The sequence below is a fragment of the Verrucomicrobiia bacterium genome, from assembly GCA_036268055.1.
Taxonomy (GTDB): domain Bacteria; phylum Verrucomicrobiota; class Verrucomicrobiia; order Limisphaerales; family Pedosphaeraceae; genus DATAUW01.
In genome coordinates this window covers 1-57,671 of sequence record DATAUW010000013.1, presented here as the reverse complement: position 1 = coordinate 57,671, position 57,671 = coordinate 1, and the positions used below count along the sequence as shown (strand labels likewise).

General features: G+C 53.8%; 39 protein-coding genes, 2 tRNA genes and 1 pseudogene. 18 read left to right on the top strand and 24 right to left on the bottom strand.

Translation table 11 applies throughout. From position 1 onward, the window contains the following. Positions 1-299: 299 nt before the first annotated feature. From VH413_07280 to VH413_07245, 8 genes and pseudogenes are all read right to left on the bottom strand, one after another. Positions 300-761 (bottom strand): Minf_1886 family protein, encoded by a 462-nt coding sequence (locus VH413_07280; protein HEX3798487.1) that lies wholly within the window; start codon positions 759-761, stop codon positions 300-302. A gap of 157 nt (positions 762-918) precedes the next feature. After that, positions 919-3,618 carry a leucine--tRNA ligase gene (gene leuS, locus VH413_07275; protein HEX3798486.1) on the bottom strand — a complete coding sequence of 900 codons (2,700 nt, stop codon included), beginning with the start codon at positions 3,616-3,618 and terminating at the stop codon, positions 919-921. Positions 3,619-3,934: 316 nt separating this feature from the next. Then, positions 3,935-4,969, bottom strand: coding sequence for a spermidine/putrescine ABC transporter substrate-binding protein (locus VH413_07270; GenBank protein HEX3798485.1), 1,035 nt, complete (start codon positions 4,967-4,969; stop codon positions 3,935-3,937). Between the two features lie 10 nt (positions 4,970-4,979). After that, positions 4,980-5,771, bottom strand: coding sequence for an ABC transporter permease (locus tag VH413_07265; GenBank protein HEX3798484.1), 792 nt, complete (start codon positions 5,769-5,771; stop codon positions 4,980-4,982). Next, on the bottom strand, positions 5,768-6,691 hold the full coding sequence (locus tag VH413_07260; GenBank protein ID HEX3798483.1) for an ABC transporter permease: 924 nt from the start codon (positions 6,689-6,691) through the stop codon (positions 5,768-5,770). Before VH413_07260 ends, VH413_07265 begins: the two co-directional genes overlap by 4 nt. A gap of 9 nt (positions 6,692-6,700) precedes the next feature. Beyond that, a complete protein-coding gene (locus VH413_07255) occupies positions 6,701-7,840 on the bottom strand; it encodes an ABC transporter ATP-binding protein (GenBank protein ID HEX3798482.1) in 1,140 nt (379 codons plus the stop codon). Between the two features lie 661 nt (positions 7,841-8,501). Next, on the bottom strand, positions 8,502-8,738 hold the full coding sequence (locus VH413_07250) for a hypothetical protein (protein HEX3798481.1): 237 nt from the start codon (positions 8,736-8,738) through the stop codon (positions 8,502-8,504). Next, positions 8,735-9,037: pseudogene (locus VH413_07245) on the bottom strand (PIN domain-containing protein). Before VH413_07245 ends, VH413_07250 begins: the two are co-directional and overlap by 4 nt. A gap of 150 nt (positions 9,038-9,187) precedes the next feature. Here VH413_07245 and VH413_07240 point away from each other — a divergent pair. The 7 genes from VH413_07240 (at position 9,188) to rpe (ending at position 18,271) form a co-directional block, all read left to right on the top strand. Further along, the gene (locus VH413_07240) at positions 9,188-10,672 is read left to right on the top strand and encodes a DUF1800 domain-containing protein (GenBank protein ID HEX3798480.1); all 1,485 of its coding nucleotides are present in this window, start codon (positions 9,188-9,190) and stop codon (positions 10,670-10,672) included. A 16-nt stretch (positions 10,673-10,688) separates the two neighbouring features. Then, on the top strand, positions 10,689-10,907 hold the full coding sequence (locus VH413_07235; protein ID HEX3798479.1) for a hypothetical protein: 219 nt from the start codon (positions 10,689-10,691) through the stop codon (positions 10,905-10,907). Between the two features lie 3 nt (positions 10,908-10,910). Next, entirely contained in the window at positions 10,911-12,254 is a 1,344-nt protein-coding gene (locus VH413_07230) for a DUF1501 domain-containing protein (GenBank protein HEX3798478.1), read from the top strand. 162 nt (positions 12,255-12,416) lie between these two features. Beyond that, the gene (gene tilS, locus VH413_07225) at positions 12,417-13,784 is read left to right on the top strand and encodes a tRNA lysidine(34) synthetase TilS (protein ID HEX3798477.1); all 1,368 of its coding nucleotides are present in this window, start codon (positions 12,417-12,419) and stop codon (positions 13,782-13,784) included. A gap of 54 nt (positions 13,785-13,838) precedes the next feature. Then, a complete protein-coding gene (gene ftsH, locus VH413_07220) occupies positions 13,839-15,845 on the top strand; it encodes an ATP-dependent zinc metalloprotease FtsH (GenBank protein ID HEX3798476.1) in 2,007 nt (668 codons plus the stop codon). Positions 15,846-16,026: 181 nt separating this feature from the next. Next, positions 16,027-17,490 (top strand): choice-of-anchor tandem repeat GloVer-containing protein, encoded by a 1,464-nt coding sequence (locus VH413_07215; GenBank protein HEX3798475.1) that lies wholly within the window; start codon positions 16,027-16,029, stop codon positions 17,488-17,490. A gap of 91 nt (positions 17,491-17,581) precedes the next feature. Beyond that, positions 17,582-18,271 carry a ribulose-phosphate 3-epimerase gene (gene rpe / locus VH413_07210; protein HEX3798474.1) on the top strand — a complete coding sequence of 230 codons (690 nt, stop codon included), beginning with the start codon at positions 17,582-17,584 and terminating at the stop codon, positions 18,269-18,271. A gap of 48 nt (positions 18,272-18,319) precedes the next feature. Here rpe and gcvP read toward each other — a convergent pair whose 3' ends face one another. After that, complete coding sequence (gene gcvP / locus VH413_07205) at positions 18,320-21,232, bottom strand: aminomethyl-transferring glycine dehydrogenase (GenBank protein ID HEX3798473.1); 2,913 nt, start codon at positions 21,230-21,232, stop codon at positions 18,320-18,322. Between the two features lie 376 nt (positions 21,233-21,608). Here gcvP and VH413_07200 point away from each other — a divergent pair, with 376 nt between their 5' ends. Continuing rightward, on the top strand, positions 21,609-23,027 hold the full coding sequence (locus tag VH413_07200) for a class II fumarate hydratase (GenBank protein HEX3798472.1): 1,419 nt from the start codon (positions 21,609-21,611) through the stop codon (positions 23,025-23,027). A 111-nt stretch (positions 23,028-23,138) separates the two neighbouring features. Here VH413_07200 and VH413_07195 read toward each other — a convergent pair whose 3' ends face one another. After that, positions 23,139-23,609, bottom strand: a complete 471-nt coding sequence (locus tag VH413_07195; protein ID HEX3798471.1) for a BON domain-containing protein — start codon at positions 23,607-23,609, stop codon at positions 23,139-23,141. Between the two features lie 169 nt (positions 23,610-23,778). Continuing rightward, the gene (locus VH413_07190; GenBank protein ID HEX3798470.1) at positions 23,779-24,495 is read right to left on the bottom strand and encodes a lipoate--protein ligase family protein; all 717 of its coding nucleotides are present in this window, start codon (positions 24,493-24,495) and stop codon (positions 23,779-23,781) included. Between the two features lie 228 nt (positions 24,496-24,723). Between VH413_07190 and aceE the strand changes: the two genes are divergently transcribed. From aceE to VH413_07160, 6 genes are all read left to right on the top strand, one after another. Next, complete coding sequence (gene aceE, locus VH413_07185) at positions 24,724-27,357, top strand: pyruvate dehydrogenase (acetyl-transferring), homodimeric type (GenBank protein ID HEX3798469.1); 2,634 nt, start codon at positions 24,724-24,726, stop codon at positions 27,355-27,357. A gap of 41 nt (positions 27,358-27,398) precedes the next feature. After that, positions 27,399-28,709, top strand: a complete 1,311-nt coding sequence (locus VH413_07180) for a 2-oxo acid dehydrogenase subunit E2 (GenBank protein ID HEX3798468.1) — start codon at positions 27,399-27,401, stop codon at positions 28,707-28,709. 21 nt (positions 28,710-28,730) lie between these two features. Further along, positions 28,731-30,149: a dihydrolipoyl dehydrogenase gene (gene lpdA, locus VH413_07175; protein ID HEX3798467.1), complete on the top strand. Its 1,419-nt coding sequence runs from the start codon at positions 28,731-28,733 to the stop codon at positions 30,147-30,149. Positions 30,150-30,213: 64 nt separating this feature from the next. Then, positions 30,214-30,290, top strand: a tRNA-Pro gene (locus tag VH413_07170). 109 nt (positions 30,291-30,399) lie between these two features. Beyond that, a complete protein-coding gene (locus VH413_07165; GenBank protein HEX3798466.1) occupies positions 30,400-31,578 on the top strand; it encodes a redoxin domain-containing protein in 1,179 nt (392 codons plus the stop codon). A gap of 142 nt (positions 31,579-31,720) precedes the next feature. Continuing rightward, a complete protein-coding gene (locus VH413_07160) occupies positions 31,721-32,566 on the top strand; it encodes a type II secretion system protein (protein ID HEX3798465.1) in 846 nt (281 codons plus the stop codon). Between the two features lie 26 nt (positions 32,567-32,592). Here the strand turns inward: VH413_07160 and VH413_07155 are convergent, their stop codons facing one another. The 9 genes from VH413_07155 to VH413_07115 form a co-directional block, all read right to left on the bottom strand. Further along, positions 32,593-34,203, bottom strand: a complete 1,611-nt coding sequence (locus VH413_07155) for an ABC-F family ATP-binding cassette domain-containing protein (protein ID HEX3798464.1) — start codon at positions 34,201-34,203, stop codon at positions 32,593-32,595. A 42-nt stretch (positions 34,204-34,245) separates the two neighbouring features. Continuing rightward, positions 34,246-36,393 carry a glucans biosynthesis glucosyltransferase MdoH gene (mdoH, locus tag VH413_07150; GenBank protein ID HEX3798463.1) on the bottom strand — a complete coding sequence of 716 codons (2,148 nt, stop codon included), beginning with the start codon at positions 36,391-36,393 and terminating at the stop codon, positions 34,246-34,248. 29 nt (positions 36,394-36,422) lie between these two features. Next, the gene (locus tag VH413_07145) at positions 36,423-37,016 is read right to left on the bottom strand and encodes a hypothetical protein (GenBank protein HEX3798462.1); all 594 of its coding nucleotides are present in this window, start codon (positions 37,014-37,016) and stop codon (positions 36,423-36,425) included. Further along, on the bottom strand, positions 37,001-38,572 hold the full coding sequence (locus tag VH413_07140) for a glucan biosynthesis protein G (protein ID HEX3798461.1): 1,572 nt from the start codon (positions 38,570-38,572) through the stop codon (positions 37,001-37,003). The genes VH413_07145 and VH413_07140 overlap by 16 nt, the downstream gene beginning before the upstream one ends. Before the next feature lie 287 nt (positions 38,573-38,859). Next, positions 38,860-39,744, bottom strand: a complete 885-nt coding sequence (locus VH413_07135) for a sugar phosphate isomerase/epimerase family protein (protein ID HEX3798460.1) — start codon at positions 39,742-39,744, stop codon at positions 38,860-38,862. Between the two features lie 468 nt (positions 39,745-40,212). Next, complete coding sequence (locus VH413_07130) at positions 40,213-40,899, bottom strand: hypothetical protein (protein HEX3798459.1); 687 nt, start codon at positions 40,897-40,899, stop codon at positions 40,213-40,215. A gap of 480 nt (positions 40,900-41,379) precedes the next feature. Beyond that, positions 41,380-41,454, bottom strand: a tRNA-Thr gene (locus VH413_07125). 288 nt (positions 41,455-41,742) lie between these two features. Further along, the gene (locus tag VH413_07120) at positions 41,743-42,201 is read right to left on the bottom strand and encodes a zinc-ribbon domain containing protein (GenBank protein HEX3798458.1); all 459 of its coding nucleotides are present in this window, start codon (positions 42,199-42,201) and stop codon (positions 41,743-41,745) included. Positions 42,202-42,304: 103 nt separating this feature from the next. Then, the gene (locus VH413_07115) at positions 42,305-42,955 is read right to left on the bottom strand and encodes a hypothetical protein (protein HEX3798457.1); all 651 of its coding nucleotides are present in this window, start codon (positions 42,953-42,955) and stop codon (positions 42,305-42,307) included. A gap of 286 nt (positions 42,956-43,241) precedes the next feature. On the opposite strand from VH413_07115, the gene VH413_07110 reads away from it, so the two are divergent. Further along, entirely contained in the window at positions 43,242-44,534 is a 1,293-nt protein-coding gene (locus VH413_07110; GenBank protein HEX3798456.1) for a hypothetical protein, read from the top strand. Between the two features lie 115 nt (positions 44,535-44,649). Then, positions 44,650-47,244, top strand: coding sequence for an SMP-30/gluconolactonase/LRE family protein (locus VH413_07105; protein ID HEX3798455.1), 2,595 nt, complete (start codon positions 44,650-44,652; stop codon positions 47,242-47,244). 26 nt (positions 47,245-47,270) lie between these two features. Here the strand turns inward: VH413_07105 and VH413_07100 are convergent, their stop codons facing one another. The 4 genes from VH413_07100 to VH413_07085 all read right to left on the bottom strand — a co-directional run bounded on the left by VH413_07100 (position 47,271) and on the right by VH413_07085 (position 52,705). Continuing rightward, the gene (locus VH413_07100) at positions 47,271-48,824 is read right to left on the bottom strand and encodes an alkaline phosphatase family protein (protein HEX3798454.1); all 1,554 of its coding nucleotides are present in this window, start codon (positions 48,822-48,824) and stop codon (positions 47,271-47,273) included. A 69-nt stretch (positions 48,825-48,893) separates the two neighbouring features. Continuing rightward, positions 48,894-50,834, bottom strand: a complete 1,941-nt coding sequence (locus VH413_07095; protein HEX3798453.1) for an ABC-F family ATP-binding cassette domain-containing protein — start codon at positions 50,832-50,834, stop codon at positions 48,894-48,896. Positions 50,835-51,449: 615 nt separating this feature from the next. After that, positions 51,450-51,608 (bottom strand): hypothetical protein, encoded by a 159-nt coding sequence (locus VH413_07090; protein HEX3798452.1) that lies wholly within the window; start codon positions 51,606-51,608, stop codon positions 51,450-51,452. An 824-nt stretch (positions 51,609-52,432) separates the two neighbouring features. Next, a complete protein-coding gene (locus VH413_07085; GenBank protein ID HEX3798451.1) occupies positions 52,433-52,705 on the bottom strand; it encodes a hypothetical protein in 273 nt (90 codons plus the stop codon). Positions 52,706-52,708: 3 nt separating this feature from the next. Here VH413_07085 and VH413_07080 point away from each other — a divergent pair, with 3 nt between their 5' ends. Further along, on the top strand, positions 52,709-55,558 hold the full coding sequence (locus tag VH413_07080; GenBank protein ID HEX3798450.1) for an Ig-like domain-containing protein: 2,850 nt from the start codon (positions 52,709-52,711) through the stop codon (positions 55,556-55,558). A gap of 21 nt (positions 55,559-55,579) precedes the next feature. After that, the coding region (locus VH413_07075; GenBank protein HEX3798449.1) for a SpvB/TcaC N-terminal domain-containing protein at positions 55,580-57,671 on the top strand (2,092 nt) is incomplete at its 3' end.

Sequence of the window (57,671 nt, the reverse complement as noted above, 5' to 3'; positions counted from 1 at the left end):
GCCGATCACAAATGAGCGCGGCTAATCATACGAGCAAATCGGCGTCTAAAGATGAAAATTTACCCGCTCTTATCCGCACTTACGCGAACTTAAGCGGACTTATCCGAACCATCGTCCGCTTCTGAACGGATAACAGGCGGCTAAATCATGGATGGAGCGACATCACCTGCGTCATTTTCACGCATTGCCAGTCCTCCTTCAAAGAACTGCCCGAACCGTATCATAGCCAAATGAGTTTCGCCAGTTCAGACTGCGGCGCTGATGCGCTCTCCTCTAACCACCAAGTCCCGCTGCTCAATTCACCCCTTGCCCACGCCCGATTCCTTCAACGGAACCGCCCCAATCTTGCTCTGTGGCAGAAACGGCTTCCGAAATGCTTCAAAAAAATCATAACCATTCTCAAAATCCGCGCGCGAATCTTTCTCGGTCTTTTTAAGCAGCCGATTTTCCACCATGATAAAAACCATCGCGCCGAAATCCTGGCAATTATGGATGCCCCATTCTTCAAACACCGTCATCGCCATCGGCCCAAACATTTCCAGCGCAAGTTCGCGAATCCCCGACAGTAATTCCTGGCCGCTGACATGTTTTTCCTGTTGCGAGGTGCGTTTGCTCGTGGCTTTTTCGATCTTCTGTTCCTTCTCGAGCATTTTGCGCGTGTGATCGAGGGCATCCCGCAGAAATAAATAGGCGTCCCGGTGATAACGCGAATCCTTCGCGAGGATTTGCTCCAGGACTTCTTCAAATGACGTTGCTTGCATTATTTTATGGTTTCGTAACTGCACTGGCGGCCACCGGCGGATGCGCCGTCCGATAAGCCTTGACCGCCAAACCGGTCACAAACAGGAACACGAAAAGACACAATACTTGCGTTTCCTGTTTGGTCCAATGAATCACAGTTTCACTATAACCGAGCCGTCAAGCCACCGCAATGTTCACTAATCTCTTCGGCACGACGATGATTTTCTTAATGGTCTTTCCGGCGATAAAGGGCTGCACCTTTTCCGTCGCGAGCGCGGCGACCTCGATCTGCGCCTGCGTCGCATCCGCCGCCACGACGATCACATCCCGCAGCTTGCCATTCACTTGCACCGGAATTTCCAGCGTACTCTCGGCGAGCAGCGCCGGGTCGTGTTTCGGCCACGGAATATAAGCCAGCGTGGGCGCGTCCGCCGAGATGCGGGCGAACAATTCCTCCGCGAGATGCGGCGCGAACGGTTGCAACAAAATCAAAAAATCCCGCAACACCGTGCGAGGCTTAACTTCCCACGTCATGGCTTCATTGACGAAAACCATCAAAGCGGAAATCGCGGTGTTGAAACGCATCCCATCGAGATCTTCGGTGACTTTTTTGATGCACGCATGCAAGGCCTTGAGTTGAGCCGGCGTCGCCGCGACGTCTTTGATCGCCGGACCGAGTTTGATCAAGTTGAGCAGTTCGTTGCGCTTGTTCGATTCCGTGGTGGTATCGGCTTGTTCAAACGCCGTCTCGCTTTGCTCATCCACAAACAAACGCCACACACGTCCGAGAAAGCGATACACACCCTCGACGCCTTTGGTGTTCCACGGCTTCACCATCTCCAGCGGCCCGAGAAACATTTCGTAAAGTCGAAACGCATCTGCGCCGTAGTCGTGAAGGATGTCGTCGGGATTGACGACGTTGCCGCGCGACTTCGACATTTTCTGCCCGTCTTCGCCGAGAATAAGCCCCTGATTCACGAGCTTATAAAACGGTTCGGGAGTCGAGACATAACCAAGGTCGAACAAAACCTTATGCCAAAAGCGTGCATATAATAAATGCAACACCGCATGTTCCGTCCCGCCGACGTACAGATCAACGCCCGGCGTTTGCCCGCCAGTCTTCGTCCAGTAATTCTCCGCCTCTTTCCCAACAAACGCATTCGGATTCCGCGCATCCAGGAACCGCAAATAATACCAGCAACTGCCTGCCCATTGCGGCATGGTATTGGTTTCGCGCACCGCGCCATCCGGCAGGTTCACCCAATCTTTAGCGCGCGCGAGCGGTGGTTCGCCCGTCGAAGTCGGTTTGAAATCCGTTAAATCCGGCGGCATTAAGGGCAATGCAGATTCCGGCAACGCCTCATGCTGTCCATTGCGCCACACGATCGGGAACGGCTCGCCCCAATAACGCTGGCGGCTGAAAAGCCAGTCACGCAATTTATAATTAATCGTCTTCTTGCCCACGCCTTTTTCTTCAAGCCATGCCGCAATTATTTTTTTCGCCTCGGGCGTCGGCAAGCCCGTGAGAAATCCCGAATTGACGCTCGTGCCATCGCCGACGAACCCAATGGAGTCTTTGCCTTCCGGCGCGCGAACCACTTCCGTGATGGGCAGCTTGAATTTTTTCGCGAACTCAAGATCGCGTTCATCATGCGCCGGCACCGCCATGATCGCGCCGGTTCCGTAAGTCGCGAGCACATAATCGGCAATCCAAATCGGAATGTTCTCACCGTTGACCGGATTGATCGCATAAGCGCCGGTGAAAACGCCCGTCTTGTCCTTCGCCAATTCCGTGCGTTCCAGATCGCTCTTGCTCGCCGCCAGCTTTTGATATTCCGCAACCGCACTCCGTTGCTCTGGTGTCGTAATTTTCTCCACCAGCTTATGCTCCGGCGAAAGCACCATATAAGTCGCCCCAAACAAAGTATCCGGTCGCGTCGTAAAAACACGAATCTTACACTCCGCGCTTCCCACTCCGCATTCCGCACTAAGAAAATCCACCTCCGCGCCTTCGCTGCGCCCAATCCAATTTCGCTGCATTTCCTTGAGCGAATGACTCCAGTCAATGCCTTCAAGATCATTCAACAGACGCTCGGCATACGCCGTGATGCGTAGCATCCATTGGCGCATCGGCTTGCGGACCACCGGGAAACCGCCGACTTCGCTTTTGCCATCAATGACTTCTTCATTGGCCAAAACCGTGCCAAGTTCCGGACACCAGTTCACCGGCGCTTCGGACACAAACGCGAGACGTTTGCTATCGCGGTACGCGCGTTTTTCTTCTTCGGTCTTCAAAGCCGCAGGGTAGGGGAGTGATTCAATCGGTTCACCCTTGTTGGTCGCTGGATTGAACCAGGAATTATACAGCTTCAGGAAAATCCATTGCGTCCACTTGAAATATTCCGGGTCCGTCGTGTCCACTTCCCTTGTCCAATCGTAACTGAAGCCCAGCGACTTTATCTGGCGTTTGAAATTGGTAACATTCGTCTCCGTCGTCGCCCGCGGATGCTTGCCGGTCTTGATGGCGTATTGTTCCGCCGGCAGACCAAAGGCGTCCCAACCCATCGGATGCAAAACATTGAAACCCGCCGCCCGGCGATAACGCGCCAGAATATCCGTGGCCGTGTAACCCTCGGGATGTCCGACATGCAAACCCGCGCCGCTTGGATACGGAAACATATCCAGCACATAATATTTCGGCGGCAATGCCTCCGCACTCGCGGCTTTGCCACCCAGTCCGTGACGCGCCGCAAAAGGATGCGCGTCCGGCAGCGTTTCGCCCGGATTCCATGCGCGAAAAGCCTGCTGCTCATCCCACTTCGACTGCCATTTCGGCTCGATCAAATCAAACGGATACTGTCTGCGACTTATAGACATAAGCCCGGAATATTGGCGAAATGTCCACAGCAGGGCAATGGCAGAATTTTTACGCAGGCCTCAACACTCCGTATTTGTGAATTAAATCGGTCACGGTAGGGCTGCGCTGCCGTGCAGCCGTCCGCAGTCCCGCAGGGACGAAAGATCTTAACCCAGCAATTTATTGCTGGGTTTACATCCGTCCCCAATCAAGTCCCGCAGGGACGAAAGAATCCCTCAGATGAAACTATCACTCGTCCACTCGAACGTCTTTTTTTATTAACTCCCCAAATAAAATGACGCATGCAAACCTTATAGGTTCGCCTATATCTTTGCGCTATCTCGCCTTTATCTCCGTCCACACTTCATCATAGAGACGCGTCTTGCCGCCGAGGTCTTCGAGAAACTCGAGTTTCGCTTTCGTCTCTGCCGAAGGATAAATAGCGGGATTATTGCGATCCGCCTCGGGAATAAACGGCATCGCCGCGCGATTCGGCGAAGCGAATTGAGTATATCCCGACAACTGCGCCCCGATCTTCGCATCAAGAATGAAATTAATAAATTTCTCCGCCAAATCGCGATGCGGTGCGTGGGCCGGAACCGCAAGATTATCGAGCCAAATCTGGCTGCCTTCGACAGGAATCACATAAGCCGTTTCCTTGTCCTCCGTCATGCCCCGAACGCCTTCGCCACTATAAACAATGGCCGTGCGTGCCGTATGCGCGAGCACCTTATTTTTCGCGCCCACGCTGCCCTCAAAACCGACGCACCGCTTCTTCGCCTCAATGATCAAATCGCGCGCCGCCTTGAGTTGGCCCGGGTCAGTCGAATTAAGACTGTGACCTTGATATTTCAACGCCGCCCCCACGAGATCGCGCACTGAATCAATCAGCACGAAAGAGCCGGCTTGCTGTTTGGCATCAAAAAAAATTCCCCACGTCGCTTTCAACGGCGCCTGCCCGGGTATTTGCCGGGCAAAGATGCCAACCGTTCCCCACTGATACGCGACGCTATATTGATTGCCACGATCATAAGGCGGACTGGCAAATGTCGTATCGAGATTCGTCAGGTTAGGGATGTTCGCGTGACGCAATGGCGCGAGGAGATTCAACTTGATCATAGCCGTCACCATGTGGTCCGGCGGCACAACGACATCGTAGAGCGAGTCGCCGCCGCCCTGCATTTTGGCGAGCATGCTTTCCGCATCCTCATAAAGATCAATGTTCACCTGGCAATCCTGTTCCTTCTCGAATTGCGCGACAATTTTCGGATCAATATATTCGCTCCAGATGAAAAGATTCAGCTTTAGCGAAGCTGCGAAAAGAGGCTGCGCAATCGCCATCAACGCGAATAAAACCAAAAATCGTTTCATGCGTGAAGTATCAGGCTTTTTTCCCGCGTTGCAAGAATGTCACGGTCAAGGTGCCGAGAACCGAAGCGATCACAATCAGCGTGGAAAGCGCATTGATGTCGGGCGTGATGCCGCGCTTCACCGAAGAATAAATCAGAATGGGCAGCGTCGTCGAACCGGGCCCGCTTGTGAAAAAACTAACCACAAAATCATCCAGGCTCAGCGTAAACGCCAGCATCCCCCCCGCAAGAATCCCCGGCAAAATCAACGGCAGCGTGACATGGGTAAAAGTCTGCCATTCATTTGCGCCGAGGTCGCGCGCTGCTTCCTCAAGCGCGACATCCAGTCCAACCAACCGCGCCCGCACAACGATGGCGACAAACGGAATTTGAAACGTCACATGCGCGATAACCATCGTCGCCAATCCCAGTTCAAAAAGGCTGAGCCATTTCCTCAGCAACGAATAAAACAGCAGCAACGCCACCGCCATGACAATGTCCGGTATGAAAATCGGCACATACAAAAACCATTTGAAAAAAGTTTTGCCGGGAAAACGAAAACGGTCGAGGCCATAGCCAAGCATCGTGCCGAGCAGCGTCGCAATCAGAGTGCTGATCACGGCCAGCAGCAGCGTATTTTTCGCGGCGGAAAGCGCGAGCGAATTTTCCCAAAGCGTGCCATACCATTTGGTCGTGAAGCCTGTCCAACCCGAGCCGAACCGCGCCGCATTGAAAGAATAGAGCACGACCACGACCAGCGGAGCATAGAGAAACGCATAGAGCACAACGGCGATAACGCTGAGCGATGTCGAAGCGCGTTTCATAAAATTTGCGGTTCGCCGCGTCCGCTGGATTTGCGCGCGTAAACCCATAATCCAAACAAAACAATCGCCAGCGCGACGAACGCTATCGCCGAGCCGAACGGCCAGTCGCGGCTTTGGCCAAATTGTTGTTCAATCGCATTGCCGAGCATCACCGTTTTTGCGCCACCCAAAAGATCGGGAATGACAAATTGTCCCGTGGCCGGCAGAAAAACGAGAATCATCCCCGCGATCAATCCCGGCATGATTTGTGGCAGGACGGCATGGCGAAAAACCTTTGCGCCGTTCGCGCCAAGGTCCATCGCGGCCTCGGCGAGGTTCCAATCGATTTTTTCCACCGAGGCGTACAGCGGCAAAACCAGAAAGGGCAGGTAATCGCAAATCATTCCGATGGTCACCGCAAACGCACCTGGATAAAGCGCTTCGTCAGCATTGCCCAAACCAATTACATGCAAGGCGCGCGTGAGCCAGCTCTCCGGCGATAAAATAATCTGCCAGGCATAAGTGCGAATAAGCAGGTTCGTCCAAAAAGGAATGACCACCAGCGTCAGCGCAAAATTTTTATAACGGTCCGGCAGCCGCGCGATAAAGAACGCGAGCGGTAATCCCGCGACCACGCACGCCACCGCCGTGCCCGCGCCCAATATAAGACTGCGAAGCAGAATGACCGGATAAAGCGCATCGAACCCAAGCAATCCAAATCCCAAAAGGCGTTTGTAATTATCGAGCGTGACCGGCAGTTGAACTTCGCCGTAATCACCACGGCTGAGAAAACTGATGACTCCCACCGCCGCTAATGGCGCGAGCAAGAAAATAACGAGCCACAAAACCCCCGGCCCGCTGGTGATGGCAGAGCGCAGCCAATGTTCGCCTCGCGAAAAACGGCTCTCCGGCTCGCAACTCGATTTTTCTCTCGCGCTCATATCCGTCAATCAGTCATCGAGCAGCACCATGGATTTCGCGGGCAAATGGACGAGCACCGTTTGGCCGATGGTGAAGCCCGTATTGCCAGCGTGAGAGTTAAGCATGCGCGCGTTTAATTTCTGTTCGCCGAGACTCAGGCAATATTGTGTCTCCGCGCCGCTATAAATAATCTCGCAGACGCCCGCCGGAAAATGATTGCCCGAAGGCACGGTGCTGGTCGGCCACAAACTGATTTTTTCCGGGCGAATGGCCAGCGTGATGGCATCGCCCGCTGAAATTTTTCGCCGTGCCGTGGCAAGGTCGAATCGCAACTCACCGAACGTCGTGGCAATAATGGCCGTCTGCGATTGGATCTGCGCCACCTTGCCCTCGACCAAATTGCACGCGCCGAGAAAATGCGCGACGAACCGGGTGCGCGGTTGCTCATACAATTCTTTGACGGAATCAAGTTGCTCAATTTTCCCCGCGTTCATCACGGCGATGCGATCACTCATGACCAGCGCCTCCTCCTGATCGTGCGTTACAAAAATAAATGTGATGCCGAGGCGGCGTTGAAGCTGCGACAACTCGACTTGAAGTTCCTTGCGCAATTTCAAATCGAGCGCGCCCAGCGGTTCATCGAGCAAAAGAACTTCCGGCTGATTCACCAGCGCGCGGGCGAGGGCGACGCGTTGTTTCTGTCCACCGGAAAGCTGCGCGGGTCGGCGGTCGGCGAACGCGGAGATTTGCGCGAGCGACATCACCTCCGTGACGCGCCGGGTTATCTCGGGCGCGGAAATTTTTTTCATGCGCAAACCGAAAGCAATATTGTCCCGCACATTGAGATGCGGAAACAGCGCGTAAGATTGGAAAACCGTATTGACCGGGCGTTTGTGCGCGGGAATCAGCGCGGCGTCGCGTCCGCCGATTTTCAGCGAGCCTTCATCGGGAGAATCCAATCCGGCGATGAGGCGCAGCAAAGTCGTTTTGCCGCATCCCGACGGCCCCAACAAAGAAAAAAATTCGCCCTTGTGGATGGAAACAGAAACCCTCGCCAGTGCCTCCGTTTCACCAAAACGGCGCACCAACCCTTGGGCTTCAACGGCAAAAACTTCGGAAGTCGCCTCGGCTTCACCCCGGTTTCCCGCGATGGCCGAAGACTCTGTCATTATTCGCACTTTGCAGATGTAACAAACTTGGCCCGAAACACGATAAAAAAATTGTAATCTGTTGCACCGGGGATGCCCTTAATATCGCGCACGGTAGGGCGGAGCTGCCGCTCCGCCGGGGCGTTCACACAGGTCGCCCGGCATGGTAAAATCAATAATCGGAGAGCGGCAATGTCACTGTTAGGCGACAAATTTACCTCGCAAAGGCCGAAAAAAACGTCTTCTCCCCGTATTTGGAACTTGCCAGCCTCCGCAAATTAACGAAAATTAATCACAATCGTAACACTGGAATGAGCCTGACCCACATAAAGCAAATAGTTGGCAACGTACAAGACTCCCTGACGGACAATCCAATGGCCATGTGGGGACTTATTTGTGCTGGAGTATTGGTCATACTCGTTTTCGGTGGTCTCCTGTACAACGCCTATATTGATTGGCGTCACGAACGTCAAAAGGCGCAAGCCGTCGAGCGGCTTCACAAACATCTCCAAAGTCTCCCAGGACAAAAGTCCTGATTTTCAGCCATCAAACGGCCTTTCCCGCATTGGGCTCCGTTTGACAGTCCTTGCTAAAGCCTTGTCGTTACCGGATTTTTTTGCGTTTTCCTTTAATGTTCGCTACCAGTTGCTGAAAAATGGTAACCAAGTATCCAATTACAGTATCAAATCTCATCACCCGCTACCGGGGGAACATTCGGCACCTTGGCCATTGAAGACTCGAATTCTTCGCGGTTACCGCGTTGCGCCCGGCGCTCAAGCTCTCTGAAATCCTCGACAGCACGAGCGAATTCCTCCAGCTTTCGCAACGCGAAGACATTGACGGACTGGTGATCCTGCGACGCTAGATTCTCCAGCTTCTTGTAAACTTCGTCCGGCATGTTCAGTTCGATGGCCTTCATTTGATTTCGCCTATCAGTTTTAGCAGGTCTGAAGGCTTGAGGACTTCGATGCCGAATTCCCGCGCCACCCGCAGGTGCCGTTCGTTGAAGGATACCACATAATCACACCTCCCGGCAATAGCGGCTTCGATTATCGCGTCGTCGCCCGGATCCTGATAAATCATATCCAGAATGTTCGTGATGTCTTGCGGGGATAATCCCGCCGCAACCCCGGGCCGTCTGGCAACGTCTTCGTACTCGTACATCAGCGCGGGCGTGACAACGCCTTGCCATCGTGGATGCCCAATAGTCGCCAGGAGCCGAAAGGACGCGCCAGCCCGCTAGCGCATAGCCGCCAGCACCACATTGGTGTCCACGATGACTCGATAGCGTTTCACGTGCGATGAGCGTAACCGGAACATTCGGACTAGGTGAAACCTTTTTCCAAGGGTTTACGTCTATCCTTTTGTATGTTGAAGGCTTTGCCAGGGAAACAATGGGATTACGAGATGGCGGCGCACCTGCTGAACCGCGCCGGGTTCGGCGGCACACCGGCGGAGATTGAGCGCCTCGCCAAACTTGGCCACGATGGCGCGGTGGCTCATCTCGTGGATTTCGAAAAAGTGCCCGATTACGGAGTTAATCCTGATTGGGCCAAGCCAGACCCGGAGCGTGCCGAACGCCTGCGCAAAGCCCGCGAGGCCGATCCCGAAGTGCGCCGGCAAATGCAGCAGGAAGAGCAGAAGATGGATCGCCAGCGCACGGTGGAGTTGCGTTATTGGTGGCTGGAACGGATGGCTTACGGTTCGCGGCCGTTGCAGGAAAAGATGACCCTTTTCTGGCACGGCCATTTCGCCACGAGCATCGAAAAGGTTCGCGACCCCTATTTGATGTGGCGGCAGAACGATTTATTTCGCCAGCAGGGAACCGGCTATTGGTATGACTTGTTGCTCGCCGTCGCCAAGGACCCCGCGATGCTCGTCTGGCTCGACCAGGCACAAAGCCGCAAGGAACATCCCAACGAAAATTTTGCGCGCGAAGTGATGGAATTGTTCACGCTGGGCGAAGGGCATTATACCGAACACGACGTGACCGAATCGGCGCGCGCCCTGACCGGTTGGACTTACAACCGGCTCGACCAGGAGTTCGACGAACGCCCCCGTCTGCACGATTACGGCACGAAAAGTTTTCTCGGCCAAACGGGAAGTTTCACCGGCGAAGATATTCTGCGCATCATCGTCGAGCAACCGCAGGCGAGCCGGTTCATCACCGCGAAGCTTTGGAACTTTTTTGCCGGCGAACCACCCTCCGAGGAAATCAACGCCTCGCTCGCGGAAATTTTTCGCAACTCGGGAAATCAATTCAAGCCAGTGCTCAAGGCGATGTTTCGTTGCGAAGCCTTCTATTCGCCTTCTGTCGTGCGCAACCAGGTCAAGAGCCCGGTGCAATGGCTCGTCGGCAGTGTGCGCATGCTGGAACGTCCTCTGCCGGGACCATTCATTTGCGCCGGCCTCACGAAAAATCTCGGTCAGGATTTGTTCGCGCCGCCAAATGTCAAAGGCTGGGACGGCGGCCTCAGTTGGATTACGACCAACAATCTGCTGGCACGTTACAACGAAGCGGCAATTCTCGTGCAAGGCGATATGAATATGCTACGCACCACCCTCGCCGGAGTTTTCCCCGGCTCCATCGCCGCATCCAACATGGCGCAAAATCGCCGGCCCAATTTTCGCCTCGAACAAGTGGATGTGGAGCGGATTCTGGCGCCTGAAGAACGCACCGACAAAAGCAAACTGGTGGCCGCATTGGAAAAGCGTTTATTGCAAAGCAAACTCTCAAAAAAACAGGAGGCGACCTTGCGCGATTATTTGGATTCGCAAACCGCCCTCAACGATGAAGCAATCTTAAATGCCGTGCGTCTGATGATGAGCACGCCGGAGTATCAACTGGCGTGACATGGCAAAAACTTTTATGAAAGACACAAGTCTCTTGTCGGAAACAAAGATCATGCAGGCCACGCGCGCCACCAATGCCGCGCTGCGCAAAACGCTTCGCGGCGGCGCCCACGCCATCGTGAAACAATTCAAGCAGCGCCAGCTTCTGCCGGTGGTGGGCATGCCCGAGGGGAAAGATTGGTCGTCGAATGTGCCGCCGGACGGATTGGACCTGGGAAGTTTTTACCGCCTTTAATTTATGAAAACCGATGCCATTTTGCGAACGCGCCGCGATTTTTTGCGCTCCACGATTCTCGGCGGCGCGTTCGCTTACACCGCGCCCGCCTTTCTCGCGAACACTTTTTCCGCGCTCGAAGCCGAGGCCGCGAATTCCGCCACGCAAGCCGTGACCGGGCGCGACGGCACCATTCTGGTCGTGTTGCAAATGGCCGGTGGCAACGATGGCATCAATACAGTTGTGCCGTTCGCCGATGATAATTATCACCGCGCGCGCCCGCACCTTGGGCTCGCCGCGAACGACGTGCTCAAGCTCACGGATTCCGTCGGCTTGCATCCCAGCCTCACGGGCTTCAAGGGACTTTACGACAGCGGCAATCTGGCGGTGATCCAGGGCATTGGTTATCCAAATCCGAACCGTTCGCATTTTCGTTCGACGGAAATTTGGCAGACCGCGAGCGACTCGGCGGAATTTGAGCGTTACGGCTGGTTGGGACGTTACTTCGACAATGCCTGCGCCGGTTGCGATCCAACCGTGGGCATTAATATCGGTCGCCAGATGCCGCAAGCTTTTGCCGCGAAAAATCCGATGGGTGTGAGCCTCGAAAATCCCCAAGGCTATCGCTTCATCAGCAACGAAAAGGGCGCGAGCAATGGCGAACAATCCTATCGCAAATTAAACGAACTCGACGACCCCGCGATGATGGAAAGCAGTTCGGGCGCTGAAAGCAATTCCGGCGATACCATCGGCGCAATCCACGGCCCGACGCCGCATACCGGCTCCGCCTTGGACTTTCTCGAACGCACCGCGATGGACGCGCAACTTAGCTCCGACAAAATCCGCGCGATCAGCGCGAAGATTGATAACAAGGGAAACTATCCGCAATCGCAACTCGCTAATTCGCTGAAGCTCGTTGCGCGATTGATCGGCGGCGGATTGCCCACGCGGGTGTTCTATGTTTCGCAAGGCGGCTACGACACGCACACGAACCAACTCCCCGCGCAACAGCGGTTGTTGAAAGACTTGGGTGACTCCCTCAAGGCTTTTACCGACGACATGAAAGCGCAGGGCAACATGTCGCGCGTGGTGGTTATGACGTTCAGCGAATTTGGGCGTCGCGTGGCCGAAAACGCGAATGGCGGCACCGACCACGGAGCCGCCGCGCCAATGTTCATTGTGGGTGAAAAGGTCAAGGCGGGCTTGCTCGGCAAATACCCGAGTCTCGCGCCAGGTGATCTGTTCGAGGGCGACATTAAATACAACGTGGATTTCCGTTCCGTATATGCCGGGTTGCTGGAAAGCTGGCTGAAGACGCCAAGCGCACCGATTCTAGGACGCCAATTTACGCCGCTGATTTGCACGTAACGAAGTGCGGTTTTCACGCCTACGCTCTCGCGCTTCAAAATCTTTTTCCAATCCGTGTTTTGCCCGTGTTCCATCCGTGGCAAAACCATCAGTATATACTGAGTATATATCTTGATGGTTGCGACTCGCTTCTCCGCGCTTTAGCATCCCTTCGTGGGTAATTTGCTAAAATCAGTCGAACGAGCCATCGCGGCGAAAAAATTATTTGTCCGTGGTGAAGAAATTTTAGTGGCAGTTTCTGGAGGATTGGATTCCATGGTTTTGCTGCATGTCCTGGCGCGCCTTGCGCTTGCGCAAAAATGGAAACTGGCCGTCGCGCATTTCAATCACCAACTCCGTGGTCGCAGCAGTGATGCCGATGAAAAACTGGTCAGGAACACGGCGAAAAAATTAAAGTTCCCCTTTGTCGCCGAGCGCGGCAATGTAAAAAAATGGGCGCGCGAAAAAAAACTTTCGCTGGAAATGGCGGCGCGGGAATTGCGGCACGATTTTCTTGCGCGATCGGCGGCAGATTTAAAGTTTAAAAAAATCGCGCTCGCCCATCACGCGGACGATCAGGTGGAACTTTTCTTCGTGCGGTTGTTGCGCGGCGCGGGCGGCGACGGCATGGCGGGAATGAAATGGCTCTCGCCATCGTCGAAGGACAAAAATATTTTTCTCGCCCGGCCATTGCTGGATTTACCCAAAGCTACGCTTGCAGCTTACGCGAAGGAGCAGCGGATCGCGTTTCGCGAGGACGCGACGAATGCGCAAATCGAAATCCAGCGCAACCACCTCCGCCACGAGTTGTTGCCCTGGCTTGCGAAAGAATTTCAACCCGCCTTGTCACGGGTAATTTTGCGGCAGATGGAAATCGTCGGCGCGGAAGCCGAGTTCGTGACGGACGCGGCGCGCGCCTGGTTAAAAGCCACGCGGCGAAGGGCTTTCTCAAAACTTCCACCCGCTTTGCAGCGGCGAAGCGTCCAACTGCAACTCATTGAATTAGGCCTGACTGCAAATTTCGATTTGATCGAGCAGTTGCGCGAGCGCGCGAACGGGCCCGTGACCATCAGCCCAAAAGTTGCTGTGTCCCGAGAACCTTCCGGCAACATCCAAGTCAAACAGTTTAAACCTCAGACCTTTGTTCACGAGGAAACCAAGGTGCGACTGCGAGGTAAAGCTGGAAAGATTGCCTTCAAAAACATCGTGGTTAATTGGGTTGCAACTCCTTCTCTGTTAGGTCCTTTCCGCCTGCCAAAAAAAGAGGTAAATGCCGAACATTTTGATGCCGATAAAGTAGGGATTGATATTACACTTCGACATTGGCAACCGGGCGACCGTTTTCAGCCGATCGGCATGGCGTCGCCCGTCAAGTTGCAGGATTTATTCATCAATGGAAAGTTCCCTCGTGCGGAGAGACATCGCGTGCTCGTCGGTGTCACCACGGCCGGCGTGTTGTTTTGGGTGGAAGGGCTTCGGCTGGCAGAAGGATTCAAGCTCGACAAAAACACGAGGAACCAGTTGATTTGGCGGTGGAAAAGGTTATGCTAACTGAGGGTCAGCCGGGAATCGGCATAAGAATTTCAAAAAATTTAAATTAATAAAATGTCAGACGATAATAGAAACACGGACGATGATCGCCGGAAAAATGGCGATTTCAAAATGCCCTCGCGTAATTGGATTGTTTGGATCCTGATCCTCTGCTGTGTCCTTTTGGTCGTGCTTCTGCACAATCAATACGATACCCAGGGCGACCTCATTACCCAGGCCAAATTCAACGAACTCAGCACCAACAACCTGATCGCCAATGCAACGATAAAGTTCAACCCGCAATCCATGTTCAAGGACGTGACGGGCAATTATTACAAGGATCCCAAGCACGAGGTCAAAAATCCTTTTCGCGCAAAGATTTACCTGACGGACAAGCAGTTGAGCGCATTGCTCTCGAAGGAAAATTTCGATTCGCAGGAACCGCCGACAATGCTGTTGAATCTGTTGTGGAGCGTCGGACCCCTGATTTTCATCGGTGCCCTAATCTGGTTTTTCTTCATTCGCCAGATCAAGATGGCTGGCAAAGGCGCATTGAGCTTCGGCAAAAGCAAGGCGCGCATGCTGGCCAAGGAAAAGAACAAAACGACTTTCAAGGACGTTGCGGGCGTCGAGGAAGCCAAGGAAGAAGTGTCTGAATTGGTGGAATTTCTCAAAGACCCGAAGAAGTTTCAAAAGCTCGGCGGACGCATCCCCAAAGGCGTGCTGATGGTTGGCGCGCCCGGCACTGGCAAAACCCTTTTGGCGAAAGCCATCGCCGGCGAAGCGGATGCCGCGTTCTTCAGCATCAGCGGTTCGGATTTCGTGGAAATGTTCGTCGGCGTGGGCGCAAGCCGCGTGCGCGATATGTTCGAGCAAGCCCGCAAAAATACGCCCTGCCTGATTTTCATTGATGAAATTGACGCCGTGGGTCGCAGCCGCGGTCATGGCCTTGGCGGCGGCAACGACGAACGCGAACAGACGTTGAACGCGTTGCTCGTCGAGATGGACGGTTTCGATACTCAGGAAGGCATCATCATCATCGCGGCCACGAACCGCCCTGACGTGCTCGACCCAGCGTTGTTGCGCCCCGGACGTTTCGATCGCCAGATCACGGTGAACTTGCCCGACGTGCGCGGTCGTGAAGCCATCCTCAAAGTCCACGCGAAGAATGTGAAGCTCGATCCGACGGCGGACCTGGCCATCATCGCTCGTGGCACACCGGGCTATTCCGGCGCGGAGTTGGCGAACCTTTTGAACGAAGCGGCGTTGCTCGCGGCCCGTACTGGCCGCAAAGCGGTCGGCATGCTTGAACTGGAAGAGGCCCGCGACAAAGTGCGCTGGGGCCGTGAACGCCGCAGCATGGCCATGACCGATGAAGATAAAAAATTCACCGCGTGGCACGAAGCTGGCCACGCCTTGATCAACGTCGTTTTGACCCACACCCATCCGCTGCACAAGGTAACCATCATTCCTCGTGGCCAGGCGCTGGGCTCGACCATGTATTTGCCGAAGGACGATATTTTGAACCGCCGCCGCAAAGAGATGCTCGACATCATCGCCGTGACGATGGCGGGCCGCATCGCCGAAGAAATTGTTTCCGATGATATTTCCTCCGGCGCGATGGGCGACATCCAGCAAGCCACGCAAATGGCGCGCGCGATGGTCACCCAATGGGGCATGAGCGAGAAGCTCGGCATGATCCAATACGGCGACAGCAGCGAATACGTTTTCCTTGGACGCGAAATGTCCCGCAGCAAGGATTACAGCGAACAAACCGCGCAGGAGATTGACACCGAGGTCAAGCGCATCATTGATAACGGTTACAAAGTCGCGACCGACATCATCAATGCGAATCGCGATAAGCTTGAACTGATCGCCAATGCCTTGCTCGAATACGAAACGCTGGAAGGTTCGCAAGTCGAAGAAATCGTGCGCACCGGCAAATTCACGCCGCCGCCGCCCACTCCCAAAGTGGACCCACCCTCCGGCGCGCAAGCTGCGACACCTTTGCCCGAACCGCCGCTCAAGCCCCTTCCGCCGCATTTGCCCGGCTTGGGCACTCCCGCGCCAGCAACGGCATAATCAAAAGGGGAAAATCAAATTGCAACGGCGCTTTATAAGCGCCGTTTTTTGGCTGCACATCGCCGTTCAGCTTAATAAAGCCAAATTGAATTCGGGCATAAACCATGACGAGAATTCTGAACTTTACATCTTCAAGTTAATCAAGTAGCAAAAGTCATTTTCCAGGCCCAAAACATCGTCTATGAAACTCAATACTAAAGGTTCGTTGACGGCGTATTTGTTGATCGTTGGGATTTGCTTGCTATTGGCAGACTGGGTAAGAGCGCAGGTATTTACCACTTTGTATAATTTTCAAGGCGGTACAAATGCTGGACAGCCTTATAGCGGTTTAATTTTTTCAGATAACCGGCTTTACGGAGCGACAACTTTTGGTGGCCTGCAGGAAGCAACTCTTGGGACAATTTTCTCCGTTAATGTGGACGGTTCCGGATTTACGAATATCCATAGTTTTACGCCGTTGGCCTCTGTCGATACCAACGCCCTATTTACAAACAGCGATGGCATCGGTCCGTACGCTGCATTAGTTTTGTCTGGCAAGACTCTTTTTGGTAGTACTATATACGGCGGATCTGGTGACACGGGTGTTCTTTTCAGAGTGAACACTGACGGGTCGGAATTTACGAATCTGCACAATTTTCCATCAATTCCATCTACAGGCTCTTTTAGTTCCAACACGAATACCGACGGAGCCCGGCCGATCGGCGGGTTAACTTTAGTTGGAAACATCCTCTATGGGGTCACGGAAATGGGTGGAGGTTATGGTTATGGCACTGTATTCGCCATTAATACTGACGGGTCGAACTTTACAAACCTATATAATTTCACTGGTTTGACCGATGGCGGCCAGCCTATGAATGGATTAGTTATATCTGGCGTTACGCTTTACGGTACAACATTTACGGGAGGAAACACTCGGAAGGACGGTATCGTATTTGCGATAAATACGGATGGATCTGGGTTCACGAATTTACATAGCTTTGGCAGTACCAGTACGGATGGAATAATTCCTCTAGGGCGGTTAATATCATTAAACAACCGTCTTTATGGAGTTACAAGCTCAGGCGGAAGCGCAAATGATGGAACTATATTCGCGCTTAATATTGACGGATCGGATTACACGAATCTGCACAATTTTGCGGCAACGATGAACGCGACCAATTACGAAGGCGACGGGCCTAAAGGATTGATTCTATCAGGCAATACATTTTATGGCATAGCAGGCGGGGGCGGAAATACCGGAAATGGCACAATTTTCGTGTTCAATCTTGTAGGAGGAGGAATTTCAAATCTGCATAACTTCTCGGCAGTTTTAAATCTTACCAATAGCGGTGGCAGCACGCCACTTGGGGGGCTGACTTTCTCAAACAATATTTTGTACGGGACGGCCCAGCGCGGCGGCACTATCGGACAGGGCACAGTATTCAGCCTTTCATTCGCAACACAACTTAGCATTAGTGCTTCCAGTTCCGAAGCCGTATTGGCTTGGCCCGCCAACATGGCTGGATATACTTTACAATCCTCCACAAATCTCGGAAAAGCGGCAAACTGGATTACGGTATCTCCTGCTCCGGTTCAAAATGAAGGCCGATTTATTGTAACCAATTCTGTTTCCAGTCCAAGAATGTATTACCGTTTAAGCCAATAATTACTGGTGCGCCAGTTTAATAAAATTGAAGTGCTGTCATTTAATCTTGGGAGATTGACTATTAATGGCGCAATCGTCTAGCCTCTGGTCAATGATTATTGCGCCCTCTCTTCTGGCTGCAAATTTTGGCCGTTTCGCGAGTGAAACGGCCCGCATCGAAAAGGCCGGCGCCGACTGGCTGCACCTCGACGTGATGGACGGCCACTTCGTCCCGAACCTTTCCTTCGGCCCGCAAGTCGTCAAAACGATTCGTCCTTTCGCCAAAACTTTTTTTGATGTCCACCTGATGTGCTCCAAGCCGGAAATTTTGCTTGAGCCGTTCCATCAAGCCGGCGCCAATCAGATCAATATCCACGTCGAACTCGGCGAACACCAGGTTACGCCGCTGCTTTGGAAAATCAAATCCCTCGGCATCAAGGTCGGGCTCGCCATCAACCCGCCCACCGCCATCGGAACCGTGCAACCATATCTCGATAAGATAGACGCTTTGCTCATCATGACCGTCAACCCCGGATTCGGCGGCCAGGAATTCATCCACGAAACCTTGCCGAAAATGCAGCAAGCCTACGCGTGGCGCCGTGAAAAAAATCTGAGCTATCGCATCGGCGTGGACGGCGGGATTAATTTCATCACCGCCGCTGAATGTGCCCGTGTCGGCGCGGATACCTTCATCAGCGGAACCGGTGTCTTTGGCCAAAAGAGTCTCAAAGTCGCCATCAACAAAATGCGCAAAATCGCCACGACTTCCGCGCCTGCGGACAGCCCTTGGATTAAACGCTAAAACCCGCGGCCGGCGGTCAGCAAAACCCTCGCCTAAATCAGCGCGACCTCAGACCGCGTAATTTTCCATCCCCTCACACGAACACACCAGATTCCGGTCGCCGTAAACATTATCAATGCGCCCGACTGAAGGCCAAAATTTCTGTTCATGCAGCCACTTCGCGGGATAACCCGCCTGCTCGCGTGAGTAAGGTCGGTTCCATTGGTCGCTCGCGAGCACATCCGCTGTGTGCGGCGCATTCTTGAGCAAATTATTTTTGCTGTCCGCCTTGCCGGATTCGATCGCCACAATCTCCGCGTGGATGCCGATCATCGCCTCGCAAAAACGATCCAGTTCACCCTTCGCTTCGCTCTCCGTCGGCTCGACCATCATCGTGCCCGGCACGGGAAAAGAAATCGTCGGCGCGTGAAAGCCATAATCCATCAGCCGCTTCGCGACATCCTCCACCGTCACACTCTTGAAATGCCGCAAATCCAAAATGCACTCGTGCGCCACCAAACCGCCGTAGCCTTTGTAGAGCACCGGGAAATACGAATCCAATTTCTTCGCGATATAATTCGCATTGAGGATCGCCACCTTCGTCGCCTCGGTCAAACCCGCCGCGCCCATCGCCGCGATATAGACCCATGAAATCGGCAGGATGCTCGCACTGCCCCACGGCGCCGCCGAAATCGCACCGATGGGATTTTCCCCGCCCAGGTTGACCACCGCATGCCCCGGCAAAAACGGCACCAAATGTTCCGCCACACCGATCGGTCCCATGCCCGGGCCGCCGCCGCCGTGCGGAATGCAAAACGTCTTGTGCAAATTCAAATGGCAAACATCTGCGCCAATGTCCGCCGGCCGGCAAAGCCCCACCTGCGCATTCATGTTCGCGCCGTCCATATAAACCTGCCCGCCATGCGCGTGAACGATCTCGCAAATCTCCTTTATCGTTTCCTCAAAGACGCCATGCGTCGAAGGATACGTCACCATCAACGCCGCCAGATTATCCTTATGCGCCTCCGCCTTCGCCTTCAAGTCGGCCACGTTGATATTTCCATACCCGTCACACGCCACCGCCACGACTTCCATGCCCGCCATCACCGCGCTCGCGGGATTGGTTCCGTGCGCCGACTGCGGGATCAGGCAAATGTTTCGATGCGTATCGCCGCGATCCAAATGATATTCGCGAATGACCAGCAGCCCAGCATATTCGCCCTGCGAACCCGCATTCGGTTGCAGCGAAACCCCGGCAAATCCCGTGATCTCCGACAACCAATCTTCAAGCTGTTGAAAAAGCGTTTGATAACCGTGCGTTTGCTTGAGCGGCGCAAATGGATGCAACTGCCCGAACTCCGGCCACGACACGGGAAACATTTCGACGGTTGCATTCAGCTTCATCGTGCAGGAACCTAGCGGAATCATCGAATGCGTCAGCGAAAGGTCGCGCGATTCCAACCGCCGCAAATACCGCAACATCTCCGTCTCGCTGTGATGCCGATTGAACACCGCATTCTTCAAATACTCGCTCGTCCGCGCAAAATCCTCCGGATATTCCGCCGTTACTTGCGAAACTAATTCCGCCGGTGTGAACGCCGCCGCCCGCCCGCCATTAAATACGCTCCACAAATCGGCGATGTCTTTCGCCGTCGTTGTTTCGTCCAGCGAAATACCCACGCTGTTCGCACCGATAACCCGTAAATTAATCTTCTGCGCCTCGGCGAGCTTCACAATTTCACTCGCGGTCTTCTTTCCCAAATCAATGCGGATCGTGTCGAAGCACATCGGCATCGGAATTTCATATCCGAGCTTTGAAAGCCCCTGCGCCAAAACCTCGGTCATCAAATGCACGCGTTGTGCAATCCGCTTGATGCCTTCCGCTCCATGATAAACCGCATAAAGCGACGCCATGTTCGCGAGCAGCGCCTGGGCCGTGCATATATTACTCGTCGCTTTTTCGCGGCGGATATGTTGCTCGCGCGTTTGCAGCGAGAGCCGCAGGGCAGGGCGGCCACGCGAATCTTTCGATACACCCACGATGCGTCCCGGCATCTGCCGTTTATAAGCATCGCGCGTCGCAAAATACGCGGCATGCGGGCCGCCGAAACCCAGCGGCACGCCAAACCGTTGTGCGCTGCCGATGGCGATGTCTGCGCCAAATTCCCCCGGAGGACGCAATATCGCGAGGCTCAACAAATCCGCCGCCACCGCCACCAGCGCCCCTACTGCGTGCGCCTGTTTCACCAATTCCGAATAATCGTAAATATTGCCGTAAGTTGCCGGATACTGTACCAGCACGCCAAAAACTTTATCGGAAAATTGAAACGAGCGGTGATCCCCAACTTGCACTTCGATGCCCAGCGGCTTCGCACGCGTCTTGACTACGTCAATCGTCTGTGGATGGCATTCTTCCGACACGAGAAAAATATTCCGATCCTCGGCGAACGCATGGCAAAGATGCAAGGCCTCCGCCGCCGCCGTCGCTTCGTCGAGCAGCGAAGCATTCGCGATGTCCAGGCCCGTCAGGTCGGCGATCATCGTCTGGAAATTCAGCAGTGCCTCCAAACGCCCTTGTGCAATTTCTGCCTGATAAGGCGTGTATTGCGTGTACCAACCGGGATTCTCCAAAACATTGCGCTGAATCACCGGCGGGGTAATGCAATTATAATATCCCATGCCGATGAACGAACGAAAAACCTGATTCTGGCTCGCGATGGTTTTCAAATCGGCGAGAACCTGCTGCTCACCACGCGCGGCGGGAAGATTAAGCGGATTGGACAAGCGAATCTGCTTCGGCACGACTGCCTCGATAAGTTCATCGAGCTTGCCGAAGCCGAGCGTTTTCAGCATCTGCGCAGTTTCATCCGCGTCCGGGCCGATATGGCGCCGGGCGAAGGTATCAAGCGGCGCAAGCAAATCGGCCGCCGCATTTGTTTTCACATTCGGCTGCGCCGCAACAGATATGTCCGTATCTAACATCCGAAGAAAATACGGTTCAATTCCGCCAAAGCAAGTGAGATTTGATAAACGCTTGGCACAGTTAAAAAATTGCGCACACTCATCCGCTCCAAGCCCCTTTAGCCGATCTTTCCCGTCCGACTCGGCAATTACGCGATACGCATTCGTGCCCCCGTCGCGTGGTAAGGCGGCCCTGCCGCGCCGCCGCAGTCCCGCAGGGACGGCAGATCTTAGCCCAGCAATTTATTGCTGGGTTTGCGTCCATTACAAACCAAGTCCCGCAGGGACGAAAGAATCAATCATCTGAAACCAAATCTCTCGCACTCGCCCCGCACTTTTCATTAACCACCAATTTTTTATTGGGCAAATTTCCGGGAACCGTTACAAATTGCGCACGATGAATCAAAATTTTAGAACGGAAGCGGACTCGATGGGCGAAATGCAGGTTCCTTCCGATGCCTATTACGGCGCCCAAACCGCCCGCGCCGTTGAAAATTTTCCCATCTCCAATCTCCGTTTCTCGCGCCAATTCATCAAGGCGCTCGGCCTCATCAAAAAACACGCCGCCGCCACGAATGCTGGCCTGGGTTATGTTCCCGCTAAAATCGCCGATGCCGTCCAGCGCGCCGCGCAGGAAGTCGTTGAAGGCAAGTGGGACCATCAATTCGTCGTGGACATTTTCCAGACCGGTTCCGGCACCTCGACGAACATGAACACCAACGAGGTCATCGCCAATCGCGCCATTGAAATCCTCGGTGGCAAACGCGGCGATAAATCCGTCCACCCCAACGACCACGTCAACTGCGGCCAATCCAGCAACGACGTCATCCCCACCGCCATACATCTCGCGACCCTCGATGCCATCGTCCACCAACTCATTCCCGCGATGACTGAGTTGCACGCCGCGCTCGACGCCAAGGCGAAATCCTTCGACAACATTTTGAAAATCGGACGCACGCATTTGCAGGACGCCACGCCAATTCGTCTTGGCCAGGAATTCAGCGGTTACGCCAGCCAGGTCGAACACGGCATCGAACGCGTGAAACGGCTCGAGGGAAATCTTGGCGAACTCGCGCTCGGCGGCACCGCCGTCGGCACCGGCATCAACACGCACATAGATTTCTCGCGCAAAACCATCGAGGGCATCTCCCACGAAACCGGCCTGAAACTGCGCGAGGCCAAAAATCATTTTGAAGCGCAAGCATCTCGCGATACCGCCGTCGAAGCCAGCGGCGCGCTCAAGACGGTTGCCGTTGCTTACATCAAAATCGCCAATGACATCCGCTTGCTCGGCTCCGGCCCGCGTTGCGGCATCGGCGAATTAAAACTTCCCGCCACGCAACCGGGCTCCTCCATCATGCCCGGCAAAGTAAATCCTGTGATGTGCGAAATGCTCATTCAGGTCGGCGCGCAAGTCATTGGCAACGACGCCGCTATCGCATTCGGCGGAGCCTTCGGAAATTTTGAGTTGAACGTAATGCTCCCCGTCATTGCGCATAATCTTTTGCAAGCCGTGGAGATTCTAGCCAGCGGCAGCCGCGTTTTCGCGCGCCGCTGCATCACCGGCCTCGAAGCCGACATCGCGAAGTGCGAAGGCAACATCGAAAACAGCCTCGCCATGTGCACCTCACTCGCCCCCGTCATCGGCTACGACAAAGCCGCCAAGATCGCCAAAGTCGCCTACGAATCCGGCAAAACCATCCGCCAAGTCGCATTGGAAATTTCCGGATTGGATAAAGCGAAACTCGATCAACTCCTCGACGCCCGCAGCCAAACCGAGCCCGGCACCGGCGCCGGCGGCAGCGCAGGCGGTTAAATAGAGGAGGGAATTTTATCGGCGCACCAACGGAAAGCATAGAGAATCTGTTTTATAATTCTTTTCGGTTCTCCGCGCCTCCGCGTCTCCGCGGTTAAACATCGGCCTTGCTCAACTCTTAACCTGCAACGTCGAAACCACTTCCTTCACCCCGTCCGTGTTCAACGCCAATTGAATCGCTTTGCGGATATTTTCCACCGAAGAAGCCGTGCCGGACAATTCCACATGCCCATCCGTCGTGTTCACGGAAATGCTGATCGCCGAAAGGTCGGGATCGCGGAGATATTTCGCTTTGATTTCAGTGGTGATTTTCGCATCGGCAGCCGCATCCGCAATCGCCGAGCCCGCTTCGTGCGCCTTGCGGCGGACCACTTTGCCGGTGCGCGACAATTCATCCTTGATATCATCCGGGCTTAAATTAGCGTCGTAAAGCTTGTCCTTTACGAAGTCCTTGGTGTTAGTTGCCGCACTCTTGATTTCCTCTTTGGCGCGTTCCGCATGAGAGTTTTTGTCGCTATAAAACCAAATCACCGCGACCAAAATGACGATCCCCACGAATAATCCGACAATGAAATTTTTCATAAATGGATATTGGTTAGCCCTATAATTTCAGCCTAGCGCAGACCGACCGAATGTCAAACCGGGCAGGGAGACTCTTTTCCTATTGGATCGCGGGTCTGCGACCCGCAGCAACACAAGACAAGATTGCCGCATTCGACTTAACCCAAAATCTGCAAAAAAATTTCCTCCTCTAAAATTTTAAATTCCATTCATCGGTGGCATACTTTTTTGCCAGTTCCGAAACCCCGTTCATCGGCAAAGTATCCAATTTCTCATCCGCACCCCAAACCTCCCGCATCGCCTCTCTCACCGTCTCTGTCCGCAAATTCAAATTCATCAAAAACTCCGAATGCTTCCTCGCCTGCCGATACCCCGGCTCCTTCGACGGCATCTTCAAAAATTTCTCGATCAACGCCAAATCAAAATTCAACAAAAACGTCCCGTGAAAAATCAGGAAGTGCTTCTTCCGCCGTTGCGCGTTCCCGGAAAATTTCAATCCCCCAATCGCCAAATCCGTGTGTCCCTCAATCCGCACCGGTTTGCCAGCCAGCGACTGAATCGCCGCCTGATTTCGTTGCATCACAAAGTTATTAGTCGCGGTGATACCGTGAGTAGGCCCGTCTTCTTTGATTTCCAGAATCAGCGAGTAGTTCAAACACCCCGGCCCTTGCAACACCGTCCCGCCACCCGAGCAGCGGCGCAAAATCGGAACTCCATGCGCGCGGCACACTTCGAGATTCGCCTCGCGGGCCGCATGATTCGCATAGCCAATAACCACAAAGTATTGCGGCGATTCCCAGAAGCGCAGCGTGTCGCCGCCTCTGCCGGTTTCGCACGCCTCCAGCAGCGCTTCGTCCGCGGCGAGATTCTCGGCGGGTGTCGCGAAGCTCAAATCAATATATTTCATTGTTTTAACACGCCGCTAATATATTGTTTCGCGCCGGTGCCGATGAGTATATTATCTAATCTAGCAATATCGCGATGGATTATGTATATTGTGTCCGCGATTCCGCAACGGTGAATCGCGAATTTGAATCCGGCAAAGAAAAAAGTGAATTTGATGAACGAACAGGCGAAAAACTGGCAGGCAGGCGAGCGGCATGAAGACGTGCCGGTCAAAAAAAACGGTTCCGAAATGCAGGAATGGTTTGCCTCGCTCGAGCCCGCTCTGGAATACGTCCTGAAAAATCAGGAGCCGCTAAAGGCCACCCGTTTTCTCGATAAGCTGGTGGGCCGTCTGCGCGAGTCGGGCATCAAAGTGCCGCAAGTCGTCAGCACGCCGTACATCAACACGATCCCGGTCGAGCAGCAAAAACCCTATCCCGGCGATTGGAAGACCGAAGTCAAGATCAAGAGCTTCATCCGTTGGAATGCGATGGCGATGGTCGTCAACGCGAATGCCAAACACGACGGTCTCGGCGGCCACATTTCCACTTTCGCTTCATCGGCCACCTTATACGAGGTCGCATTCAACCATTTTTTCCGTGGACGCCACGGTGATTTCGCCGGAGACATCGTTTATTTCCAGGGCCACGCTTCGCCCGGCGTTTATGCGCGTGCCTTTATGGAAGGCCGTCTCGATGAACGCCACCTGCAAAATTTCCGCCAGGAACTCGCCGAAGGCGGCGGTCTTTCGTCCTACCCGCATCCTTATTTGATGCCGGATTTCTGGCAATTTCCCACCGTCTCAATGGGTCTCGGCCCGATCATGTCCATCTATCAGGCACGCTTTAACCGCTACCTGAAAGCCCGTGGCATCATTAGTGGCGAAGAGCCCAAAGTCTGGTGCTTCATCGGCGATGGCGAAACCGACGAGCCGGAAACCCTCGGTTCGCTCACCCTCGGCGCGCGCGAAAATCTGGACAATCTCGTTTGGGTCATCAACTGCAATCTCCAGCGTCTCGACGGTCCCGTTCGCGGCAACGGCAAAATCATCCAGGAATTGGAATCGCTCTTCCACGGCGCGGGCTGGAACGTCATCAAAGTTATTTGGGGTTCTGACTGGGACGAATTACTCGCCCGCGATACGAGCGGCTTGCTTTTGAAACGAATGGGTGAAGTAGTGGACGGCGATTACCAAAAATATTCCGTCGAACCCGGCAGTTACACCCGCAAACATTTCTTCGGCAAATATCCCGAGTTGCTCGAACTCGTGAATCATTTGAGCGACGAGCAGATTCGCAAACTGCTGCGCGGCGGCCATGACACGCGGAAAGTTTATAACGCCTATCTCGCCGCGATGGAACACAAGGGCGCGCCGACGGTCATCCTCGCGAAAACCATTAAAGGCTACGGCCTCGGCGAAGCCGGCGAGGGCAAGAACATCACGCATCAGCAAAAAAAGCTGAACGAAAAAGAACTGCGCGAGTTCCGCACGCGTTTTGGCATTCCTTTGAACGACGAAGAAGTCGTCGAAACACCTTTCTATCGTCCCGCTCCCGACAGCAAGGAAATCAAATATCTTTTGGAACGCCGCAAAAAACTTGGCGGCTTCCTGCCCTTGCGTTCGGCGACCGCGCCCGCGTTGCAGGTTCCGCGCCTCGAAAGTTTTACTGAATTGACCAAGGGCGGCAGCCCGACCACGACGACCGGCAGTTTCGGCCGCTTGCTCGCGCTGCTCTTGCGCGACAAAAATGTCGGCAAGCAGATTGTCCCGATCATTCCTGACGAGGCGCGCACATTTGGTCTTGATGCCCTGTTCAAAGACATCGGCATCTACGCGCCCAAGGGCCAGCTTTACGAGCCGGTGGACAAGGAATCGTTGCTCTATTACAACGAAACCAAGAACGGCCAGATCCTCGAGGAAGGCATCACCGAGGCGGGTTCGATGTCATCATTCATCGCGGCGGGCACGGCATATTCCACGCACAACGTGAATATGATTCCGTTCTATATTTATTATTCGATGTTCGGCTTTCAACGCATCGGCGATCAGATGTGGCTTGCGGGCGACATCAAGGCCAAAGGCTTTTTGCTCGGCGCAACTTATGGCCGTACGACGCTCAACGGCGAAGGTCTCCAGCATCAGGACGGCCACAGCCTGCTCACCGCCAGCACGATTCCGAGCCTGCTCACGTACGACCCGGCGTTCGGCTTCGAAGTCGCCGCCATCATCGCCGACGGCTTGCATCGCATGTATGAAAAGGGCGAAGACCTTTTCTATTACCTCACGCTTTACAACGAAAAATATGCCATGCCCGCGATGCCCGAAGGCTGCCTCGATGGCATCCTGAAAGGTCTCTACAAATTTAAACCCGGCCCTGAGGGAATGAAGCATCGCGCGCAAATTTTTGGCAGTGGCCCGATCATCAACCAGGCCCTGCGCGCGCAAACCATTCTCGCGGAAAAATACGGTGTGTCCGCCGACGTATGGAGCGCGACCAATTATAAATGGCTTCGCAACGACGCCTTGAAAGCGCGCCGCTGGAACATGCTGCATCCCTGCGAAACGCCGAAAAAATCGTACATCGAAACGCTGCTCGCCAACGAAAAAGGCCCGTTCATCGCTGTCTCTGACAACATGAAAATGGTGCCCGACCAAATCGCGCCGTGGGTTCCGGGCGGTTTGATGACGCTCGGCACAGACGGTTTTGGCCGCAGCGAAACGCGCGCCAACCTGCGCCGCTTCTTTGAAGTGGACGCCGAGTTGACCGTCATCGCCACTCTCTACGCTCTCGCCGAAAAAGGAGCCATCGAAAGAAAGATTGTCGAAACGGCAATCAAAGACTTAAATGTCGCCCCGGAAAAAGTTCACGCGGCGATTCTCTAAATCGTTCCGGGTGTTAGCCGCTGACCGCTATCAGAATCATTATGGACGTAAAATTGCCTAATCTGGGTGAAGGTGCCGACAGTGGCACTGTCGTAAGCCTTTTTGTGAAGGAAGGCGACAGGATCGAGAAGGACCAGCCGTTGATGGAATTGGAAAACGAAAAGGCGGTGGCCACCATTCCTTCCACGGCGTCGGGCGTCGTGGCGAAAATTCACGTCAAGAGCGGCGATAAAATCAGCGTCGGCGCGCGCATCATCACCGTCACCGAAAGCGCTGGCGGTTCAACTTCCGCCGCTGCTCCAGCATCTGCGCCCAGGGAAGAAAAACGCCCCGCCGCCAAGCCTCGCGCCGCCCAACCGGTCATGGAATTGCCGGAAGATGATGAACCTATCGAAGCCGCGCCGGTTGCCGAATCCAACGGCGATGTCGCCGCCTCGCCCTCCATTCGCCGCATGGCTAATGACCTGGGCATTGATCTTACCCGCATTCGCGGCAGCGCGCGCGGTGGCCGCATCGTCCTCGACGACGTCAAGAATTACATCCAGAAATTGACGCGCGCCGCTCAGGCTCCCAAGGCTGCGGTTGGCGCGCCTACGGCGGAAAAACCCGCTCCCGAGAAAATTGATTTTTCGAAGTGGGGCGAGATTTCCAAGAAGCCGATGACCAGCCTGCGCAAGATCATCAGCCGCCGCATGGTGGAAAATTGGAATGCGATTCCGCACGTCACGCAGTTCGATGACGTGGACCTCACTACCATTCTGGAACTGCGCAAAAAATATTTAGCGGATTACGAGAAGCAAGGCGCGCGGCTCACAGTGACTTCGTTCGTGTTGAAGGGCGTTATTGCAGCCTTGAAAAAGCATCCCATTTTCAACGCGAGTATTGATGAAGCGGCTGAAGAAATTGTATTCAAGGAATATTTCCATCTCGGCATCGCTGTGGATACCGAAGCCGGCTTGATCGTTCCCGTCATTCGCGACATTGATAAAAAGAGTCTGCTGCAAATCTCGAAAGACCTCGATGAACTGGCCAAGAAAGCGCGTGATCGCAAAGTTTCGCCCGACGAATTGAAGGGCGGCACGTTCACCATTTCCAATCAGGGCGGTATCGGCGGCGCGCATTTCACGCCCATCGTCAACAAGCCCGAAGTCGCCATTCTCGGCCTTGGCAAAGGCGCGATGAAAGCGGTCGTGCGCAACAAAGCCATCGAGGCGCGCATGATGTTGCCGATCGGTTTGTCCTACGATCATCGCATCATAGATGGCGGCGAGGCGGCGCGCTTCACCGTGGATCTGTTGCAGGCTTTGGAAAACTTCAACGAAGCGGACGTCAAGAACGGTTTGTCAGCGTAAGGGCGCGAGGAAGCACGAAACATGGAACCCATCAAAACTGAAATTGTAGTGGTCGGCGGCGGTCCCGGTGGTTATACGGCGGCGTTTTATGCCGCGGACCTCGGCAAAAAAGTCATTCTCATCGAGCGCGACAAGCGCCTCGGCGGCGTCTGCCTCAACCGCGGCTGCATTCCCTCGAAGGCGCTTCTCAACGCGGCGCACACCATTTCCGCCGCGCGCGAATCCGCCCATCGCGGCATCGTTTTTGAGGCTCCAAAAATTGACACGAACCAACTGCGCGCCTGGAAGGAATCCATCGTCGCGAAACTTTGCGGCGGCATCGGCATGCTCGCGCAAAAACGGAATGTCCACGTCATCCACGGCCGTGCGCATTTTGAAGGTTCCAATTCCCTGCGCGTCGAGACCGAGCAGGGCCAGCAGTTCGTCAATTACGAACATGCCATCATCGCCACCGGTTCCAAGCCGGCCATGCCCAAGGCGTTCGATCTCGGCAACCCGCGCATCATGACTTCCACCGAGGCGCTCGAAACGGAAGACATCCCGGAGAATTTGCTCATCGTCGGGGGCGGTTACATCGGCATGGAATTGGGCACGGTTTACGCCACGCTCGGCAGCAAGGTTGTCATGGTGGAAGCGCTCGATTCCATTTTGCTCGGAGCCGATGCTGACCTCGTCCGTCCGGTGATGGCGTACGCGAAAAAGAATTTCAAGGAAGTGCGCCTCAAGTCGAAGGTTCTCAAGATGTCCACCAGCGGCAAGCAGATCAAGGTGGAATCCGAATTTGAAGGCCAGAAAAAAGAGGAACTTTACGACCGCGTTCTCGTTGCAGTCGGGCGCGTGCCCAATGGCGATAATCTCGGCCTCGAAAGCACGAAGGTTCAAAAGGACGAAAAAGGTTTCATCAAAGTGGATTCCAACCAGCGCACGAGCGACCCGTCCATCTATGCGATTGGCGATATCGCGGGCGGAATTCTGCTCGCACACAAGGCGTTCCGTGAGGGACGCATCGCCGTGGACACCATCATGGGCGAGATCGGCACCGCGGACAAATATGTGATCCCCGCCGTGGTCTTCACCGATCCCGAATTGGCGTGGTGCGGCCTGACCGAAGCCCAGGCAAAGGCCGAAGGCGTTGATATTGAAGTCGCGAAATTTCCGTGGGGCGCATCGGGTCGCGCGTTGACGCTGGATCGTCCGGACGGTCTGACGAAGTTGATCATTTGCGCGAAGACTGAACGCATCCTCGGCGTGGGCATTGTTGGCGTTGGGGCAGGGGAGCTGATCGCGGAAGGCGCGTTGGCGGTCGAAATGGGCGTGACGGCGAAAGACCTCTCTCTGACAGTTCATCCGCACCCGACGCTTTCAGAAACGGTGATGGAAGCCGCTGAAGTTTTCTACGGCCACGCCACTCACACGTTGTCCAAAAAGCGCGCCGAATAGTATTGAATTTGGCATTCGCCATCGTAAGATGATTTTCCGGTCGTTGAAAAACAGCCGGATGGTTCGGGACGTAGCGTAGCTTGGTAGCGCGTCTGAATGGGGTTCAGAAGGTCGTGAGTTCAAATCTCACCGTCCCGACCATTTTCTTCTAAATAACATTTTGTTCCCACGCAATCGCCTCGCCGCTTCCGGCATAAAATCCGCCGTTTCCAGACAATAAAAAGCCACGGACGGCTGTTAAATTTGGCTCATGAAATCATTGGTCAAGTGTCTTAAAACTTCTGATCCTTCAGCATTTGGCCGCCGCCTGCAATTTGCCGCCGTCATCGTTGGAATATTTTTTCTATCCGTTACGTTCTGCGCCGCTGGTCCCATGCTCACGGCGGATGGCTTGACAAAAACCCTCGATATTGGCGCGTCCGCTCCCGATTTTGATTTGCCCGGCGTGGACGGAAAACTTCATTCCCTCAAAGATTATGCCGACGCCAAAATTTTGATGATTGTCTTCACGGCCAATCATTGCAAAACCGCGCAGGCATACGAAGGCCGCATAAAACAGATTGTTAATGATTATGAACACAAAGGCGTCAAGGTAGTAGCCATCGGCGCCAACGATCCGCAAGCTCTCAGCCTCAGCGAAATGGTTTATTCTGATCGCAGTGATTCGTTTGAGGACATGAAAATCCGCGCGCAGGAACGCGACTTCAATTATCCCTATCTCTACGACGGTGACACGCAAACCACCGCGCGGGCATATGGCCCCGTCGCCACGCCGCATGTATTTATTTTTGATAAGGAGCGCAAACTTCGTTACGTCGGGCACGTGGACAATGCTGAAAACATAGACGCCGCCACTCATCAGGACGCGCGCGCCGCCTTAGACGCGTTGCTCGCCGGCAAACCCGTGCCCGTGGAGAAAACCAAAACCTTTGGCTGTTCGATCAAATGGTCGGAGAAGCGGACAGCAGCCGCGCGTGAACTTGCGGAGATGGAAAAAGAGCCGGTTACGTTGCAAATGGCGGATGCCGACGCCATCAAGGCGCTCGTGAAAAACGACAGCGGAAAATTGCGGCTGATCAATGTTTGGGCGACATGGTGCGGGCCATGCCTGCGCGAGCTTCCGGAATTTGTTACCATGAATCGGATGTATCGCAATGGCAGCTTCGAAGTCGTGACCATCAGCGCTGATGATCTCGATAAAAAAGACAAAGTCCTTGCCGACCTTCAGGAAAGAAAAGTCGCGTGCCGCAATTATCTGTTCAGTGGAAAAGACAAGGACGCGCTGGGCGCGGCGATTGATGCCGATTGGCCGGGTGGATTTCCCTACACCATCCTCATCGCACCCGGCGGAAAAATTATCCAGCGCCAAATGGGCGAGATTGATGAAATGAAGCTCAAAAGCGCCATCGCCTACTTCCCCGGCCGATAGAATTCGGCAAGCTTGGCCCAGAGATTGATAATTATTAATTGACGACTCCCGCCGTTCCTGTCATAAAAACAGTCGCTTTGATTCAATAATATTTAATACCCGTTGAGGTAATCTGTACACAACAAATCCCTTATTTATGTTTATGAATCTCGACACACCCGCCGCAAAACCTCTGCGCGAACTTTCCGTGACCGGCCGTTCAAAAATTAATTCGACCAGCAGCCGTGTTCTTAGGGCGGGCGGTTTCACCCTCATTGAACTGCTCGTCGTCATCGCGATCATAGCCATTTTGGCAGGATTGCTTTTGCCCGCACTGGCGACGGCCAAGGAAAAATCCAAGCGCACAAAGTGTGTCAGCAATCTCCGCCAAATCGGGCTCGCGCTGCAAATGTACGCCGACGACAACCATGATTTTCTGCCCGAAAAAACCGCCACCGACCCAGGCCCAGGGTCGGCAATGTGGGACCTCACTCAAAACATGGCGGATTCCCAGACCAAATCAGGTTCTAGCCGTGAAATAGATTATTGCCCCGGAGGATTTACCACCGTTCAGGACAATGATTTTTGGTGGAATTATTCGAGCGGCTGCCGCGTGACCAGTTATCAATGGCTGCTGAGCCGGGACGGCACACAAACCTACAGCACGAGCATCGTCACGCCACCCACGGGTTTGGGCGGTCTTGCGCCGAAAGGTTACATCGTCAAAATGGGCACGGTTTTTAATTCCTTCTATAGTTCGGGAACCACGGAATTGGTCACCGACGTGGTGATCTCGCAAGGTTCGGGAGTTCCCACCGATAAGTTCACCGGCGTCGTCACCGTCAATCCGACGGAATTGCCGAAGGGATATAATAGCAGTCACATGGGCACGTCCGGACGCCCGATCGGAGGAAATATTCTTTTCATGGACCAGCACGTGACATGGCGGCAATTCGCCGACATGAAAGCCTGGGGCTCGTGGTCCACTAGCCGCTGGAATTGGTTTTAATCAACGCCGCTTTTGCAAGCGGCTCATCAACTCGAGGTCAACGCGGCGCGCGCATCATCCGCCGCGCCGATCTTATCGAGAAAATAATCGTAATTTCCCGGATACGATTTTATCTGGCCGGCGTTCACATGAAGAACCTTCGTCGCCAAATGGCGGATGAAATGGACGTCATGTGAAATGAAAACCAGCGAGCCTTCATAACGCTCCAGTGCCAGCGTCAGCGATTCGACAGTCGTGATGTCCAGATGCGTCGTTGGTTCGTCCATGAGCAGCAGGTTCGGCGGATCCACCAGGAATTTCACCAGATTCAGCCGGCTCTTTTCGCCGCCGCTCAACACGCCCGTGAGTTTGTAAATTTCTTCCTTGCGAAACATGAACGAGCCCAGCACCGCGCGCGCTTCGTCTTCACGCATGGCGGGCGCGACGCCCAAGACTTCATCGAGCACCGTCTTATTGGCATCGAGCGTATCGGCGCGATGCTGACTGAAATAACCGAGCTTCGTATTGAGTCCCAGCTTGCGCTCGCCTTTTTGAATCGGCACCGTGCCGGCAAGAATTTTCAGCAAAGTGGATTTGCCCGCGCCGTTCGGTCCGACGAGCACCGTGCGCTCGCCACGCTCAATGATCAAATCCAGCCCCTGATAAACCTTGTGATCGCCATAAGCCATGTGAACGCCTTCCAGCGTGATCGCGCGTTGACCGCCGCGAGTAGGCGCGGGAATCTGAAAGCGAAACGGCTTGCGAGGCGGTGTCGGTTTCTCGAGTTGTTCCATGCGCTCGATCTGTTTTAACTTGCTCATGGCCTGCGCCGCCTTGGAAGGGATCGCGCGAAAACGATCGGCGAATTCCTGAAGTGCCTGAATTTCTTTTTGCTGATTTTTGAAAGCGGCAACGCGATTCTCGTAATTGGCTTCGCGTTGTTGCAGGAACTCCGAATAATTTCCCGTGTACGCGACGAGTTTTTTGTCCGCGATTTCGTAAACCTGCGTCACGATTTCATCCATGAATTGCCGGTCGTGAGAAATCATCAGCACTGCGCCGGAATATTTTTTTAAATAATCCTGCAACCACAGCAACGCCAGCAAATCCAAATGATTCGTCGGTTCGTCCAGCAGCAACAGGTCGGGCTCCATCACCAGCAGACGCGCCAGATGCGCGCGCATCACCCAGCCCCCGCTCATGTCCGATGCCCGGCGATTGAAATCTGTTTCGCGATAGCCTAGACCCGACAACATTTTCTTCGCCTTCGCCTCGACTTGCGGATCGTTCAAGGCGTCGTGTTTCGCATGGGCTTCGAGATAGGCGGGACTCGAAACATCGCCCGCGGCTTCCAATTCGCGGAGTTGCTTTTCGAGCTTCGGCAACTCGCCGACTTTGCCCGTCGCCACTTCCATCACGGTTTCGTCGCCGACCGCTTCACCTTCCTGCGGCAGATAACCAACCATCGTCCACTCGTCGCGTTGAATCGTTCCCTCCTCCGGCTCGGCCCGTTTTAGGATCAACGAAAACAGCGTGGACTTGCCGGCACCGTTGGGACCAACAAGTGCGACGCGGTCGCCATAATTTACCTGCATCGCCGCGTGCTCGAACAGCACCCGGGCACTCACCGAAGTTTTTAAATCACGAATTGTAAGCATGAACAGTGATCAGTATTGCAAAAGCGGGCGGGAGCGCAAACTTCATCGCGCATATTGGCGGATGGCGGAAAGCCACCACGGCGCGAGCGTTTCACCCGCGCGCAGCCAAACCTGGCGGTGCATCCACGAAACCGTATCGGCATCCGATAATAGTAATGCCTTCTCCTGCGGTTTAAGCACGCTCGGACCTTCCGCCAGCAATTTTTCGCCCAGCGCGCGAACTTCCGGCTGCCCGGCGCCGAGTTTTGAAAGCGCCTCCGCATATTCGGGATTCAATTTTTTCTCGCGCAAAAGCGAGACGTGAATCGCATTCACATATGGATCCAAAATGATTTCCGTAAAACCCGCGTCGTGCGGCAGCTTGAAAATATTGGCCGTGCCGGACATCGCGGCCATGCGGACCCGGAGCGTATCGAGTTCCGCATTGGGAATTGTTTCTTCCGGTGTTAGGAACAATCCAACCGCGCGCGCGCGCGAACCCCAACTGCTGCGGCTCGTAAGCACACTCAACGGAATCGCCAGCACCATGCCCGCGCATACCGGCATGAACCACCAAAACATCGAGGGCGCGAGCCACCAAAGCAGACTGCCCCAAACCAGTCCCGCAAGCGTGTGCCCCCAATGGCGTCGCAGCGCGAATTCCCACGATGTGCCATCCGCTGTGCGGTTTTGTGAGCCCCAATTTACACCGATGCCGAACAAAATTGTCACGACGAAGCGCAAATGCCAGAGCATCTGCAACGGCGCGTGCAGAGTGGAAAAAACCGTTTCCAGAACCGTGCTGGAAGTTACGCGTCCAAGTCCGCCGAAAGCACGCAGCCGTTCACGGTCCAGCGCAATATCCGCCAGCGAAAGAACTTTCGGCAACAGAATCACCGCCATGCAAAACAGGAAAATCAAAAGGGCATGCTGGCTGCCCGTTAAATTCAAATACGAAGTCCAACTATGAACCGTGATGTCCGAGAGTCCACTGAAACGATGCAGTCCCCACATCCAATTAAATGTGATGAGGAAGAAAAACCAAAGCGGCCCGGCCAGATAACCAAAAATTCCATTGATCAAGTGCAGGCGGCTGATGCCGCGCAGACCCCGCGCAAATAACACCAGCCCGTGCTGCATATTTCCCTGGCACCAACGGCGGTCGCGTTGCGCATTCTCGATCATGCCTTGCGGCGCTTCCTCGTAACTGCCTTCAAGATCGTAGGCGAGCCAAACTTGCCAATTCTCGCGCAAGAGCAGGGCGGCCTCGACGAAATCATGGCTGAGAATTTGCCCGCCGAATGGTTTGCGTCCGGGTAATTTCGGCAAATCACAATAATGCATGAAAGGGTCCGTGCGAATGATGGCATTGTGGCCCCAATAATTTCCAAAACCTTGCGCCCAATAATTCAAGCCAGTCGCGAAAATCGGCCCGTAAAAACGATTCGCGAACTGCTGCAGGCGGCCGAAAAGAGATTCGGCATTCACAAGTCCCGGAACCGTTTGAATCAGCCCCACGCCGGGATTTGCCTCCATCAATTTTACCAGGTCAACCACCGTCGTTCCGCGCATGACGCTGTCCGCGTCGAGCACAATGAAGTAGCGATAACGCCGCCCCCAGGTGTTCAGAAAGTCGCGCACGTTGCCGCTTTTCTTGCCTTCGTTATTAATGCGGCGGCGATAATAAATGCGCCCGAGCGCGCCGAGTTCGCGAATGACATCATGCCAGCGGCGTTCCTCTTCGGCCCATTTGTCGGGATTGGTGGAATCGCTTAGAATGAAAAAATCGAAGCGCTCAATCTGGCCGGTTTTTTCCAGTGATTCGTAGGTGACGCGCAAGCCTTCGTAAACACGGAGAACGTCCTCATTATAAATCGGAATGATAATCGCCGTGCTGGTGCCTTCGAGACTTTGCGAATGATAATCGGCGAGGCGCGTGATGCGATGCCGGTCGCCGACGAAGCGCAAAATGAATCCATAGATCGCGGTCGTGCAACCAATCGCTGAAAAGAAAAACAAAATAATGAACAACACCAGCAATGCCGTTCGCGAAGTGGACCAGCCGGTGCGCCAAAGCAAATCCGCGAACGTCACCGACACCAACCCCGTTAGCAATACCGCGAACGAATAGAAAATAAATACGCGCAATCCGCCGCGCACGTGTTTGTCCGGGCGAATCGTGTAGCGGAGAGATTCATCATTTGCTGGCATCTTTGTGGTTTCCGTTGGGGCGGTGTTCATCAACGATGCGTGACCATGAACAACAGAACGAGCAACAATCCGAACAATATCCAGATCGTGACCATGCGCGCGTAGGGCAGGTGGGTGAGATTGGCGAGCGTGGTGATCGGGCCGAGATGCAATGGGCGCGGCGCCATTTTTGAGAGCTGAAAATCCGGCCCGGCTTGCAGGTAAGCTTTTTGCATGGCGGAAATAAATTCAGGCGGCCACGGGCCGGGTTGGAGGAACAATTCCTGCCATTTCCCCGGCATGTCGGCGAGCAGCAACGCCAGGCGTCCACGAGTCGAAAGCATGTGGTCCGAACCCGTTGGCGATACCTGCAACACTTCAGCGTACCAACCGGTGACGACGTGATCCAATTCCTCCGCGGCGAGTTCCGTCGCGGAACGCTTCGGTTCGTTCGGCGCGCGGCGCATTGCGCGTTCCAGCACCTGAGTGACAAGGCGTCCGAGCAACACTTTGTTGCGCACTCGCAAGGCGTGGAAATAACTTTCCACCTTGCCATAGGCGGCGTTCCATTCGTCGAGCGAACGCCCTGCCAGCCGGCCCGGCTGATTGGGTGCGCCACTGGAAATATTTAAGGCGGGCTCCACAGGTAAGTCCATGTTTCGCTGAGGACATCCTGCCCTTTCTTCATGGTGCAACGGATATCCACGGGATCGGTATTGCCGGGCTTCGGTTCCATTTTCACGATCGCGCGCCAATCATTAGTCTGCGGGATTTTGAAAACCAACCGCTCGGTGATGCTCGCGTTGTCGCTGCAACTCGCGATCACTTCGGGCTCGATCCCTTCCGGCAGCGCGGCAAATTTCGGCCCGCCAAAATCAATCACGAATTGCCGCCACGTCGGATGCGCCGGATCCAACCCGATGCGCGTGGCCAATACTTTGTTGGGCGAAAGCTTGCGGTCCGTTTCGCGCGTCCAAAATTGCGTGTAGCCGAAATGGAAGGGCTGCATGGGCTGTGGTTTCACTTTCGGTTCCCAAAAAGCAACGATATTGTCCAGCCCTTCATAGCTCGTGCTCAGTTCCACCAGATGCACTTCGCCATCGCCCCAGTGGCCTTTTGGCTCGATCCATACGCTCGGCACGAGATGATACGAATTAAATATGTCCTGGTAATCCGCGAATTCGCGGTCGCGCTGCAACAGTCCGAAGCCGTGCAACTCCTTCGTCGCGAATTTCTGATGGCGCATCGTCTTCGCGTTATTCAGCGGACGCCACAAGGTTTCATTATTGTCCAAACGCATGAGCAAACCGTCGCTGTCATGGACTTCAGGACGATAGTCATCGAACTTGCGCTCGGAATTTTCGCCAAACCAAAACATGCTCGTCAACGGCGCCATGCCGATCAAGTCAATGGGCTTCTTTTTAGCATCCACAGCTTGCACTTCCGCCGGCTCGCGAAAGAAAAGCACGGCCTCGATTTGCGCGGTGGTGGTTTCACCGGGCCGGATTTGAAATTCATACGCGCCCGTGCAACTGACGCTGTCGAGGATCGCAAACAGATGAAGCTGCGTGTCGTTCGTTTGCGGTTTCCCCAGCCACCAATCCGTGAAGATGGGAAATTCCTCCGGACGATCCGTCTCGCCGCAATCCAGCGCGAGGCCGCGCGCGGATTCACCGTAATGCTGCCCCTTGCCCAGCAGCCGGTAATAACTCGCCCCCAGAAAAGCGCCCAGCTCGTCCAGTTGGCCCGGCCGATTCAAATCGCACAAAACCCGGAACCCGGCGTAGCCCGTTGTGACCGGGATTTGATTTTTTATTTTCAGGTTTCCGTAGTCGAAAAAATCCTGCACGAAGCGGATCGGCTGAACGTAATCGTAGGAAAATTCATTCACATGCACCGGCTCCTCGTAAAGGTAGCCCGGATGAAAAAATTCCACGACAAACGGCAGCTTCTCCGCCGACCAAAGCGCTTGATCATGGCGAAACCGGATCTCGCGATACTTGTCGTAATCCAGATTGCTTGCCTTCAGAACATCCGGCAAGTCGGCGCGCGGGGAACGGAATGGCTTGGCCGCGCGCGCCTCGGCTTTCTTCGCCACGTAATCGAGAGTGACGTCGGCAGACTCCATCCGGGCGAACGTCCTTTGCGACGCCACCGTAAACACCACACCGGTCAAAATCAGGCAGGGAATCAGCCTCATGGCAACCTGTTAGTAGCGAATAGAACCAGATTATGCAAGACTCGCCGGGGGATTGGAAAACCGGTAACGAAACTGACGTTGCCAACAAAAACGAATTTTTCCACCGAATTTAAATCATCCATGATACATGCATAAGTAACTGTTTATTAATATATTACAGGTCGTGCTGAAATAATCACCCACGCAGGCCTCGTGAAGATTACGCCACGCAACCCAGCCAACAACTTCCATTAAAGCATATACATGCCAATTATCAAACCTCCCTTGCTGCAATCTCTTACATTCGCTTACGCATTCCGCATGCGCTTCCAATTTTCCAGACAGCGTTGCACCGTCTCCAATTCGCCGTAGCGGCTGCCTTCCTGTTCCATCAAATAATATTCAATGCCGCCGGTCGTTTCCGCCGCCGCAAAAATTTCTTTCCAGGGCGCCACACCTTCGCCGAACAGAACGCGATACCCCTTGTCCGCACCCGGCGCCCAATCCTTCAAATGCATCGTGCGGATGCGCCCGGGATTCGCCTTGATCCACGCCACCGGGTCCGCTCCCGCTTCCACGCAGGTCCCCACGTCCAGTTGCAGCACAAATTCGTGGGGCGTATTCGCCGCCACCACGTCCATGATCCGCGTGCCCGGTTCGAGCGATGTCCATTCCGCCTGATGATTGTGGAACCCCGCAGTCAGCCCGTGCTTTTTCAATTCCTCCGTCGCCGCGCTCAACCGTTCGCAAAGGTTCTTCCAGCCGTCCACGCCCTTCGTTCCACCCGGGGCCGACGCCAGCACGATAATTTTTGCCCCCAAAATTTGATTCAATTCAATCGCCTTGGCCATGCCGCCGCCCGGCGCGAACGACTCATACGAATTATGAGTCGAAAAACAACGCAATCCCAAATCATCCATCTGCGACCGCACATCCTTCGCGTAGGACAATGACCAATTAAAATATGGCGCATAAAATTCCACCACCTCATAACCCATCTTCGACACCGCCTTCAACGTCCCCGGCAAATCCTTCGCCAACACATTCCGCACCGAATACATCTCCAACCCGATCGGGTATTTTTTACCTCCCGCAACCGCGGCAACCTCCTCCGCGCGAGCCGAAGCCACATTCAGCAATCCCATGCGCGCGGTCGCCGCCGCCGTAACCGATGCCGCGCCCGTGAACCGCAAAAAATTCCGGCGCGAAACCTTACTGTGAATGATCCCAGGATTTTTAATTTTCATCTCGCCACTGTGATAAAAAAGCAAGTCCTCAACAAGCCGCAAATCATTACTATTAACGACGCACCTTGCCCCCATCCGCAAGGCAGTGCGACGCGACCACGCCGCTCCACCCCTTCCTCTAACCTGGCAGGGCTGCGCTGCCGCGCAGCCATCCCAAGTCCCGCAGGGACGGCAGATATTAGCCCAGCAATTTATTGCTGGGTTTACCTCCGCCACAAACCAAGTCCCTTCAGGGACGAAAGAAATCATAGATTCACCAAGTAACTTCCTTCGCCCATCGCCATCGCCCACCACCGCACTCCATCCCTCTCTCCCCGCGACCGCGCGGGGAGAGAGCCGGAGAGAGGGGCTCCCCATCTCGAATCTCAATCGCATCCATAAAATGTTTTCCTCCATACCCGGCCTTACCCGAGCCTAAGCGGACTTATCCGAACCATCGTCCGCTTCCGGCCGCCTTTCTTCGACTCGCAACCCCGCCGTCGCCGGACACCGCTTCACCACATCCGCCCCAAACAACCGCGTCCGAATCGCATTGATCCGCTCATCCTCCAAATCCGGGTCCGCCGCCGAGTCCCGCGCCCACTTCAACTCATTCAACTCCGGCAACATCCCCAGCGCCTCCTCCACCACGCTAAACTCCCAACTCTCCCGCTCAAACTGCAACCGCTCCCGCCGCAACTCCTGGTTCGCGCGCTGCACCTCCAACCGCTCCCGCTTCATCCCGTTCGCCTCCGCCTGTAACACCAGCTTTGACGTCAAACCCACATCCGCAATCTCCTCATCCCGCATCCGCCGGAAAAACTTCTGCGCCAAAATCTTCAAACCCGCCCGCTGCAACCGCTCCGCATCTACCTTCACCCCGTCAATCTCCGCCGCGTCCCGGTTCGACTCCGCCAAATCCCGCACCATCCGCTCCTGCGACTTCCGCTGGTAAAACCGCTTCAAACTCGCCAGCGACCCGGTAAAACCCAGCTCCTCCGTCGCCCGTTTCAAAGCCTTTACATAACTGAGATGATTATCAAACAACCAGCCCTCCAAAATGGACTGCTGCTCCGGCGACAACGCATTCCAACTCGCATCCGAACGTGATTTCCTCAACATAATAATAGGGGTTAGGATAATTTTATTTTGGTTAATTAATGGATGAGACATTTTTGAAGCCAATCGAACCCTCCCGCCACCGCCAACGCCCCCATCCACCCGCACCGCAAAAAACACCACGCCCGCTTATATTCCCTGATTCCCCGTTCCAACCATCCAACCAATCAAACTGACTTAACATCCCACCATTGTCTCATAAACCCTCCTCAATTCTGTAACCTATGGAAGGATTGACACACTTTTTTTCACCCCCAAAAAAATCAAAAACTCCAAGGGAGGGCGAGCGTACCCGCGAGACCGTGACTTCGCACCCTCCACCCCACTAACCTGGCAGGGCTGCGCTGCCGCGCAGTCGTCCCAAGTCCCGCAACGGACAATCAAAAATCTAGGCATGGTAGATAGCGCGCTGCCGCACCGCCGGGCATTCACAACTCGGCCAAGGTGAAATTGCCTGCGAAGAAGTTGAAAAAATGAGAAAATTGGAGCCAGTTGTCGGAGTCGAACCGACGACCGACGGTTTACAAAACCGTTGCTCTACCACTGAGCTAAACTGGCAGCCTATCGTTCAACCAGTTTACGTGTCCAAATGTTCTGCGGCAAGCGCATTTACGATGATTGGCATATCAACGTCCAGCGCAATTTGCACCACATTTTCGCCGCCAGTTGTATTGAGCAAGGAGTGAATATTCCGACGGTATCACGCTGGTTAGGCCACCAAGACGGCGGAGCACTGTGCATGAAGACCTACGGGCACCTGCGAGACGAGCACAGCAGGCGCAGGCGCTTAAAGTAGCGTTCTAAAGCACCTGTCGGTATCTCGCTTGAGCAGTATTGTTGAACCGCCTACTTTTTAAGCTGTCTCTGAAACAATTCCATCGTCTGCGTCATCTTTTCAGGCAGATTTCCAAACGCCTGCTGCAACTCAAGCACAATGTCCATAATCCGCCTCTTTTGTTCAAGCGTCCCATGCTCCCGGGCTGCTGCAACCGTCGAATCATACTCTTTTCGCAACTCGACTAGGCGGCGAAGCTCAGCGCGACATTTCTTGCATTGACGAGGCTGAGAACCAATCCAGAAAGAGAAGTCCTCAAACCACGTCTTCTGCTCGTCGGCAGTCCAAGTAAATTCTTGGCCGCACCGTTCGCATTTGAAGTCCGCATCCATGTACCAATGGCGCGGGCAAACAGTATAGTTTTGTTTTTCTACGTTCGCTCGAACTGCGGTGTTTTCGCGAACGACCAAGGCACCAAAGAATAAGTGCCGAGGCATCAGTTTCGGGTGTGTATTTCCAAAAATGTCCATAATGTCGCGCGTAGGAACTCACCACCAACGCCGCTGCCAATTCGCATATTAAAATTTACCTCTCATCAAGACGTTAAAACATTGAGACTTTCGCGCCCCGGTGTCAGCCATTTGTAGCTCCATCTTTCAAAGTCGCTGTGCCCGTCTTTATCTTGTGGCGAACAACCAAATACCACGGAAACGCGATGAACCAAAGTAACACGAAACCGAAAAACAAGACAACCGGCCGATACGAAATGCCAGACTCGTAACGCTTGAAATGAATCTTCGTCGCTGCCCAGAGTGCAGTGCCAATCACCATAATCCAACTCAAGTCAAATCCAGTCAGCCTGTAGATCCCGGCGCAAGTTCCGAGCAAAGCGATGGTCAAGAGAATTGCCATCCATGTCTGCCGTGATAACAAATGCGCGAGATTCTTGGGATTCTTGGATATGGAGTAAACCAGCACCATCAGCATGACGAACGCTCCGGCAATATCAAAGGTGCGATTCTTGAACATATTAATGTCCGATTCCTTGCCGGGGGCGTGAAATAAAGCCTCGCCCGCTACAACGAACGCGATGGCAATAGCCGCGAAGGCGAGAAAATCCCAAAGGTGAATCAGCCGCAAGCGGCGTGCCACAAAAAGGTCATGACTGGCTTGAGAAATCATGCCTCCAACGGGACCAAAGACAACAACCCCAATGCCGGCGAAAAACCAAAATGTAAAACTGTTCTGGAAGATTCCCAACGCCGCGCAAAAGATAATGAACAAAATTGGTCCGACGAGGCAACCAATCCAGAATGGTACTCCGACAGAATGTTTCAAATGTTGTGGAGAATTGCTCATGTCAATGCCACCTAACGATTGATGCAAGACAGTCTGTTCGTATATTAAAAAATATCCGACATCAAGCCGTTGTTCATAGACGGTTTTATTGAGACTTTCGCGCCCGTAGCCAGGATAGAAACGATACTTCGTTTTAAGACCCGTTCAAATTTTACCTGCGCAGTTTGTTATAGCTGTCGCGTGCGATAAGTGCTACCTTGGTTCTTCCATAATGCGTATTAGAAAGTTGCTTTGGTTTTTGTGGTTGTGCCCCGGTTTGGCCCGGGCGGCGGGAAACAACTTTCAAATTCAATCCTTCAATTCCAACGGCCAGATTTCGTGGGCTAATGCTTTTACCAATGGCGTCTGCACGGTGGAATCCGCATCGCAATTAAGCGGCCAGACAACTTGGATGCCCCAGCAAAATTTCTTCACCACGAACGCCAATGCCACGGGTCTTTTTTCGCCACTCGCATCGAACAGTTTTTTCCGTTTGCGCGCGGTGGATCTATCCACGAATACACCGTTTGCTTTCACGAATCTGGTGCAGTCGTATGGCGTGTTGCACACCATCGCGGGCAGCGGCGCCGATCCGGGTACGGACAACATCAATTATTGGCAGCCAAGTTTTGAAGGCGGTTTCGCCACCAACGCCGCGTTGTCGCGTCCGCACTTCGCCATGGCCGATGACGCTGGCAATGTCTATATCGTGGATAAAAACACCCACGCCGTCGAGAAGGTCACGCTCGACGGCCGTATCCACACCGTCGCCGGCACGCATATTTCCGGAAATGGCCCGGACACCGCCACGCTCGCCATCAACGTCGCGATGAATCAGCCAAATGGTTTGTGGGTACGCGGCGATGGCACGGTGTATGTGCTTGATACGGGCAATGGAAAAATCCGCCGCCTCGCCACCAATGGCATCATGACGACGCTCTTCACCGACAGCAAAGGCATCACCAGCGGCCGCGGTTTGTGGGTGAATTCCAACGAGACGCTGGTTTATTATGCCTCCAGCAGTCATTTGCGGCAATGGACTCCAACCGGCGGCAGTTTCAATTTGAACAGTCAATTCGATGACCTCGGCAATATCATCGTCAGCGGCACAAATATCATCGCCACGGATCGGGATGACAATACCGTCTGGGCGGTAGCGGCGGGCACCGGTAATCGCACGCTGCTGTTCGGCAATGGCAGCACCAGCCCCGTGGTCAACAACACGCTCGCGCTGACCAATGGCCTCAACGACGTTCGCGGGGTCTGGCAGCCGCCCTGCGGCGGTTATTTTCTGGCCACCGATAACGGCGCGCAATTTCTTTATGTGGACGCCACCGGCATCATACATATTTTGGTCAACGGTTCGGGAGATGCCCATGCGGGCGATGGCCAATGGTTTTTCACTCCGGGCATCAAGTTTGGCCAGTTGCGTTCCGTCTCGATGGACAAAAACGGCAATCTTCTCATCGTGGAAAATGACCTCGGCTACGTGCGCCGGATTGATTTTCAACGACTCACGCCCTAAGCCGGATTGCGAGTTATTGTAACTCGACTTGTGGTTAGCGGCGAGTTACAATGACACCGAATCGTTTCCAAAAAGTTGCACGCCGTTCCAGGATGATTTGGCAACATCAACTCGCATGAAATTTAATCTGAAAGCCAGTCATTCATTTTTTAAAGCCGTCATTTTAAGCGCGATCTTTTCCACAAGTTGCGCTTTAGCCGATACCCACGCTCCCGCACTTTGGCCGGGGTTGCAGCCTGACGGCTCGATGCTTCTCCCTAACCAATGGACGATTCGCCCGGCGGGCAAGCACGTCGAGTTGGGCGATTTTCCGGTCAACATGTCCGTGCATCCCGGCGGCAAATATGTCGCCGTCCTGCATAGCGGTTACAGCCAGCACGAAGTCATCATCGTGGATCTGCAAACCCAGCAAGTGGCCGCGCGCGCGAACCTGGCCGAATCGTTTTACGGCGTTGTCTTTTCGCACGATGGCAAGAAATTATATTGCAGCGGCTCGAGTGGTGAGCAGATTTTTGCCTTCGATTTCGCCGATGGCAAATTGTCCGGGCGCGAACGCATCAAACTGCGCGATGTCTCGGAGCGCGGCGTCCCCGTCGGACTGGCGCTGGATGCCGATGACCGAACACTCTATGCGGCGAATCTTTGGAACAACCGCGTCTCGGAAGTCACGCTTCAGGATAATTCGGTGCATGATGTTGCGTTGATCAGCAACGCTGCCCCGACGCAAGTCGTCGCCAAAAAAAATAACGAAGACTTCGACACGGCGGCTGCGAACAAACGCGCCGAAGCCACCGAATTCGTGGCTGACAACAATGGCGTTTATCCCTACGGCTGCGTGGTGGATTCGCGCCGCGACCGGCTCTACGTGAGCCTTTGGGGTGGCGCTTCCGTCGCGGTACTGGACCTTAAATCCGGCGAAGTCATCGGACGATGGAGCACCGGTTCGCATCCATGCGACCTGGTTCTGAGTCACGACGGCAAAAAGCTTTTCGTCGCCAATGCCAACGAAAACACCGTCACCGTTCTCGATACCCAATCCGGCCGTGCCGTCGAAACCCTTAGCGCCACGCTCTATCCACAATCACCACTCGGCTCCACGCCCAACAGCATCGCGCTTTCACCCGATGATAAATTGCTCTTCGTGGCCAATGCCAATATCAATGCGGTTGCCGTCTTCGATCTCGAAAAATCCGGCGAGAGCCGCAGCCTCGGTTTCATTCCCACCGGCTGGTATCCCACATGCGTGCGCGTGACTCCCGATGGCCGCCATCTTTTGATCACCAACGGCAAAGGCAATGTTGCGCGCGCGAATCCCGAGGGACCGCAGCCGACTCCTGGTCGCACAAAAAAGAAAGCCAAAGCGGAATATATCGCGGACCTTTTTGTCGGCACGTTGAGCATCGTGGATATTCCTCCGCGCGCGGAACTGGACCAGCGCCTGGCCGCATGGACAGCGGAAGTGCTCAAGTGCAGCCCCTTGCGCCCGGACTTTTCCGCCACGATTGCCCAACCCGCCGGCAATCCCGTTCCCGCAAAAGTTGGCGACCCGAGCCCCATCACGCACTGCATTTATATCATCAAGGAGAATCGCACTTATGATCAGGTGTTCGGCGATCTTCCTCAAGGCAACGGCGATCCCAAGCTTTGCCTCTTTCCCGATCAGGTCACGCCGAACCTTCACAAGCTCGTGCGCGAATTTGTTTTGCTGGATAATTTTTATGCCGATGCCGAAGTCAGCGCCGACGGCCACGAATGGTCCATGGCCGCCTACGCCAGCGATTATGTGGAGAAAACCTGGCCGCTGAATTATGGCCACAAAAAGTCCAATAAATTTCCCTATCCGAGCGAAGGCGTCTTTCCTATCTCATGGCCTTCGAGTGGATATATCTGGGACCGCGCGCGCGAAGCGGGAATCACTTATCGCAGTTACGGCGAGTTCGTTCAAAATGCCAAAGTAGCTGGCCAGCCAGCCACGACGCACATCAAGGCGTTGCAAGGCCATTACGATCCGCTCTATCGCAGCTTTGATCTCGATTATAAGGACGCCGACCGCGCCGGCCGTTTTCTATCCGAAATGAAACGCTACGAAAAAGAGGGCGACATGCCGCGTCTCCAAATCGTGCGCTTGCCCAATGACCACACGCACGGAGTCAGCGCCGGAAAATTGACTCCGACCGCGTACGTTGCCGAAAACGATGCCGCGCTCGGGAAATTAGTTGAAGGCGTGAGCCGTTCCAAATTTTGGCCGACCACCGCGATTTTTGTCATCGAAGACGATGCGCAAAACGGCCCCGACCACGTTGACGCGCATCGCACCGAGGCGCTCGTCATCAGTCCGCTCACCAAACACGGCGCGGTGGATTCCACTCTGTATTCCACTTCGAGCATGTTGCGCACGATTGAATTGATTCTCGGCCTCAAGCCCATGACGCAATTCGATGCCGCCGCGAATCCCATGTATAACTCCTTCCAAAGCGAAGCCCGGTTGCAACCTTTTGTCGCCGTGCCCGCCAATGCGGATTTGTCGGAAACCAACGCGCTCGCCAGTTGGGGACAGAAGTTAAAACTAAATTTCAAAAAGGAAGACGCGATAAATGATTTTCTGTTCAGCGAAATCATCTGGCGTTCGGTGAAGAAAGACGGCCAGCCCATGCCGGCGCCGGTGCATTCCGGTTTTGTGATGACGCACAAGACCGACGATGACGATTGATTCCACCGAAATTGAGAACGAAGGAGTTACTTCGTTTTTTCGGTTTGATAACCGTTACCTTCGTCGAAGTAAGTCACGCCGTTGACCTCGGTGGAATTAAGATATTGGTGCCATACGACTTTTTCCAATTCGCGCGTCGCTTCCAGATGAGCGGGCTCGAATGATTTTATTTTCGCGTCGGGAATATTCATCGCTTCGCTGACCACGCGGCCGTCCATGGTTTTCGGCTGTTTGACGCCGAGAATCCAAAGCGCGGTTGGCGCGACATCCACATTGCCCGTTGGCAAATGATCCACAATGCCCGCGCGAAAATCCGGGCCGTTGGCGATGAAAGTATTGTGCATGTCATACACGCTCAAGCTGCCGTGCATGCCTTGACCGGGGCCGTATGGCGTGGAATCGCAAATCAACATTCCCGGCGTGCCCACATCGTTTTTTCCCGCGTTCCAGCGCATGGACATGTAAATATCCGGCGCGTCAGGAGAATCAATGTGCCCTTGCGCCAGGGTGAATGTGCCTTCCATAGCTTGCTTCGTGAAGATGACGCCGGAGTAGGGCCACGCCTGCAAAAACTTCACCAGTTGCCCGACAATTTTTTTCTCATGGCCGGTGATGTAAAGAAACACCGAGCCGCCGTTGCCACAGACCATGATGTCGCCGCTGGCGGGGGTGCCTTTGAATTGGCGCGATGCTTTGAACCCGGCGTGCTTGAGGGAATCGGCCAAATCCACGATGCTTAACACCGTTGAAAAACCGTGATCGGAAACGAGCATGATGTCGGTCTTGTCACGGACACCTTTCGCTTCGAGCGCCTGCAAAACGCGCGCGAGATTGTCATCGGCGTTCTTGATCGCGGCGAGCGCAAGCTCGGAACCCGGGCCGCTTTGGTGTTGCGCAAAATCCGGCTGGTTCATCCACAACAATGAAAATGCCGGCACGCCATTTTTCCACAGCGGATCAATCAACGCCGCCGTGGTCCAATCATTGCGCGTCATTTTGTCGTCATTCGTGCCGGGGAACGGGCCGTGCAGCGCGGTGATAGTGTCGAGCACTTCCGGCGGCAGCGTTTCGCCCGCAAACAAATCCACATTCGCCGCGCCTGCGGGCCGCTCCGCGCGGTCCGGCAAAATGGCCACCGGCTTCGCTCCGGCAACAACCGTACGCAGGCCTTTCTTTTGCAAATATTCTTCGATGGTCGGCACGCGAACATAGTGGCCGTGCATGGCGGCGTCGCCCTTGCGGACGGTGTCGGTTTCCTCCGTGTGAACCGGTTTGAGCGGATCAATATTCGGGCGGAATTCCTTGTTGCCGATGATGCCGTCGTGCGCGGGATACGCGCCGGTATTGATCGCGGTGCCGTTCACCTCCGTCGCGCTCATATAAACCGGATGATGATTGTCAAACCACACGCCTTCGTGCGCCAGTTTGTAAAGCGTAGGTGTGCCGTCCGCCGTGATGAAATCCGGGCGCATCCCGTCCCACACGATCACGACCACATGCTGCGCTTTTCCAGACGCCGTGGCAAATGGCGCGGTGGCACAAGCGAAAAGAGCTGCCAACGACAAAGATATAACACGCATAAAATTTATGACCGCAAAACACTGCCGACAACGCGCACGGCAGGCAAAGAATTTTTCGCGACGGTTCTGTTACGCAGATTCCGTCTCCGCGAGTTTGACCGAAGCGGTTTCCCATTCCGGCTCAATCTCCGCCAGCCGTTCCTGCACGTAAATCAATTCGCGATTGATCTCCATCGCGCGACCGGGCTTTTCATACGTTTCGGGTTTTTCCAATTCGGCGGAGAGAGACGTTTGTTTTTCCTCAAGTTCGCCGATCTCTTTCTCAAGACGTGCGACGAACTCAACTTGTTCCCGGCGCGCGCGTGAACGCTGCTGGCGCTGCTCGGCCTCCAGGCGTTTTTGGTCCTTCGATTTGCCGCTGACTTTTTCCACGGGCTTGGCCGCTGGAGCCGGCTGGCTTTTTGATCCCGCAGTAAGCGCGGCGCGCGCCGAGGTGGCGGAAGTTTTGTCGAGGTAATATTGGTAATCGCCGGAATAACACGTCAACTGTCCGGCATGCACATGCACCACGCTCGTGGCGAGCGCGCGGATGAAATAAACATCATGGCTGATGAAAATCAGCGTGCCAGCGAATTGCTTGAGCGCATCCACGAGCGCATCAATGCTCGGCATGTCCAAATGCGTGGTGGGCTCGTCCATGAGCAAAAGGTTCGGCGGATCGAGCAGAAGTTTTACCAGCGCGAGCCGGCTTTTTTCACCGCCGCTAAGCACTTTCACTTTCTTGAAAACATCGTCACCGCGAAAGAGAAAGCAACCGAGCACCGTGCGGACGAATTGTTCCGTTATGCGCTGCGGCGTGTCCAATGCCTCTTCAAGCACGGTGCGCTGCGGCTGCAACATCTCCACGCGATATTGTGAATAATAACCCGCTTTGACGTTGTGTCCGAGATCGCGCTCGCCGCCCTGTACCGGCATCGCCCCCGCGAGCAATTTGAGCAAGGTGGATTTGCCCGCGCCGTTCGGACCGACGAGCACCGTGCGCTGATCGCGTTCTGCCTGATAATCAATCCCGCGATACACCACGTTTTCACCGTACGCGTGCTGAATGTTTTTGAGCGTGATGACTTTCAGGCCGCTGCGTTGCGGCTGGGGAAAACTGAAATTGATTTTGCGATCGGTGTTGACCGGCGCCTCGATTTTTTCCATGCGCGCGATCTGTTTCAATTTGCTTTGCGCCTGCGATGCCTTGCTGGCCTTGGCGCGAAAACGGTCGGCGAATTCCTGCAACGACGCGATCTCGCGCTGTTGATTTTTATAAGCCGCCAGCAACTGCTCCTCCTTCGCGACGCGTTGCACCAGGTAATCCTCGTAATTGCCGCGGTACGAAATCAGTTGCGACTGGCGAATCTCGATGATGGTTCCGACGAGATGATTGAGAAATTCGCGGTCGTGGGAAATCATCAGGATCGCGCCGGGATATTGCGCGAGATATTCCTGGAACCAAATCAACGCCTCAAGATCCAAATGGTTCGTCGGTTCGTCGAGCATGAGCAGGTCGGGTTCCTGGACCAGCAACCGCGCCAGGTGCGCGCGCATGACCCAGCCACCGCTCATCTCGCGCGCCGGACGATTGAAATCTTTTTCGCGAAAACTCAGACCCGCGAGAATCTGCTTGGCCTTCGATTCGAGTTGATAACCGCCGAGTTCGTCGAAGCGCGCGTGAATATCGTCGTGATGCTCGACCGCGCCGGGATGATCCTGTTCCCACGCCTTGAGTTGCTGCTGCAATTTTTGGACTTCGGGCGTGATGGCGGTGGCGAGTTCCAGCACCGTCTCATCACCGGCGGGCGCGCTTTCCTGCGGAAGAAAACCGACCGTGGTATTGCGTTGAAAAGTGACCTGGCCGGTGTCCGGCTCGTCGTTTTTTAAGATCAACGAAAAGAGCGTGGACTTGCCCGCGCCGTTGGGCCCGACAAGACCGATGCGGTCACCGCGGTTCACCTGCAAGGTGACATCGCTAAATAGCGTCCGCCCGCCGAACGATTTGCTGACTTCAGAAATAGTTAACATGCAAAAGCCGAAAGGGTGAACCCTTTCCGCTTGTGAATCAAGCTGCTTTATCAGCAGTGCGCTGGTCCGGGCGTATTTTGAGGGCGTGTTGCCCAAAAGTCTATGTTTTGGTGGCAACCGAGCGGGTGGTTCAGTTGAGCGAAAATAGCCCGAAGGGTTTTCTACAAAGTTGCCCAAGGGTCAGCGAGTCAGTTCCAAGCCGTGTGGGTTCCCTGGCCATGCGTTCGGTGTCCCTCATCCATTCCTTGAGATTGATCACCTCGCTGGCCGCCGGGCGAAGCACTGTCCGCGCCAGCAATATCCGGATGTTCTGTATGGCCGCAATCAGGTAATCCTGAATGTGCTGACGCCACAACCGCCGCAACCGGGCCCGTTTGAACCTATGATTGTTGGCCGCATCGGTGTGCCGGCTGAGTGCCCGCCCGGATTGAGAGCGCGTGCATTGCGCCCGCAACGCGCAGCCAGCGCATACCGATTTGTCCGCGCCTTATTCCCAAACCTGCCGCCGCTTTCCCGCAGGGCATACATACTGGTCGGTCTTGGCCTCATATTTAAACTCATTGTGGGAAAAATTCCCTCCACCTTGCCAGCCTTGCCTTGGCATCCCCAAGTGCGTCACGATGCCCTTTTGATGGCACGCCACAAAGTTTCCGCCGTCCCATACTTGTGGTCGGCCACTGCGGTCCAAACTTCGCACCGGGTGTTCTGTTCATGCTGGGCCACCAACTGGCAAGGATCACTGCCCAGGCATGAGCCGTGAAGGATGCGTTTCATTCCTGCCTGTCTCTAAATTGAAATGCACCGAAAGCGAAGTGAAGCGTTACGCGAAGTGAGAGAAGCGGATGCGCAACGGAGTGAAGGTCATTTCAATTTAAGAGTCAGGCATTCCGATTGGAGGAGTCAGTCTGCGATTTTGCCAGTGCAGGCCAGTCTCGTTTGCGCGCGTAGCCGGAGCAGCAAAATCGCAGTCTCTGATGCGAAGCCTAGAATCAATTTAGTTTCCGCTATCTTTAATCACCAAGTTACCGGTTCCTTCCCGTGTACCAAGGGAATTTGCGAAGATATTTCGATGTTTCCGTTGTGCACTATAAGTAGGCTCCGTCACTTAAATCAGAAAAAAGGTAAACTAATTTAAACGTATCTTAATCAGGTTTTGTTAAGGTCGGATTATATATTTTAAGATTTTTAAAAAAATCTTGTCACCCAAGAAATTGTTTTATAGAAAAAGTGTAGATTCACATAGGAGGCTTTAAGTAGCTCAAAGAATCATTTTTGAAAGCTCTTTAAAACGACATTAAATCGAAAGATTCCTTATGTACATTGTTCTGGTTCGTCAGGCATATTTGCTCTGTTATGATTCGAAGCTTTCCGAATTAAGAGTTCGACGGCTGCTACATCTTCAACTTGTCCGCCTACTTGCCGCCGCGATCTCCTTGTTTGTTTCTTCAAAAACCTTTGGCCAATCTTTTACGGCGAATTCCTCTGGGGCAGGTGATGTATCAGGGTATGCCGTGGCCGAGAGCGGCTCCAATTATCGCGTCTGGAAAAGCGCGGTTGCGTTGACGAATGCTGATGGATCAATCTTTTACCACACGAATTCATTCACCGAGCTTGCCACCGGCCTCAACCATTTGGTTGCCGGAAAGTGGATTCCGTCGTCCGAAGACATTCAACTCACTTCCAACGGCGGCGCGGCCACCAATACTCAACATCAAGTTTATTTTTCCGCCAATATCAATATTCCCGGCAGCATTGATCTGGTTATGCCTCACGGTCAGCATCTCACCGGGACGGTGCTTGGATTGAGTCTGTTTGATTCCGCGAGCGGTCAAAACGCCATCATCGCCGGGTTGCAGGATTCTCTCGGCCAAATATTGCCCATCGGCAACCAAGTGCTTTATACCAACGCCCTTGTAGATTCTCAGTCCGATTTTCAGGCCGATGTACTCTATACTCATAAGAAGATGGGGTTTGAGCAGGACATAATCATGCACCAACAGCCGCCAGCGCCTGCGAGTTTTGGTTTGAATCCCGATACGACCATGCTCCAAGTCTGGACGGAGTTTTATAATACGGCAGATCCAGAGGTTTTATCCAATACAGTTAGTGTTTCCGTGCAGAAGAATTCAGGGGTGGAGCGGCGGTTGGTGGGAAGTGAAATCCTAAATTTTGGTTCTATGCAAATGGATCAGGGAAATGCTTTTTCAACGGACGGCTCCACCAATATTGCGGGCAACGGCCTCAATGGCCTATTGCTCGTTCCGGTGGCCAAACACTGGGTACGCCAGGGTACGCGGAGATTTTTGGTTGAGGAAATTCCCTTTGATTCCATGGTCGCCCAGTTAAACGCGTTGCCGCCATCTTCGCGATTAAACAATGGTGGACAAGGCACTGAGCCGCAACAATCATTCTTTCGCAGCCCGACCAAAAACAGCCAAAGACAAGCGAAATCACAAAGTCTTTTGATCGCCAAGGCAAACATTCCGAAGCGCCCAGGTCTGGTGATGGATTATAATTTGATAAATAATAGTTTTACCGATTTCACCTTTCAATCTGACACAACGTATTATCTAAGTGGCAGCGTCTATCTCTATAACACTACCACCCTCGAAGGGGGAACCGTCATCAAATGCGACGGGAATGCCGAAGGCACGACCGTAATGAATGGAAATATCGTTTGCCTTACGGGACCATATCGTCCCGCCATTTTTACCTGTACGAATGATAATAGTGTCGGAGTTCCCTTGAGTGCCAGCAACAGTCCGACTATTTCGGTTTCAACCTACTTATATTGCCCGAGCGGCGGCTCTATAACCAACGTGCGCTTTTCGTATGGCTGGAATGCCCTCTCTGCAGGAGCCGGAGACGTGGAAGTCTCGGATTGCCAATTTGTGAACTGCAACCATCCCATCACGGTCAATTCAGGCGTGACTAACCTTGGCTTGCATAATGTTTTGATAAGCATGAGCGATGGCATCAACAATACGACTAATTTTTGTGGCTGTGCCCCGGGCGCGATCACGGTTTACAGCGCATCGCTGAAAGTTTCGGCTGAGCATTTGACCGCGGACCTGGGATCCCAATATTTCCTGGAATATTACACCACACCTAACCTTTCCCAAACTTCGATTGCATTGACGAATTCGATCGTTTTGTCGCCGCATTTGAATCCGTATTACTCTTACGGAACGTCCATTGCGCTTTTTCCCACCACCAACGAGGTTTATTATAGTTCCATCGCGCCAGTTCCGTCCATTTTCCAGCCCTTCGGCGCTGGCAACTATTACCTCCCGACGAACAGCGTTCTTCGCGGGATAGGTACTACAAATATTAATCCAAACGTGCTGGCCGATTTACAGCATCGGACCACCTCTGCTCCGGCGTTTCTGACAAATACTATTAGTGCGAATACTATTTTAAACCCGCAAGTTCAACGAGACGGCAATGGTTCGCTGGATATCGGTTATCATTATGATCCGTTGGATTTCCTCAGCGCCTGCACAGTCACCAACTCCAGTCTCCTGCTCACCAATGGGGTTGCCCTTGGTTACTATAGCATTGGGGTCTTGTTGACCGACGGAAGCCAATTAATTTCACAAGGAACGCCACTTCAGAAAAATTATTTAGCGCACGTCAACCTTGTGCAGGAGCAGTCCACGAATGTCTGGCTCACGAACGCTTTGGCGTCAGCGCACCCGATTGATTTTAATGTGACCAGTAATAGCCGCGCGCCCAACATTACGATGCGTTTCACCACTATATCCGCGCAAAATTCGATCACCAATATTATGCGGGCAGGTGACTCGGGCCAGGTTCTGAATAGCCTTAATTTGAGGGATTGCGAAATCTATGCTGCGGGCGGATCGCTGACAATTAGCACATTCACTAATGCCAGCACGGCATTTCTTCAAAATAACCTTGTTCACCGGCCTTACCGAATCTTCATCGAATCGCCAGGAACGATCACCACCTTTAACAACCTTTTTGTGGGGACAGGGAATTATCCTACCAACTTTGATCTCGTTGTTTTTAATCATGAGGGAACCGGCACGAATAATAATGTCCATGTAAATAATGCATTTGATGGATTGCTTTCGGACCTCGACGGTACGTATTCCCATTCGGCCTATTTAAATGGAGCCACGCGATTTTTTTCATCAGCGCAAACGGGGGATATTATAACAAATTTATCGTGGTTTTCAGGTCCGCTTGGAGGCTATTACCAGGCGACGAGCGGTCCTTTGACTGATGCAGGCAATCCAACGGCTGATTTGCTGGGACTTTACCAATACACTACTCAGACAAATCAGGTTAAAGAAGCGAATTCCCGGGTTGATATAGGATATCATTATGTTGCTCTTGATACTTCCGGAAAGCCAATGGATAGCAACGGCAATGGCATTCCTGATTATTTGGAAGATTCTGCGGGCAATGGGTCGGTTAGCATCAGCCTGGTTTCACCGTCAAATAGTTCGACCTACATGGAGCCCGCAGCAATTCCACTTCAAGCGATGGTTTTAGATTGGAGTGGGGCGGTTACGAATGTTGAGTTTTTTGCAGGCTCAACTCGAATTACCGCGACGAACGCGCCGCCTTACACGTATTCGTGGCCGATTGTGCCGGCGGGGGCCTACAGTCTTACTGCGGTGGGGCATGATGCGAATGGGCTTAACTTCAGCAGTTCGCCGGTGAGTGTTACGGTCACGAATTTTTGCAATCCATAGCCATTTTCTAACTTTATTAACATGAAAACTTTTCTTTTTCGGATTAACTGGCTTTGGCTAGCCACTTTGTTCTGTCTGATCATTTTTACAGATTCTTTTGCCCAAGATTATAGCGGGGAGACGTGGGATGCAAATACTCCGCCGGCAGCATCGGCGGGCAATCCGACGGCGAATAGCTTGGATTTTGAAACGGATCTGTTCACGGGAAAATTCACGTATCGGGTTCCCATCAATGTCGCTCCGGGGCGGCATGGGACGCAACCGGGTTTGGTGCTCGGCTATAATTCGGGCATGGGAAACGGGTGGTGCGGTGTCGGTTGGTCGCTGGACGTGGGATATATCCAGCGGGAGACGCGCAAAGGGGTTCCGATTGGCTGGGGGCCGACGAATGCTTTGACGCAATACGATGACTCGAAAGGTTTTGTCGTGGATAGTCACGGGTCGGTTTCTCGCATGGTTTGCGTGAGTGGCACGAATCAGAATCCGATGGTTTACCGGCAGCAGGTGGACCGATCATTCATCACTTACAATTATTACACTAATAACCATTGGGAAGCGGTGGATAAAAGCGGCACGACTTACTTTTTTGGCGAGGGATTGACGAATCAAATGGAGAATTCGAAGGCCGGTTGGATCACAAATTCCGGTGAAAGCACTTTTCGGTGGGCGCTGGACAAAGTCGTCACTGCCAACGGGGACATGGCGATGTTCAGCTATTTGAATGATGGGGGCATGCTTTATCTTACGAATATCAGTTACAACGCCAACACAAACGCGACAGCGATTGCGCCGACTCATACGGTTAATTTCATTTTGACCAATCGTTCGGACACCAACATTTCATTCCTCAGTGGTTACCGAGTGACGACAAAGAAGCTGCTGGCGGAAATTGATGCCAAAGCGGCTGGCACGAATGTCTGCAAATATGTGCTTAATTATACGAATTCTCCTTCAACTGTGCGTTCTCTGCTAATGGGGGTCACGGAATTTGGGGCGGATTATACGACGGCGATGCCGCAAGTTACGTTTGGTTATCAGGTGCAATCGTTTCAATTTGGTGCAATGACAAACTGGGGACCGGAAACCAGTCAAGGATTGGAAGACAACGCGTGGTGGAGCTCTCCTTCCTCAGTCGTCCAAGGCGATCAGATTTCGACACTGGCTGATGTAAACGGAGACGGATTGGTGGATCGAGTCATGAGGGGGGTAAACTCCGGATTTACAAATTGGGTCGTTCAATTAAACACGGGCTCTGGCTTTCAGGCGGCGACAAATTGGGGGGGATTGCACAGTGCTTTTACAAATGACGATTGGAACAGCATCAGCGCCAGCGAGCCTGCAACTGTAGCGGGTGACACCGTAAATGAAACCTATGTTACGCTGGCGGATTTAGACGGTGATGGGCTACCAGATCGAGTCATGCGGAAATCCCTCCCGGGGCCGTACAATCAGTTTATAGTTCAATTTAACAATGGATCCGGTTTTAACTCTTCCACAAACGTGGGACCTGTTACAGCCTCTGGATTGGAGACTAACTACCCGACATGGAGCGCACCCGAAGGGACTTATGGTGGTGGAGAATATGCCAAACTTATTGATATCAATGGTGATGGTCTGCCAGATCACGTGATCATAGGGACAGATCCCACCGTAACCAACTGGCTTGTGCAACTTAATAACGGATCCGGATTTGGTTTGCCAAACACGTGGGCTTCGCTACAAAGCGCGTATACCAATAACCAATGGAACAGTCTTAGTGCGAATTACAACAAACCAACAGGAACCACTGAAAATGTAAATGAAACTTATGTTGAATTGATAGATATTAATGGAGATGGCCTTCCCGATAGGGTAATGCGGAGCGCTTTTTCTCCTTATAGTCATTTTGTAGTTCAATTCAACAACGGTGTCGGCTTTGAACCGGCGGAAACGTGGGATCTTAATGGCCAGGCTTCAGACGTGACCAGTGAGTTTTGGGGCAGTCCAGAAGACGTCATTGACGATTTCGAGGTGCTTATTGCTGGGTATTATTATTCGTTTTTTGGCACTTCCCAAACATTAATGGATGTCAATGGAGATGGATTGCCCGACCGGGTGATGGGAAATATTGCTT

What these genes read in the sequence shown, in the direction of transcription:
- VH413_07280 (HEX3798487.1), bottom strand. Translation starts at nt 761, where the DNA reads ATGCAAGCAACGTCATTTGAAGAAGTCCTGGAGCAAATCCTCGCGAAG.
- leuS (HEX3798486.1), bottom strand. Translation starts at nt 3,618, where the DNA reads ATGTCTATAAGTCGCAGACAGTATCCGTTTGATTTGATCGAGCCGAAA.
- VH413_07270 (HEX3798485.1), bottom strand. Translation starts at nt 4,969, where the DNA reads ATGAAACGATTTTTGGTTTTATTCGCGTTGATGGCGATTGCGCAGCCT.
- VH413_07265 (HEX3798484.1), bottom strand. Translation starts at nt 5,771, where the DNA reads ATGAAACGCGCTTCGACATCGCTCAGCGTTATCGCCGTTGTGCTCTAT.
- VH413_07260 (HEX3798483.1), bottom strand. Translation starts at nt 6,691, where the DNA reads ATGAGCGCGAGAGAAAAATCGAGTTGCGAGCCGGAGAGCCGTTTTTCG.
- VH413_07255 (HEX3798482.1), bottom strand. Translation starts at nt 7,840, where the DNA reads ATGACAGAGTCTTCGGCCATCGCGGGAAACCGGGGTGAAGCCGAGGCG.
- VH413_07250 (HEX3798481.1), bottom strand. Translation starts at nt 8,738, where the DNA reads ATGAAGGCCATCGAACTGAACATGCCGGACGAAGTTTACAAGAAGCTG.
- VH413_07240 (HEX3798480.1), top strand. Translation starts at nt 9,188, where the DNA reads ATGTTGAAGGCTTTGCCAGGGAAACAATGGGATTACGAGATGGCGGCG.
- VH413_07235 (HEX3798479.1), top strand. Translation starts at nt 10,689, where the DNA reads ATGAAAGACACAAGTCTCTTGTCGGAAACAAAGATCATGCAGGCCACG.
- VH413_07230 (HEX3798478.1), top strand. Translation starts at nt 10,911, where the DNA reads ATGAAAACCGATGCCATTTTGCGAACGCGCCGCGATTTTTTGCGCTCC.
- ftsH (HEX3798476.1), top strand. Translation starts at nt 13,839, where the DNA reads ATGTCAGACGATAATAGAAACACGGACGATGATCGCCGGAAAAATGGC.
- VH413_07215 (HEX3798475.1), top strand. Translation starts at nt 16,027, where the DNA reads ATGAAACTCAATACTAAAGGTTCGTTGACGGCGTATTTGTTGATCGTT.
- rpe (HEX3798474.1), top strand. Translation starts at nt 17,582, where the DNA reads ATGATTATTGCGCCCTCTCTTCTGGCTGCAAATTTTGGCCGTTTCGCG.
- gcvP (HEX3798473.1), bottom strand. Translation starts at nt 21,232, where the DNA reads ATGTTAGATACGGACATATCTGTTGCGGCGCAGCCGAATGTGAAAACA.
- VH413_07200 (HEX3798472.1), top strand. Translation starts at nt 21,609, where the DNA reads ATGAATCAAAATTTTAGAACGGAAGCGGACTCGATGGGCGAAATGCAG.
- VH413_07195 (HEX3798471.1), bottom strand. Translation starts at nt 23,609, where the DNA reads ATGAAAAATTTCATTGTCGGATTATTCGTGGGGATCGTCATTTTGGTC.
- VH413_07190 (HEX3798470.1), bottom strand. Translation starts at nt 24,495, where the DNA reads ATGAAATATATTGATTTGAGCTTCGCGACACCCGCCGAGAATCTCGCC.
- aceE (HEX3798469.1), top strand. Translation starts at nt 24,724, where the DNA reads ATGCAGGAATGGTTTGCCTCGCTCGAGCCCGCTCTGGAATACGTCCTG.
- VH413_07180 (HEX3798468.1), top strand. Translation starts at nt 27,399, where the DNA reads ATGGACGTAAAATTGCCTAATCTGGGTGAAGGTGCCGACAGTGGCACT.
- lpdA (HEX3798467.1), top strand. Translation starts at nt 28,731, where the DNA reads ATGGAACCCATCAAAACTGAAATTGTAGTGGTCGGCGGCGGTCCCGGT.
- VH413_07165 (HEX3798466.1), top strand. Translation starts at nt 30,400, where the DNA reads ATGAAATCATTGGTCAAGTGTCTTAAAACTTCTGATCCTTCAGCATTT.
- VH413_07160 (HEX3798465.1), top strand. Translation starts at nt 31,721, where the DNA reads ATGAATCTCGACACACCCGCCGCAAAACCTCTGCGCGAACTTTCCGTG.
- VH413_07155 (HEX3798464.1), bottom strand. Translation starts at nt 34,203, where the DNA reads ATGCTTACAATTCGTGATTTAAAAACTTCGGTGAGTGCCCGGGTGCTG.
- mdoH (HEX3798463.1), bottom strand. Translation starts at nt 36,393, where the DNA reads ATGCCAGCAAATGATGAATCTCTCCGCTACACGATTCGCCCGGACAAA.
- VH413_07140 (HEX3798461.1), bottom strand. Translation starts at nt 38,572, where the DNA reads ATGAGGCTGATTCCCTGCCTGATTTTGACCGGTGTGGTGTTTACGGTG.
- VH413_07130 (HEX3798459.1), bottom strand. Translation starts at nt 40,899, where the DNA reads ATGTTGAGGAAATCACGTTCGGATGCGAGTTGGAATGCGTTGTCGCCG.
- VH413_07120 (HEX3798458.1), bottom strand. Translation starts at nt 42,201, where the DNA reads ATGGACATTTTTGGAAATACACACCCGAAACTGATGCCTCGGCACTTA.
- VH413_07110 (HEX3798456.1), top strand. Translation starts at nt 43,242, where the DNA reads ATGCGTATTAGAAAGTTGCTTTGGTTTTTGTGGTTGTGCCCCGGTTTG.
- VH413_07105 (HEX3798455.1), top strand. Translation starts at nt 44,650, where the DNA reads ATGAAATTTAATCTGAAAGCCAGTCATTCATTTTTTAAAGCCGTCATT.
- VH413_07100 (HEX3798454.1), bottom strand. Translation starts at nt 48,824, where the DNA reads ATGCGTGTTATATCTTTGTCGTTGGCAGCTCTTTTCGCTTGTGCCACC.
- VH413_07095 (HEX3798453.1), bottom strand. Translation starts at nt 50,834, where the DNA reads ATGTTAACTATTTCTGAAGTCAGCAAATCGTTCGGCGGGCGGACGCTA.
- VH413_07090 (HEX3798452.1), bottom strand. Translation starts at nt 51,608, where the DNA reads ATGAAACGCATCCTTCACGGCTCATGCCTGGGCAGTGATCCTTGCCAG.